This window comes from Mesorhizobium sp. WSM4848 (genome assembly GCF_055811375.1).
This window is the reverse complement of the sequence record NZ_JBVVPX010000016.1, coordinates 1-57,451: the sequence shown is the minus strand read 5'-3', so window position 1 is coordinate 57,451 and position 57,451 is coordinate 1. Positions and strand designations below refer to the sequence as shown.

The window sequence follows — 57,451 nt, the reverse complement described above, 5'->3', positions numbered from 1 at the left end:
GACCGGCCGACGTTCGATCGTGTCGTCGACTTCGTCGCCACCGGCGGATATGCGCTGAAGAACTACGAGCGCTACGCCCGCATCCGCCTGAACAAGGACGGGCTGTGGCGCGTGTCCAATCCTCGCATCGCCCAGCAGTACCGGCTGAATGTCGGCACCATCATCGAGGTGCCGGCGCTCAACGTGCGTTATATCAAGGCCGGCAGCAAAGGCTCTGCCTCGCGCGGCGGTCGGGTTCTCGGCAAGATCGAGGAGGCGTTCCTCGAAACGCTGACGCATGGCGATACCTTCATGTTCGCCGGCAAGGTGCTGCGCTTCGAGGGCATCCGCGACAATGAATGCTTCGTGTCGAATGCGCCCGGCAGTGACGCCAAGGTGCCCTATTATGGCGGCGGCAAATTCCCGCTTTCGACCTACCTCGCCGAACAGGTTCGCATCATGCTGGACGACCCGCAGCGCTGGAAGAAGCTGCCGGAACAGGTCGCCGACTGGCTGCGCTTTCAGGCCGACAAATCGGTGCTGCCGAAACGCGACGACCTGCTGATCGAGACCTTTCCGCGCGGCAACCGCTACTATCTGGTGGCCTACCCGTTCGAGGGCAGGCTGGCGCACCAGACGCTTGGCATGCTGCTTACCCGCCGCCTCGACAGGGCGGGAGCCAGGCCGCTCGGCTTCGTCGCCACCGACTATGCACTTGCCATATGGTCGCTGGCCGATATGGGCAGGATGTTCCGGGCGAAGAAACCGTCGCTGGCCGCGCTTTTCGACCAGGACATGCTGGGCGACGATCTCGAAGCCTGGCTGGCCGACAGCTGGCTGTTGAAGCGCACCTTTCGCAATTGCGCGCTCATCTCCGGACTGATCGAAAAACGTCATCCGGGCCAGGAGAAGAGCGGCCGTCAGATCACCGTCTCGACCGACCTCATCTACGACGTTCTGCGCAGCCATGAGCCCGACCACATCCTGCTGCAGGCGACGCGTGCCGACGCGGCCACGGGTCTGCTGGATGTCAGCAGACTTGCCGAGATGCTCTCGCGTATCCAGGGACGAATCGTGCATAAGCACCTTGAGCAGATTTCGCCGCTCGCCGTGCCGATCATGCTCGAGATCGGCAAGATGCCGGTGCATGGCGAGGCCGATGATACGCTGCTGATGGATGCGGCAACGCTGGTCGAGGAGGCCATGGGGACGAAATGACATTCGCACTCGCCATGACCGGGCTCCTGGCGGATGCCGACCCTATCGGCATCGCCGGCGAGCGTGCGATCTGCGATCGGCGCGGCGTGCTTTATTTTCCCGAGCTTCGGCTTTTGACCGTGTCCGACCTGCATCTGGAAAAGGGCTCGTCGCTGGCACGGCGCGGTACGTTGATCCCGCCCTATGACACGGGTGCGACATTGCTCCGGCTGCAGGCGGTGATTGCCGATTATCAGCCGGCGATCGTCATCAGCCTGGGCGACAGCTTTCATGACGGCGGCGGCGCCGCGCGCATGCATTCAAGCTTTCGCGAACGCCTGGAAGCGCTGATGGCCGGCCGCGACTGGTTCTGGGTTGCTGGCAATCATGATCCGGATGCGCCGGCCGACTTGCCCGGCGAGACGGTGTGCGAGCTGGCCATCGGCTCTCTCGTATTCCGGCACGAGCCTTCGGCGGTGAGAGTGGAAGGCGAGGTATCAGGCCATCTGCACCCTTGCGCCCGCATCGTCCAGCAGGGCCGCTCGGTGCGGCGACGCTGCTTTGCCGGCGATGGCGGCCGCATGATCATGCCGGCTTTCGGCGCCTATACCGGGTCCCTCAATGTGCTCGACCGCGCCTATGCCGGGCTGTTCCGCCGCGAGACGCTGATGGCCTATATGCTCGGCACGGAGCGCATTTTTGCGATTTCCGGCTCGATGCTGCGGCCGGGCTGAGCTGCTCTACCTGCTATAGTAGAGGGTGACGGTGTGTTTCGCCTCGGCGAAGAACAGCCAGCGTTCGACCAGCATGCCGGCGAACTGGACGATTATGGCGAGTGCCGACAGCACCGCCGCATAGGGCCATGGCAAGGCGAACGCGGCAATCAGCAGCGAGACGGGCAGAGCGAAGGCCAGCAGTTGCGTGATCTGGCGCAGCCGCGCCTTGTGCTTGCGCGCGATGCGAAAGCCCATCTCCTTGAGCAAGTAGTTTTCCTCGGTGTGCGGCCATTCCAGCGACCGCACCGTACCACCGGCAAGTCCGGTCGCGGTGTTGGCGTTGGTCGGGATTTCCAGCCTGTCATTGTATCGCCAGGTTGCCAGCTTCCAGCCCCAGCCGAGCAAGGTCAGCAACGCGCAACCTGTCAGTACGATAGTCGAGCCCAGGGCGAAAGCCTGCAGCAGCGCGTTGAGAAGCACGCTGCCGGTCATCGCCGAAAAGATCAGATAGCCGGGCAAGGTGAAGCGGCTGTGCCATTGGGCGATCGGCTTCAGCGAGGCGTAGATCATGCCGGTGGTGCAGACGGTGGCGACCGCGCCAACCGCAGCCAGCAGCCCGGCGACGGCCACCCAGCCGTTTGTGCGGCCGAGGAACACCCAGCCGACGGCGAACAATCCCGCCGGCACGAAGGTCGCGACCGAGGCAACGCCTTCGCGCGACAGCCATGAGCTGCGCCATTGCGAGAATGCTCTCCAGGCGCGTTCTGGTCGGCCGAGATGGCCGGCCGACGACAACAAGCCGGTCGAGATCAGGCCGAGCGCCAGCCCCATGCCGACGAGGCCGAGCCAGAAGTCAGGCGGGACAAATCCTTGTCCGGCCAGCACGCCGAGCAGCGCGAGCAGGCCGTAACCGGCGCCCGTGGCGGTGGTGAAGAAGACGACGGAGAAGGCTGGATGCATGAGGCTGGTTGCTGATCAATGCGAAAGCATGCGGTCGACCCAGCCAAGGAAACCGCCTTCGGCCTGCACCGATTCGAGCCTCGGCGCCGGCACCGATGCGGCGCGTGGCGTGTGGGCGCGCGGCGGCAAATATTTGTTGGTTGGGTGATAGCCGAGTTCGGGCATCAGGTCGACGCCGCCGCGCTCGGCCACCAGTTGCGAGATCGCCGATGCCGGGTCGCCGAGATCGCCAAAGTGCCGCGCACTGGTTGGACAGGCGGCGACGCAGGCCGGCACGCGGTCTTCTTGCGCCAGATTGTCGTTGTAGATGCGGTCGACGCACAGCGTGCACTTCTTCATCACGCCGACATCGGTATCGAACTCACGCGCGCCATAGGGGCAGGCCCAGCTGCACAATTTGCAGCCGATGCACTTGTCCTCGTCGACCAGCACGATGCCGTCCGAGGCCCGCTTGTAGGAGGCTCCGGTCGGGCAGACGGTGACGCAGGCCGGTGTTTCGCAATGCAGGCAGGAGCGTGGGAAATTGACCGTGCGCCCACCCATCTCCGTCATGTGCTCATAGCTGTGCACGCGGTTGAACCAGACCCCGTCGGCATCGCCGCCATAGGGGTCGATGTCGGTCAGCGGCGCCATGTGGCCGCCGGTGTTCCATTCCTTGCAGGCGGTAACGCAGGCCTGGCAGCCGACGCAGGTGTCGAGGTCGATGACCAGGCCGAGTTTTTTGTCGATATGGGCGGGAAGGCAGGTCATTCGGCAGCTTCTCTTTTCATGCGAAACTCGGCGCCGAAACTGAGCTTGTCGGGCGAGGGTTCGAAATGCGGCGGTTGCCGGAAGCGCTCGAACTGCGGCTCGGTGAAACCCGCTTCTTCAGCTGTGCATTTGACGATGCGGACGCGCAGGTCGAACCATGCCGCCTGGCCGGTCACCGGATCGGAATTCGAATAGCGTTTGCCGTTCGCATCGGCAGAAGTCTGGTCGCCGATGATGTGGTTGAGCAGAAAGCCGCGGTTGGATTCGGCCGCGTCGTCCTTCAGGCCCGAGCTGCCGCGCCGCTTGCCGATCGCGTTCCATGTCCACACCGTATCCACGTTGACCCCGTCGACCAACTTGATCTGTCCCTTGACCCGGCCGTTGATGCTCTCGATCCACACCCAGTCGTCGTCGACAAGGCCGAGGCCGGCGGCGATCCGGTTGTGCACGAACAGCCGGTTCTGGCTTGTGATCTGCCTGAGCCAGGCGTTCTGCGAGCCCCAGGAATGATACATGTGCATCGGCCGCTGCGTCAGCGCGTGCAGCTTGTATTTCTCGAGGTCGACAGCCGCCTCCTCGAAGGGCGTGTACCAGAACGGCAGCGGGTCCATATAGGTCTCGATGCGGCTGCGCTCCGCCTCCGGCGGCAGCACCCTGCCATGGCCGCGCGCCGCGAGGCGAAACCGCTGCATCGGCTCGGAATAGAGCTGGAACACGATCGGCTCGGCTTTCGGAATGAAACCCATAGTCTCGGCGAAGTCGAGGTAGGAGCGGTTGGCCATCTTGTAGTAGCGCTGGTCGTCGGCAAAATCATGGTGCCAGAAGCCGCCATTGTCGATGTAGCGCTGAAGCTGGTCGGGATTGGCCTCGCCCTTGCCGATCGAGGTTCCGTCTTTGCCGCGCCAGCCGGCGAGCGGGCCGATGCCTGGCCTGCGCTCATGATTGACGATGTAATCGGCATAGTCGCGGTATTTGGCCGAGCCGTCGTCGTCGACCAAGCCGGGCAGGCCGAGCCGCGCGCCGAGCTCGATCAGCACCGTCTGGAATGGCCGCACGTCGCGGTCCGGCTCGACGACGGGATGGCGGATGGCGTCGCCCGGCCCATCAGCGTGGCTGATCGGCCGGTCGAGCAGGCTTATGCAGTCATGACGCTCGAGATAGGTGGTGTCGGGAAGCACGAGATCGGCGAACGGCACGGTCTCGGAATAATAGGCGTCGGAATAGATGATGAACGGGATCCTGTACTCGCCTGACGCATCCATATCGGTCAGCATCGCCATCGTCTCGACGGTATTCATCGACGAGTTCCAGGCCATGTTGGACATGTACATGAACAGCGTATCGATCCTGTAGGGATCGCCGGCCCAGGCGTTACGGATGACCGTGTGCATGAGCCCGTGTGCTGCCAGCGGCGCATCCCAGGAAAAAGCCTTGTCGATACGGGTCGGCGTGCCGACGTCGTCGACCAGCAGATCGTCCGGGCCGCAGACGAATCCAAGCGGCATGCCTTCGAGCGGCGTCATCGGCCTGACATCCTTGCCCGCCGGCTTCGGCCCCGGCGGCGCCGACCGCGGATAGGGCGGCTTGAAGCGAAACCCGCCGGGGACGTCCACCGTACCCAGGAGTACTTGCAGCAGGTGGATGGCGCGGCAGGTGTGAAAACCGTTCGAATGCGCCGAGATGCCGCGCATCGCGTGCATCGACACCGGCCGGCCCTTGATCGTCTCATGCCGGCGGCCGGCCCAGTCGGTCCACGCCACCGGCAGTTCGATCGCCTGTTCGAAGGCGACGTGCGCCAGTTCGGCGGCGATGCGGCGGATGGTGTCGGCGGCAACGCCGCAACGTTCGGCGACCGCATCGGGAGAATAGCTCTCCTGCAGATAGCGGTCGGCAACGAGCTGGAAGACCGGAACGCAGCGGCGGCCATCGACCTGGAAGTTGCCGGTCAGCGTCGGCTTTGCACCATTATCGGTGGCGCTGACGGAGACCTTAGCCAGCCTGTCCCAGGCCAGCGGATTGCCACCGCTGTCGCGCGCGAACAGCCCGTCATCGGCAGCACCCGGCTCCTGGATGACGAGGACATGGGCGTTGGTGTAGCGCAGCAAATAATCGAGATCGACGCGGCCGGCCTTCAGCAGTTCATGGATGAGAGCAAACACGAACAGGCCGTCGGTGCCGGGCCGGATGCCGATCCAGTCATCGGCAATGGCGTTGTAGCCGGTACGGCACGGGTTGATCGAAACCACCTTGGCGCCGCGCGCCTTGAGCTTGCCGAGGCCGATCTTGATCGGATTGGAATCATGGTCCTCGGCAACGCCGAACAGCATGAAGTACTTGGTGTTGTCCCAGTCGGGTTCGCCGAACTCCCAGAACGAGCCGCCGATCGTATAGAGCCCGCCGGCCGCCATGTTGACCGAGCAGAAGCCGCCATGGGCGGCGAAATTCGGCGTGCCGAACTGGCTCGCCCACCAGCCGGTCAACGATTGCGACTGGTCGCGGCCGGTGAAGAAGGCGAGTTTCTTCGGATCGGTGCGACGGATTTTCGAAAGCCGCTCCGTCGCGATCGAGAAGGCCTCCTCCCACTCGATCTCGCGAAACTCTCCCGAGCCGCGCGGACCGGTGCGCAGCAATGGTTTCTTCAACCGGGCCGGGCTGTAGTGCTGCATGATGCCGGCGCTGCCTTTGCCGCACAGCACGCCGCGATTGACCGGATGGTCCTTGTTGCCGTTGATGTAGCGGACCTTGCCGTCCTTGATGTGGACGTCGATGCCGCAGCGGCAGGCGCACATGTAGCAGGTGGTCTTGGCGATGCTGTCGGAGATGTCAGGCGACGTATCGACGCCATCACCCTCGTCGGGCGCGCGCGTGTCGGCAAGCGACCGTTGTGACGGTGCGGAATTGGCGCCGCGCAACGGTCCGTGGTTCATGATCCGGCGCTTTTGCGGTCTGCGAATTTGGCTCTCGTCTTCGGCCCAGGGCCGCGCATGTAGTGTTCTTCCGGATGATAGCGGTTGCCGGCAAGCCGACGCCGCAGACCGCGGGTCCAATGGGCAAACAAGGATTTGAACCGCCCGATCACTTTTCTACCCATTGCAGGTTAGCCGCGATTTTTTTCCAACGTCGCCGGGAAAATTAGAACAAAGCAATCGATCTGTCTAACAAGTTGCTCTTGTAATTCCAATCGAATTTGTTTCTTAATACTCTCATGACCCTGGACCAACTGCGGATATTCGTTGCCGTCGCCGAACGGGGGCACATGACCAAGGCGGCCGAACTGCTGGGCATATCCCAGTCGGCCGCGTCGGCCGCCATCCGTTCGCTCGAACAGCAGCACGGCGTCCAGCTGTTCAACCGGGTCGGTCGCAACATCGAGCTGGCGCAGACCGGGCGCAGGTTTCTGCCCGAGGCCAAGGCCGTGCTCGAACGGGCGGCTGCCGCCCACGACGTGCTGGAGCACGTCTCGCAGACGATCACCGGCAGCCTTTCCATCGCCGCCAGCCAAACCATCGCCAGCTATTGGCTGCCGCGCCGGCTGGCCTCCTTCCACGAGGCCTATCCCGCCGTCAGGCTGAGCGTGACCATCGGCAACACCAGGCAGGTTGAGACCACCGTACTGGACGGTACGGCTGATTTTGGCCTGGTAGAGGGGCGCACTGAATCCGACATATTGCGGCGCGCCAAGGTCGATGTGGATCGCCTGATGCTGGTCGTGGCGCATTCGCATCCCGAGATCGCCGAAGTCTCGCGCGGCCATCCCGACATCAGGGAACTCCGCTGGATCATCAGGGAAGGCGGATCGGGCACGCGCGAGGTGCTGGAAGATCTTGCCCGCCGCGAAGGGATCTCGTTCGCGGACCTGCGGATATTCCTGGTGCTGCCAAGCAACGAGGCGGTCCGTCAGGCGGTCGAAGCCGGCGCCGGCGCCACCATCATTTCGGAGCTCGTCGTCGAACGCGCGGTTGCCGAAGGCAGCTTGCGGTCCGTGTCGATCGATCTGCCGAAGCGCGATTTCGCCATGATCACGCATCGTGACCGGCAGGCAAGTCTGGCCCAGATGGCGCTCAAGGCGCATCTGGGCGCGAAGGCCGGCGAGACCGTCCGCGGGTAGACCGGGTCAACCGAATTTTCGCTGCGCATCGAGTGCCAGCCCAAGCCCGACCGAGCCGAACATATCGCCTTCGATGACCGACGCCTGCGGCACCAAGGCCAATATCTGCTGCCTTGCCAGCGGGATGGCGGTCGATCCGCCGGTCAGGAACACCGCGGAGATGTCGGACGGTTTCACCTGCGCGTTGCGGATGGTCTCACCAACCGTCGCGGCAACCCGTTCGATATCCCTGGCGATCGTGTCGTCGAGCCCTGCGCGCGTAATTTCTGCCGCGAACTTCGCCCCGGGCAGCGCGACTACGACATCACCAGAAAATTGCTCCGTCAGCTCGATCTTGGCCCTCTCGACCAAAGCGGCCAGCGCGTGCCCGTAACGATGCTCGACGATGTGGATGAAGCGGTCGATCAGGTCGGCGCGTTCCGCCTCGTAGCGGATCTGGCGCAGATGCGTCATCGCGCGGGCGGTATAGACCAGATTGATGCGCTGCCATGTCGCCAGGTCGATGAAGTAGCTGGCCGGCAAGTTGCGCTTGCCGTCCTTGGTCGGCGAGAGGTAGCCGAGTTGCGGCATCACACGGGCGATGCTCAACAGCCGGTCGAAGTCGGTGCCGCCGATGTGGATGCCTCGGCTCGCCAGAATGTCGTCCTTGCGATCGAGGGAGCGGGCGCGCTGCGGCGAGACCCGCACGATCGAGAAATCGGACGTGCCGCCGCCCATGTCGACGATCAGCGCCAGTTCTTCGCGCGTCACCTTCTGCTCGTAGTCGAGCGCCGCCGCGATCGGCTCGAACTGGAAGGCGATATGCTTGAAGCCCTGGCTGCGGGCCGCGTTTTCGAGCTCACCTTCGGCCTTGGCATCGGCCTCGGCATCGTCGTCGACGAACTGTACGGGACGACCGAGCACCACGCCCTCGACCACGTCGGCGGCATCCTCTTCCAGCCTTCTCTTGAGGTGGCCTACGAACAGACCGATGATCTCGGTGAAGGCGATCGATCGGGTTTTGATGCGCGTCTTCTCATGGACCAGCGTACCGCCGAGTACGCTCTTCAGCGAGCGCATCAGGCGACCTTCGATGCCGTCGGTGTAGTTGGCGATGGCGCGGCGTCCAAAGTAGGTGCGGTTGTCCTCGAAATTGAAGAACACCGCGCTGGGCAGCGTCACCTCGCCGTCTTCCAGCGCCACCAATCGCGGCTGCCCGTTCCTGATCACGCCGACGGTGGAATTCGAAGTGCCGAAGTCGATACCGCCGAATGCTGGTCGCATCGCAAAGTCCTGTATTTTTGATTTGGGGAGCGACGGCTCGTGTCCGGTCGGGCCGGGGTCGCGGTCTAACCCACGAGCGTCAAAAGGGGAACCGCCTTTTGAAGAGAGTTTAATCCTTCCGGAAGACGAGCCTTCCGAGCCAGCCTGTCAGCATGGCCAACGACACCGCAAAGACGCCATACAGGAAAGAATAATTGTGGGCGACGCGGAAGATCGACTGTTCGAAACCGGATTTGCGGATCTCGAGTTGGGCGGAGCTTTCCTTGATGAACAGGCCGCTCTTGAACAGGAACGCGCGGGCCTTGTGGGTGCCGACCGGAACATTGGGGGCGAGCCTGACGGTGGCGCGGAACAGGTTCTGCGACAGGAATTGCACGCCGCCGACATTCACGCTGTAGAGTCCGGTCGCCGTTTTGCGCTCGCGCAGCGCCGCGGTGAATTCCTGGATGGTCGCCGGACTGTCGCCATCGTCGGCCGGCTGCATGTAGATGTTGGCGGCGCCGAGCGACAGTTGCTTGTAGCTGTTGGGGTCGGTGACGTCCTGCAGCGGCCGCGTCGTCGCCACCGAATAGGACACCGGCACATTCTTGAAGGTCTCGGACTCCAGATTGATCCAGATGCCGAGCACCCGGTCCTTGCGGCGCACGACGACCTTCCGGGCCGGCCCTTCCAGCACGACGACGATGTCGTAGCGCCCCTGGCGGGCGACAAGCGGGTCGGCATTTTCCAGTGAGCCGAAGATGGTAAGGTCGGCACCGGAAAAGCCGGCGGTGATTGAGACATGGTCGGTGGATAGGCCGATCTGGATGTTTTCGGTAATCGGCGTCTGCGCTCTTCCCGGCGACGCGGCGGCGAACAGCGACAGCGAGGCAACGGCCAGGAACGCCCTCAAGCCCGCCATCAGGTACGGTCCACGCCGGACAGCGAATAGAGGCTGGGCGGCGTCACGAACAGATCGATGGCGAGCCGGAAGGCAACCGCCAGCACCAGCAGTGCCAGCAGCGCCCTGAGCTGCTCGCCGCGCAGCCTTTGGCCCGCCTTGGCGCCGTATTGCGCGCCGGCGACGCCGCCCGCCATCAACAGGAAGGCGAGCATGACGTCGACCGTCTGGTTGGTGGTGGCATGGACCAGCGTGGTGTAGGCCGAGGTGAAGATGATCTGGAATAGCGAGGTGCCGATGACGACGTTGGTCGGCACTTTCAAGAGATAGATCAGCGCCGGCACCATGATGAAGCCGCCGCCGACGCCCATGATCGACGACAGGAAGCCGATGCCGGCGCCGAGGCCGAGCACCGGGATGACGCTAACGAAAAGCTTCGAGGCCCTGAACCGCATCTTCAGCGGCAAGCGGTGGATCCAGTTGTGCTGGCCGGATTTCTTTAGCACCGGTGCCGCGCCGCTGCGCGTGGCGCGCAGCGCATTGACGCTCTCGACCAGCATCAGCCCGCCGACAGTGCCGAGCAGCACGACATAGAGCAGCGAGATGAACAGGTCGAGCTGGCCGAGCCGGCGCAAGAAGCCAAAGACAAAGATGCCGCCGGTCGAGCCGACGATGCCGCCGGCCAAAAGCACACCGCCGAGCTTGAAGTCGAGCGTGCCGCGCTTCACGTGCGACAACGCGCCGGAGAAGGAGGAGGCGATGACCTGGTTGGCGCCGGTGGCGACCGCGATCGCCGGCGGTATATTGTAGAAGATCAGCAGCGGCGTGATCAGGAAGCCGCCGCCCACTCCGAACATGCCCGAAAGGAAACCCACCGCCGCGCCCATGGCCAGCAGCACGAAGATGTTGACGGAAATTTCCGCGATCGGGAGATAGATGCCCACCCGTCAGTCTCGATCAGTTTGCCCCTCGGCGAATGCAACCGTTGCGGGCATTCGCGCCAAAAAGCCTGTCTCGTTCTTGCGCCGGCCGGGCGGCGAAGTCAAACCTCGCCACGTCGCCGAAACAAAAAACAACTCAATCAGTTAACAGGCAAATGTGTGGCAAAGGCGTCGCGGAAACGACGCATCTGACGTTATTTGCGCGCAAGCAGCGCCTTGACCAGTTTTTCGTCGATCGCGCCGGTCGGCTTCAAGTCATTGTCGGTCTGGAAAGCCATGATGGCATCTTCGGTTTTCTGGCCCATCACGCCGTCGGCATTGCCGGCCTCATAGCCGTTCTTGTTGAGAATGCGCTGGATGTTCTGAACGACCTTCTTCATGTCGACGCTGGCGGTCGTCTGCGGCGTGCCGTCCTGCCACGATTCGGGAATGTCGGCCGAATTGGCCGCAGGATCGAGCGACTTTGCCTTCCACAGTTCCGTGGCGGCGCGTGCGCGCTCGAACTGCTCGGGCCTGAGCGCCTTGGCGATCTCGTCGCGCTTTGCTGCCGCATCCTTGTCGCCGGTCTTGGCGACGAGCGCGAACCATTTGTAGGACTCTTCGAGATTCTGCTTCATGCCGACGCCCTTCGCCGCCAGGATGCCGAGATTGAACTGACTGTCCTTGACGCCGAGATCGGCGGCGGCCTGGAACCAGTGCGCGGCCGATTCATTGTCGGTCACGCCGTCCGCCGCCATGGCGAAGAGCACGGCGAGATTGTGCATGGCGCTGGCGTTGCCCTGCGCCGCCGCGAGCTGGTACCAGGTCTTCGCCTTCTTGACGTCGCGCGCGACGCCGGTGCCCTTCTCGTAGAAGTTGCCGATGCGGTATTCCGCCGGTGCGAAGCCGAGCTCGGCTGATTTCTCGTACCATTTGGCCGCCGCTGCCATGTCTTGCTTGACGCCGCGCGATTCGGCGTAGCGCGAGCCGATCTCGAACAGTGCCTTGGCGTCGCCGCCGGCCGCTGCGTCACGCAAGGCAGCTGGGCCGGCATCGGCTGGAATGTCGATCTTGGCAGTGGCCGCTGCCGTCGAAGCAACCGCTGACGTGACCGTGCCGCTCATGTCCTGGGTCGCGGGGGTGGCGTCCGGCGCCGTCGCCATTGGTTCGGCGTCCGCAACCGTCGGGCCCGCAGGTGCCGACGCTGTCACGTTCGCCGCCGGATCGGGCGACGTCGTTGAAGCCATTGGCGCAGGAACAGGCTCGGCCGCGGACCCTGAGTCCATCGGCGTTTCGGCATCTGCCGATATTTCGATATCCGACGGCGTGGCGATGGCGGCCTGCGCCGGCATGTCGTCCTCGGCTACCGATTCGGATGGCTCTGCCTGCCGGACAGCGTGGTCTGGTGCGCTATCCCGTGCTTCAGTTTGTGCGTCCGTCTTCGGCTCGTTGACGGTACCGATCGATGCGGTTTCCGCTGGCTGCGCGGCCGCCGTCGGCGCCGTATCGTTGCTGGCCTTTTCGACCGGGTCGGAGACAAAGGCCTTGCCCAATTGCAGGCCGGCGAGCGCCAGCATGACCGCGGCGGCTGCCATCAGAATCGGCTTGCGTCGCGCCTTGAGCAAGTCGCCGATCCTGAGCGCCTTTACCGGCCCCCTCATCGTCGATTGCCGCTTGAGAGCGTCGGCCTCGGCAGCGGCCGCTTGCGCCGCGCGCCTGGCAGCGGCGATGAAGTCGGATTTCGATGCATCGGCATTGCCGGCCCTGACGGGCGGGCCGCGTTCGTCGCGCACGCGCTTCATGATGGCGTTGAGGTCAGGTGGGCCGGAGCCGGGCTCCAGCGGCCGGTTGGCAACCTTCGGGTCCAGCGGCTCGTCGAGATCGGCAATCGGTATCTCGACATCAGGCGCGGAGCCGGCAAGCGGTGGAACGATCGTCTCCTTCTTGGCCTTGAAGGCGCGCGCCAGTCCGCCGAGCATCGATTTCCGGCCGCCGGTCGGCTGGCTTTTTTCCGCCGTCTCCGAGCCAAGCGCCGCCATGGCCGCGGCCGCGGCGGCTTCGGCCGGCGTACGCGTGCCCGGGTCGCTACGCGTACCCGGTTCGCTACGGGAACTTGATTCATTGCTGATCATGGCAGAGACATGGCTGTCGAGGTCGGCCATGTCTTCCGTCAGCGGCAATGGCTGGTCGATGTCCATGGACGGCGCGTCACGTACGGCCAACTTTGACGGTCGCGCGCCGCGCCAGCTGTCCGGCTCGGCCGGTTGCGTATTCAGAAGTTCGCTCACAGCGTCGGTCGGCTCGCCGGTTTCCAGCGAGCCGAGCCGGTCGACGATCTTGAGCAGCGTGTCGTGGATGGCTTCGAATGTCCTCGAATTGCGCTCGTCGGAACGGCGCGTCAGTGCTTCGAGCGTCTTCAGATCCTGGGCGAGGCCAGAAACGGCCGCCGTGTTGGCACTGGAGTCGGCCAACGAACGGACGGCGCTCTCGGCTGCCTCGCGCGCCGCGCTGAGGATGGAATCACGGGTGCCGGCCAGCGACCTCTCGATTTCGTCGAGACGCGGGCTGATGTCCTCCAGTTCCGGCAGTGGCGCGCCGGGTTTCGAAAGGTGCGCCGACAGGCCCGCGACCTGCGCTTCCAAGCTGCGGATCAGGGCCGGGTCGATGCCGGCGACCTGCGCCGCGGATGAATCCAGTCGGTTTGAAATGTCTTCGAGCCGGCGTTCCAGGCCACGGATCGCCGCTTCGCCTGCGGAATCGGGAACACGCGTTTCCATGCGCTCGGCCAGCGCGCTGAAGCGGGCGTCGAGGGCGTCCATGATGCCGGCCCCGTCGATCTGCGGCATGCGCTGGTCCAGCCTGTCGGCAACTTCGTCCAGCCGGCGCTCGAGATCGCGAAACAGCATGTTGCCTTGTTCGATCGCGTCGCCCTGGCGGCGCTCCATCATAGCGGACAGCACGTCGAAACGCTGTTCCAGCCCCTGGAAGATATAGTCGGCGTCCGGCATGGCAGGCGCCCGGTCGATCTTGTCAGCAATAAGCGCGATCTGCTTGTCGAGACGCTCCATCGCCTGCTCCGGCAAATTGGCCCGGCTGGCAAGATCATCGACCCGGCTCGACAGCATGTTGAGGCGGTCGATGACCTCGCCGCTGGGGTGGACTTGCGTCACTTCCTCGATCTGTTCGGCGAGCGAGGCGATCCGCTTCTCGATACGCTCGAATGCTTCGGGGTCGAATGAATTGGCCTGGGCGGCGACGGTCGAGGCGACGATGGCGCGGGAAATCTCGTCCAGCCGCTCGTCGATCTGGCTGAATGTATCGCTGCCGCGATTGTCCTGCTGGCGGGCGAAATGATCGACTGCGCCGGCAAGCGTGCGGACCTTCTCTTCCAGCGAACGCAGCGACAGCGATTCCGGCAGATTGTTGATGGCATTGCTGATCTGTTCGAGCCGTTCGGTCAGCATCGAAAGACCGGGTGCGTCCGACCGCTGTCGCTGATCGGCATCGACACGATCCTCGAACGCGGTCCAGCGTCGGTCGAACTCGTCCCAGCGGCGGCCGACCGCCTGCACGCTCTCCTCGCGCGCCAATGTGTCGAGCGCGGCCTTGACCTGCTCCAGGTCGAGCCGGAGCATGTTGACGCTTCTGTCGTCGCTCTTTTCGGCCAGGGACTGGATGGCGCCGGAAAGCCGCTCGAACTCGACGCCGAGTTCGGCGCTGCCTTTGCCTCCCGCCGATTGGCCACCCGGCTGGGTGCTTGCCTGGAAAGCCCGCTCGATGTCGTTGCGCAGCGCTTCGAATTCGCGCTGCAGGCCGGCGGTCATCTGGTGGCGCAGTTCCTCGCGCAGGCCGCGCAATTCGCCGGCGATCTTGCCGACCACGGCGACGCCGTCCTCTTGGCCGCGCACGCGATCGATGTCGCGGGCGATCGCCTGGTAATTCTGGTCGAAGCCAGCCGGCTCCGGGCTTTTCGGCAGTTGCGCGGGGCGCGGATCCTCGTAGGGCCGGGCAGTGGCGTAGCGCGGTTCCGCGCTCAGCCGGCGCGGATCGGGACGTTCGCTCAAGTCCTCGCGCGTCCGCTCCAGCCGCTGCTCCAGCGTTTCCAAAGAACGGTTGAGCTGTTCAAGCGTGGTGTACGGCCTGCGCTGCCGGCCGGCGTTGAGTGTATCGAGATAGGACCGCTTGCTGTTCATCGATGCGCCCGTCCACAATCGCTGCTGGCTTTATGACCAGTGTTCCCAAAGTCCTGCCGGAAACGAAGGCGGCCGCGGCTTTGTTGCGGTGGACTCCGAAAAACCGTGAAAAAATTCGCTACAAGATAAACACGGGTAACCGACCTGCGCACATTTCGCCCAACGTGGTAAACAACGTGTTAACCAAGCTTAAGAAGTTACAACTTTGTTGACGAGCGCCTGAAGCGCCGCCGGGCCATGCGCTGGCGGGATGCGGCAAAAAGTTCCTCCCGCACGACGCCCTTGCTTCGTGAGGCGGCTATCGGTATAGAATTGACGTAAACGTAAGGGTGCAAGACTGTGCCGTTTGCGATTTGTTTGTTGAAACCACGAGTGGAAGCACGCCCCCGCTTCGACTCAGGCGACGCACGGTCCGGGACCGCGGCGCCACCAGATGGGGAAAGCCAGTGACCATGAAACTTGTTTCGCCCGGCGAAGCCGCGGCCAATACCAATGACATGTCCGACAAAGCCGGCGAGGATCTTGTCCGCATCGGCGAGATGGCCAAGAAATACGGAGTAACGCTGCGTACGCTGCGTTTCTACGAGGACAAGGGCCTTCTCAATCCGCAGCGCGACGGCTCGACCCGTCTCTACACGCGCCGCGACAAGGCGCGGCTGAAACTGATCCTGCTCGGCCGCAAGGTCGGGTTCTCGCTGCGCGACGTCAAGCAGATGATGGACCTCTACGACCCCACCGGTTCCAACACCAAACAGTTGCGACTGACGCTCGACAAGTCGGAGAAGCAGCTTGCCCGCCTGCAGAAGCAGCGGGCGCTGATCGACGATGCCATCAACGAGTTGAGCAACTCGATGGCGGCGGTGCGTCAGATGCTGAGCGAACGCTCGGCGCCGCAGGCCAGCGTCGCCGGATAATTCCTCGCCGGCTTCCGGTGAACGGCCTTCTGGGAGAGAGCCGCGTGGGCCTTGGCTGCGCGGCTCTTCCCATTGTCTTGCGGCTGCGCCGGGACGAACATTTTTCAATCTCCTCGGACTGGCTACGGCCAGCGCCGTTACGCTTGTGAGCGAGCGACGGGGATAACATGTTGCATGAAAAAATTGACGTTTACGCAAACGTCAACTTTTGCTATTCCGACCTGAACATTGGTCCGCATGCCCCCCTGACTTCACAATGGGGGATTCGGGGGCCAAGGCCGCATGGTGGAGGAAAAGCATGCCGATCTACAGGGCGCCGGTCCAGGACACGCTGTTTGTGCTGAATGAAGTGCTGGGCTACCAGCGCTATTCCAATCTTCCCGGATTTTCCGACGCGACGCCGGAGGTGGTCGAGGCCATCCTCGCCGAGGGCGCCAAGCTCGCTGAAAATGTCATGCAGCCGCTGAACCGCGTCGGCGACATGGAAGGCTGCGTGCGCCATGGCGACGGTTCGGTGACGACGCCGAAAGGCTTCAAGGAGGCCTTCGACCAATACCGCGAGGGCGGCTGGTTGGGGCTGGCGGCACCCGTCGAATTTGGCGGCCAGGGCCTGCCTTACGCGGTGCATACCGCTGTTTCCGAATATATGATTTCGGCCAACATGTCGCTGATGATGTACCCCGGCCTGACGCAGGGCGCGATCGCGGCGATCATTACCCATGGCACCGACGAGCAGAAGGCGATCTGGTTGCCGAAGCTGGTCGAAGGCGTCTGGACCGGCACCATGAACCTGACCGAGCCGCATTGCGGCACCGATCTCGGCCTGCTGCGTACCAAGGCGGTTCCCAACGGCGACGGCACCTACAGGATCTCAGGCCAGAAGATATTCATATCGGCCGGCGAGCACGACATGTCGGACAACATCGTCCACCTGGTGCTGGCCCGCATCGAGGGCGCGCCGGAAGGCGTGAAGGGCATTTCGCTGTTCATCGTGCCGAAACTCAAGCTCGATGCATCAGGCAATCCCGGCGAGAAGAACACCGTCTCCTGCGGCTCGATCGAGGAGAAGATGGGCATCCATGGCAATTCGACCTGCGTCATGAATTATGACGAGGCACAAGGCACGCTGCTTGGCGAGGCGAATGGCGGGCTGAAGGCCATGTTCACGATGATGAATGAAGCGAGGCTCGGCGTCGGCCTGCAGGGGCTTTCTGTGTCGGAGGTCGCCTACCAGAACGCTGTGTCCTATGCCAAGGATCGCCTGCAGGGACGCTCGCTATCCGGGCCGAAGGCGCCGGACAAGAAGGCCGACCCGATCATCGTCCACCCCGATATCCGCCGCAGCCTGATGACCATGAAGGCCTTCAACGAGGCCGGTCGCGCACTGGCGCTGTGGACGGCGATCAGGTCCGATATCGCCCACCGCGCCAGTGACGACAAGGACCGCCAGGCTGCCGACGACTACACCGGGCTGATGACGCCGGTGGTCAAGGGCGTGCTCACCGACAAGGGTTTCGATCACGCGGTGATGGCGCAGCAAGTGTTCGGCGGGCACGGCTATATCGAAGAGCACGGCATGAGCCAGTTCGTGCGCGATGCCCGCATAGCCATGATCTACGAGGGTGCCAACGGCATCCAGGCGCTCGACCTCGTCGGCCGCAAGCTGGCCTTGAATGGCGGCCGCGCCGTGCAGACCTTCTTCAAGGAGGTCGGCGAATTCTGCGAGGAGAACCGCACTGACGAGAAGATGGCGCCCTTCACCAAGGCGCTGAAGAAGGGCCTCAACGATCTGCAGGCGGCGACGATGTGGCTGATGCAGAACGGCATGGCCAAGCCCGATAACGCCGGTGCCGCCTCGACCGACTACATGCATCTCTTCGGCCTGGTGGCGCTGGGCTATATGTGGGCGCAGATGGCCAAGGCAGCCGGGGTGAAATTGGCGAATGGCGCCAATGGTTCTTCGGCCTTCTACGACAGCAAGCTGGTGACGGCGCGTTTCTTCATGGAGCGGATCATGCCGGAGACGTCGGCGCACCTCGCCCGTATCGCCAGCGGCGCCGATACATTGATGGCACTGCCGGCGGAAGCGTTCTAAGCTCGATTTGTCCCTCCCCTCGAGGGGGAGGGGGATGTCGGCGCAAGGGAGAAGTAGCATGACAAATCCTGCCGAAGTGCTTGCTTTGCCCAAACCGGCCTGGGCGGCGGACGAGGTCGGCATGCTCTACGACATGGCGCACCGCTTCATGTCGGAAGAGATCGCGCCGCGCTATGACGAGTTCGAGAAGAACGAGATGGTCGACCGCGAGTGCTGGCTGAAGGCGGGCGCGGCCGGTCTGCTCTGTGCCTCGATGCCGGAGGAATATGGCGGTTCGGGCGGGACGTTCGCGCATGAGAGTGCCATCATCGAGGCGATCGGCCATGTCGGCGTCGACGGTTTCGGCATCGGCCTGCACAATTCGATCGTCGCCCCTTACATCCTCCACTACGGCTCGGAGGAGCAGAAGAAGAGGTGGCTGCCGAAACTGGCGACCGGCGAGCTGATCGGCGCCATCGCCATGACCGAGCCCAGCGCCGGCTCCGACCTGCAAGGCGTCAAGACGCGCGCCGAGAAGGATGGCAACCAGTACAAGGTCAACGGCTCGAAGACCTTCATCACCAACGGCCAGCTCGCCAACTTCATCATAATCGTCACCAAGACCGACCCGGAGAAGGGCGCCAAGGGCACTTCGCTGATCGTCGTCGAGACCAACGAGGTGGAAGGGTTCGAGCGCGGCCGCAACCTCGACAAGATCGGGCTCAAGGCCAACGACACGTCGGAACTGTTCTTCAACGATATGCGCGTGCCGACTTCCAATCTGCTCGGCCACGAGGAAGGCCAGGGCTTCGTCCAGTTGATGCAGCAATTGCCGCAGGAGCGGCTGCAGATCGGCACTGGCGCCATCGCCATGGTCGAACGGGCGCTGGCGTTGACCATCGACTACGTCAAGCAGCGCAAGGCCTTCGGCAAGGCGATAATCGATTTCCAGAACACCCAGTTCAAGCTGGCCGAACTGAAGACCGAGGCGACCATCGGCCGGGTCTTCTATAATGACTGCGTCGCCCGCCATATCGATGGTGGTCTCGACCCGGTGACGGCCTCGATGGCCAAATACTGGCTGTCCGACCTGCAGGGAAAAGTCGTCGACGAATGCCTTCAATTGCATGGCGGCTATGGCTACATGAATGAGTATCCGATCGCCCGCATGTTCCGCGACGCCCGCGTTCAGCGCATCTACGGCGGCACCAACGAGATCATGAAATTGCTGATCGGGCGCTCTCTCTGAGAGACTTTCAGCAAACCAAGGAGCAGGAAAATGGCCGAAGCTTATGTCTATGACGCCGTGCGCACGCCGCGCGGCAGGGGCAAGAAGGATGGCTCGCTGCACGAGGTGCCGGCGGTGCGGCTCGGCGCCAAGGTGCTCGAGGCGATCCGTGACCGCAATGGGCTGGACACCGGCACCGTCGACGACATCATCTTCGGCTGCGTCGATCCGGTCGGCGAGGCGGGTTCTGTCATTCCGCGCGCCGCTGCCTTCGAGGCCGGTTACGACACGAAAGCGCCCGGCATGCAGATCTCGCGTTTCTGCGCCTCTGGCCTGGACGCCATCAATTTCGGCGCCGCCAAGATTGCGCAGGGCGCCGACGAGATCGTCATCGCCGGCGGCGTCGAATCGATGTCGCGCGTCGGCATGGGCGCATCCGGCGGCGCCTGGTTCATGGACCCCTCGGTCGGCCTGCCCGGCTGGTTCGTGCCGCAGGGCATCTCGGCCGATTTGATCGCCACGAAGTACGGCTTTTCGCGCGACGACGTCGACGCCTATGCGGTCGAAAGCCAGAAGCGCGCCGCCAAAGCCTGGGGCGAAGGCCGCTTCAAGAAATCGGTGATCTCGATCAAGGACCAGAACGGCCTGACCATCCTCGACCACGATGAGCACATGCGGCCTTCGACCGATATGCAGTCGCTGGCGGCCCTCAACCCGTCTTTCGTCATGCCCGGCGAAATGGGCGGCTTCGATGCCGTCGCGGTTCAGAAGCATCCCGAGGTGGAGGAGGTCAATCACGTCCACCACGCCGGCAATTCGTCCGGCATCGTCGACGGCGCGGCGGCCGTTCTGCTCGGCTCGAAGAAGGCTGGAAAGTCGCTCGACCTGAAGCCGCGCGCTCGCATCCGTGCATTCGCCAATATTGGTTCGGAACCGGTGCTGATGCTGACCGGTCCGGTCGACGTGACCGAGAAGCTGCTGAAGCGCGCCAGGATGAAGCTGTCGGACATCGATCTGTTCGAGCTCAACGAGGCGTTCGCCTCGGTGGTGCTGCGCTACATGCAGGCTTTCGATATTTCGCACGACAGGATCAACGTCAATGGCGGCGCCATCGCCATGGGCCATCCGCTCGGTGCAACCGGTGCGATGATCTTCGGCACGGTGCTGGACGAACTGGAGCGCCGCGACCTGAACACCGCGCTGGTGACGCTCTGCATCGGCGCCGGCATGGGCACCGCAACGATCATCGAACGCGTCTGACGGGAGAGAGAGATGAGCTACACCAATTTCACGTTCGACATCGACAACGATGGCATCGCGCTGGTCACCTGGGACATGCCCGACCGCTCGATGAACGTCTTCACCGAAGAGGCGATGCAGGAGCTGAACGCCATTGTCGACAAGGTGGCGAGCGACGCGTCGATAAAGGGGGCGGTGATCACCTCCGGCAAGGATAGTTTCTCGGGCGGCGCCGACATCACCATGCTGCAGAAGATGCTGTCGAAGTTCGCAGCCGACAAAGCCAAGGACCTGGACAAGGCGACCAAGGTGTTGTTCGACAATGCAGGCTACATGACCGGCCTGTTCCGCAAGCTGGAGACCTCAGGCAAGCCGTGGGTATCGGCGATCAACGGCACCTGCATGGGTGGCGCGTTCGAGCTGTCGCTCGCTTGCCATGGCCGTGTCGCGGCCGATTCCGACAAGGTCAAGATGGCGCTCCCCGAAGTGAAGATCGGCATCTTCCCGGGTGCCGGCGGCACTCAGCGCGTGCCGCGGCTGACCGACCAGCAGCAGGCGCTGCAGATACTGACTTCCGGTCAGACGCTGTCGCCGCAGAAGGCCAAGTCGATGGGGCTGATCCATGAGATTGCCGAACCGACGAAGCTGGTCGAAACCGCCAAAGCCATGATCAAAAATGGCTTGAAGCCAGTGGCGCCGTGGGACGAAAAGGGCTTCAAGCTGCCCGGCGGCCCGGTCTATTCGGTGGCCGGCGCCAATCTGTGGCCACCGGCAATCGCCATCCTGCGCCGCGAGACCTATGGCAACTATCCGGCTGCCGCCGCCATCCTGAAATGCGTCTATGAAGGCCTGCTGGTGCCGTTCGACACCGGCTTGCGCATCGAGCAGCGTTATTTCACCGAGATCATGCAGACCAGGGAAGCGGCGGCGATGATCCGCTCGCTGTTCGTGTCGCTGCAGGAACTGAACAAGGGTGCACGCCGCCCGGCCGGCGTGCCGGAAACCAGGTTCAAGAAGATCGGCGTGCTCGGCGCCGGCTTCATGGGCGCCGGCATCGCCTATGTCACGGCCAAGGCCGGCATTCCGGTGGTGCTGCTCGACCGCGACATGGACGCTGCCGCCAAGGGCAAGGCGCATTCGGACAGCCTGATCTCGGATCAGGTCAGGAAGGGCCGCGCCAAGCCGGAGGACAAGGACAGGCTGCTGTCGCTGATCACGCCGACGGCGGACTATGCCGACCTCACAGGCTGCGACCTGGTGGTCGAGGCGGTATTCGAGGATTCGGGCGTCAAGAAGGACGCCACCGAAAAGGCGGAGGCCGTGCTGAAGCCGGCGGCGGTCTTCGCGTCGAACACGTCCACCATCCCGATCACGTCGCTGGCGAAGAATTCGGCGCGGCCGAAGAATTTCATCGGCATCCATTTCTTCTCGCCGGTCGACAAGATGATGCTGGTCGAGATCATTTTGGGCAAGAAGACTGGCGACAAGGCGCTGGCCACCGCGATCGACTTCGTTCGCGCCATCAAGAAGACGCCAATCGTCGTCAACGACACGCGCGGCTTCTACGTCAACCGCTGCGTGCTGCGCTATATGTCGGAAGCCTACAAGATGCTCATCGAGGGGGTTCCGGCGCCGATGATCGAGAATGCGGCGAAGGCCGCCGGCATGCCGGTCGGCCCCTTGGCGCTGACGGACGAAACGGCGATCGACCTCGCGCAGAAGATCATGAAGCAGACGATGCGCGATCTCGGCGACAAGGCGGTCGAGCCGAAGCAGATGACGCTGATCAACACGCTGGTCGACACGCATGGCCGCTTCGGCCGCAAGAACGGCAAGGGTTTCTACGACTATCCGCAAAAGCCTGCCAAGAAGAAGCTGTGGCCAGGCCTGAAGGATCTCTATCCGCAGTTGCCGCCTGAAGAGGTCGACTATGAGGAATTGAAACAGCGGCTCCTGGTCACCATCGCGTTGGAGGCGGCCCGGGTGATGGAGGAGGGCATCGTCACCGATCCGCGCGAGGCCGATGTCGGCTCGATCCTCGCCTTCGGCTTCGCGCCCTTCACCGGCGGCGTGCTGTCCTACATCGACGGCATCGGCGCAAAAAAATTCGTCAAGATCGCCAAGGGTCTGCAGAAGAAGTACGGCGCCGAGTTCAAGGCGCCGAAGCTCCTGCTCGACATGGCGGAGAAGGGCGAGACTTTCTACGAACGCTTCGATCCCTATGCCAGGAGCGAGGCCAAGAAGGCGGCGTGACGCCGCCTTCGGTGGTGGACAAACTCACGGCCAGCGGCTAGAACGGAGAAGGTATTTTTTCCTGTTCTGAAGGAGAGCAAAAGTGCTCTCGCATGACCGCGTATGGGCCGCCATCGATGCTCTCGCCGAGCGCTATTCGCTCTCGGCCTCTGGGCTGGCGAAACGCGCGGGCCTCGATTCGACGGCCTTCAACAAGTCGAAGCGGCTGTCCTCGGACGGGCGGCCGCGCTGGCCGTCGACCGAGTCGCTGGCCAAGATCATCGAGGCGACCGGCGCTTCGCTCGACGAATTCACCGGACTGGTCGAAGGCCGGGGCAAGACCGTTCCCGGATCTCTGCCGGCACAGAGGTCTTCGGTGCCGCTGCTCGGCTTCGCCCAGGCCGGCGCCGGCGGCTTCTTCGACGATGCCGGCTTTCCCGTGGGGCAGGGCTGGGACCTGATCGAGCTTCCGGCACGGGCGACCGAAACCTCCTATGCGCTGCAGGTCCAGGGCGATTCCATGCTGCCGCTCTACCGAAACGGCGACGTGCTGATCGTCGAGCCGGGCGCCGCCACCCGCAAGGGCGACCGCGTCGTCGTCAAGACCAATGCCGGCGAGGTAATGGCCAAGGTGCTGGACCGTCAGACGGCGAAGTCGATCATGCTGGTCTCGCTCAATCCAGATCACCCGGATCGCGACATCCCGATGCGCGATGTCGAATGGGTGGCGCGGATTGTCTGGGCAAGCCAGTAGGGGCCGCCGGTGCGCCCGCTTCATGCAGCCGCCGCGGTGTTGACGATCCTGGCAATGGGGGCTGCGATTGCCGCAGGTGGCCGCGCCGTGCTGCATGACGAAAATGGGCGCGCCACGGCTCGGGCGCAGGCCGGCATCGCGGCGCAATCCCAAGCGCCTGCTACATCAGCAATTCCGCGACCCAAGGTGGCGGGGCCGGAGGCGCATTCCAGAGCCATCGATCCCAAGGTCGTCGCGCCGCCGCAGCTTCAGCCCGAAGAGCTTGAACGGGTCGAGCCGCGCGCGCCGCTGAGTGAACTGGCGCTGGCCGGACCGCTCAAGCCGCCCAAAACGAAAATGCCCGACGACTGGAACGGGACAAAACTATTCCAGCCGGTTGCATCGGCCGCCGGTGTGATCGGAGCCAAGGGCTACTCCGTCGCGATTTCCGGCGTCGACATCGTCAGGCAGGACGAAACTTGCACCGACGGCGGCAAGTCCTGGACGTGTGGCACCCGGGCGAGAACGGCGTTCCGTGCCTTTCTGCGCGGCCGCGCTGTGGTCTGCACGGTGCCGCCCGAAGGCGGCCGCGACCTGATCACCGCCGAATGCCGCGTCGGCAACCAGGATGTCGGCCAGTGGTTGATCGAAAACGGCTGGGCGCGCGCCGCCAAGGGTGGCCCTTATGTCGAGGCCGGCGACAAGGCCCGTATGGCGAGGAAGGGCATTTTCGGGCCGGCGCCCAGTCTCTCCGGCCTGCCTCCGGCACCAGCCCCTTTTGCGGCCCCGACGCAGCCGATTCTCGATCCGTCGGCGACGGCTGCGCCGCCAACCGATTCGTCGGCTACGCCGCCAACTGACCGGCCAGCGCCTTCTGAATGAGCGCGCGGGTTTCTGCGATGCCGTAGAGCGCGGCGAAGGAACCGAAGCGCGGGCCGCGCTCCTGTCCGATCAGCACCTGGTAGATCATCTGGAAGAAGGCGACGGAGACGCCCGGCCCGCCTTCCGGGCTTTGCTTCGAATGGTCCTGATAGCGCTCGATCTTGCGCGCGACGTTGAGGGCGGCATTCTGGATCGCCTCGCCATCGGCATCTGGCGGCAATGCGGCGAGCGCTTCGGAAAGTTTCGTCAGCGCCTCGCGCTCGACCGGGTCGGCGGCCCGGTACACCTTGGCCGGCTTCACGAAATCGTCGAAATAGCGGATCGCATATTCGGCCAGCCGGTCGAGCTCGGGATGGGTCTTCGGCGTCACGCCTGACGTGTGGCGCAAAATGAACCCCCACAGCACGTCCTTGTTCTGGGCGTTCGAGGCGCTGACCAGATTGAGCAGCAGCGCGAACGACACCGGCAGGTCGACGACAGGCGGGTTACCATCATGCATGTGCCAGACGGGATTTCCCAGTCGCTCCTTCCACTCCTGCCGGCGATAGGCGGACAGAAAGGCGTAATACTCGTCCACCGCCTTCGGAATGACGTCGAAATAGAGCTTCTTGGCCTGTCGCGGCCGCTGGTACATGTAGAGCTCGAGACTTTCGGTCGGCGCGTAGGTCAGCCACTCGTCTATGGTCAGTCCGTTGCCCTTCGACTTCGAAATTTTTTGGCCGTTCTCGTCGAGGAACAGCTCATAGACGAAATGCTCCGGCGCCCGCCCGCCCAGTATATTGCAGATACGGTCGTAGATCACCGCATTCGTCTGGTGGTCTTTGCCGAACATTTCGAAATCGACGCCGAGCGCCGCCCAGCGCATGCCGAAATCCGGCTTCCACTGCAGCTTCACCCTGCCGCCGGTTATGGGCAGCGTGGTTTCGGTGCCGTCATCGTCGAAGGTGATAGTGCCGGCCTTGGCGTCGACATGCTTCATGGGGACGTAAAGCACGCGGCCACTTTTGGGGGAAATCGGCAAGAACGGACTGTAGGTCGCCTGACGCTCCTCTCCGAGCGTCGGCAGCATCACGTCCATGATTTTGTCGAAACGTTCGGCAGCGCGCAGCAGAACGTCGTCGAAACGGCCTGCCTTGTAGTATTCCGTCGCGCTGGCGAACTCGTAGTCGAAGCCGAACGTGTCCAGGAAACGGCAAAGCATTGCGTTGTTGTGGTCTGCGAAGCTCGCATAGTCGCCGCCAAAAGGATTGGGGACGGACGAGAGCGGCTTGTGCAGGTGCGGCTCGAGCGCGGCGCGATCGGGGACGCTGTCCGGAATCTTGCGCATGCCGTCCATGTCGTCGGAAAAGCACAAGATCTTGGTCTTGACCGTGTCCCGGGTGAGGACACGGAAGGCGTGGCGCACCATCGAGGTGCGTGCGACCTCGCCGAAAGTACCGATGTGCGGCAGCCCCGACGGACCGTAGCCGGTCTCAAACAGGACGGTCTCGGGATAGTCAGTGCCTTTGTAGCGCTCGACGATCTTCCTGGCTTCCTCGAACGGCCACGCCTTGCTTTCGGCCGCTGTCGCAAGCACCTCGGGATTGAGATCGATGATGTTTGATCCCGCCATGTCACTGTTTTCCAACTTATTCGCCGGCATCGCCGCAAAAGGGGCCGGATGATTTTTTCAACCGGTCTCTAGGCGTGCCTGCCGTGGGCGTCAACGATCGCGGCTCTTTTTCCTTGCGACGTCGGTGCCTCGTTCCTAACTTCGGAGCCCGTTTGAGGAGTTTTAAATGCCGTTGCCGCCGCACGAAGCCCTGATCTACCTTATGGTGATCACCTCCGCGTCCGATCGTGACATGACCGATGTCGAATTGGCGCGGATTGGCGACGTCGTCCGCTCATGGCCGGTGTTCGAGGACTTCGACCACGACCGGCTGGTCGGCGTCGCCCAGGACTGCCAGAAGTTGCTGCACGAAAACGACGGGTTGGAAGGCGTTTTGGCACGCGTCGCTGAAGCACTGCCCGAGCGCCTGCTTGACACCGCTTATGCCGCAGCCTTCGAGGTTGCGGCCGTCGACCTCGAAATGCGACTGGAGGAGGTGAGGGTGCTGCAGCTTATCCGTCGCCAGCTCGATCTCGACACGCTCACCGTCGCCGCCATCGCCCGCGCCGCCAAGGCCCGCCTGCGCACGTTGACTTGATCCAGACCCCAACGGATCAGAAAAGCTGACCGGGCCGGATCAGAAAAAGCTGACCGGGCCGGATCAGAAAAAGCTGACCGGGAAATAGCGCAGATAAAATTCGGCAAAGATGCCCTTCACCGAAATCTCCTGCAATGCGTAGTCGAACGCTGCGGCCAGCGCTGGATCGTTGGCCCTGGTGGCGATGGCCATACCCGACCCCAGATATTCGGGCGCCAGATAAGGACCGCCGGCAAAGCGGCAGCAGCCTGCGGCATTCGAACTGCCCAGCCAGAAGGCGAAGCGCATGCCGTCGCCGAAGCCGGCGTCGACCTTGCCGGCCTTGAGATCATCGTAGAGCTCTTCCAACTGCGCGAAGGGAGCGACCTGAACGGTGCCGAAGTAATCGCGCAGCATCCGCTCATGCGCGGAGCCTGCGACCACGCCAACGCGCTTGCCGCGCAGTCTGTCGAAGATAGGTTCCGTGAGCGCCTTTGTCTTCGGCATGATGAAGCGCGCCGGAAACTGCAGGTAGGAACGCGAGAAAGCATGTTTCGACCGCGACTCCGGCGTGGCGGCAATGCCGGCAATGATCGCTTCGCCTTCGCCCTTCTGCAGCGCCCCTTCGAGCTCGGCCCAAGGCAGCGCCTGGATCTGGCATTTTTCGGCGATGTCGAGTTCGGCGCAGATCGCGCGCGCCAGATCGACATGGAAGCCGGACAAGCGGCCCGCCCCGTCGAGGAAGTTGAACGGCGGGAAATCGGTGGTGGTCAGGAATCTCAGACGCGGCAGCGCGGACAGGTCAGGCTTCGACAGCCGCTCCTTGGCATCCCACAGCACCGGCACTTGCGGCTCCGCGGCGCGTGCAGCGGTGAGCCACTGTGCCCCCGTCATTGCCAGCATCAAGACGATGGTCATCCACCGAATTGCCACGATCGAGCTCCGCCCTGTCCTGTCCAATGTGGCTTTTGGTACGAAAATGCCACAGGCACAACGGTTTTTGATTTCATCACGCCGATTTAGGGCTATGCTTCAGCGAGCTTGCAAACATGAGTGGCGTCGGCTGGAGGGTAGCCGCAAGGCGCCGCAAACTGAGAGGAGCAGGTTTGCAATCCGGGGTCGATGGCAAGTGCGGGTCAAGGCACTGGGCCGATTGATCTCAACGCGGGAAGGCAACATGGGGTAGATGTTGCAATGGGCCATTTCGATCGCACACTGGAATTCATAGATCAGCTGCAGCACGCCGATACGGCGGCCGCGGTCTGCGAAAAGCTGCTTGGCATAACCTCGGAGTTCGGCCTGACGGCGCTGATGGCCGGAACGGTTCCGCAACCGGGCACGCCAAGAGGCCAGCAAAAGGACCATGTGCTGCTTTGCGAGTGGCCGGGAGAATGGCTGGAGCGCTATGTGGCGCGCAACTATGTCGACCATGACCCCGTTGTCAGCCACATGAAGCAGCTGCAGGCGCCGTTCCAGTGGCGGGAAGCGTCCCAGAGCATCCGCATCGACAAGAGCAGCGGCGAAGTGATGGGCGACGCCGGCGAATTCAAGCTGCGCGACGGGTTGGCCTTCCCGCTGATCACGCTCGATGGCCAGATCGTCATGGTGTCGCTGGGTGGCGAGGCCGTCGAATTGTCGGGCGCCGATTTTGGGCTGGTGTCGCTGGTGGCGACCTATGCGATTGGCCGCGCCATGCAGATCCACACGATGGCGGCCAAGACCCTCGACCACCACGTCGAACTGACGCCGCGTGAGCGCGAATGCATGCAATGGGCCGCCGTCGGCAAGTCCGAATGGGAGATTTCACAGATTCTCGGCATTTCGGAACACACGTCAGAGAAACACCTTCTTAACGCCAAAAGCAAACTCGGTGCCGTCAACCGGGTGCAGGCGGTCGCGGAAGCGATAAGGCGCGGCTATATTAGCTAGCTCGGCCGCGCCGGCCTAGAAATTCTTGCCTACGTGATCGCGTAATTTTCTCGGGACAGCCCGGCCGTATCTTCCTATTGAACCTAGGAGACGGCAGATGCTTTTTTCCCTTACCACACAGGAACTTATGGAACGTCCCGACCTTTGGGAGGCCGTTCATCGATTACGCTACAAGATTTTCGTCGAGGAGATGGGGTGGTCCGACCTGCAGCGCCCCGACGGCCTTGAAATCGATCAGTTCGACCATGACGAGGCGGTGCATCAGCTCGTCATCCGCAATGGCGAGCTCGCCGGTTATCAGCGGATGTTGCCGACAACGCGTGCGCATCTTCTGACCGAGGTGCTGGCGGACCTCTATGAAGGGACGCCGCCATCCGGGCCGAACGTCTGGGAACTGACCCGCTATGCGGTGGCGCCGGGCTTTCGTGACGGCAAGCGCGGCGTCTCGACGGTCGGCACCGAGCTCATCGCCGGCTTCGTCGAGTGGGGGCTGAAGCGCAACGTCAACCAGGTGATCATCGAGTTCGAGCCGATGTGGGTCCTGCGGGCGCTGCAGTTGCACTTCCTGGCGAAGCCGCTTGGCTACCAGCGCACCTATGGCAACCAGCAGGTCGTCGCCACACTGCTCACCTTCAACGAGCATACGCTTGATGTGGTGCGGTCGCGTCGCAGTCATTTCGCGCCGGTGCTGGCCAGGGGATATCCCGACAGGCTCGGCATGAGGCAGGCCTCGTAAGAATTGGAGACGGCCATGAACATCCACCCGCAAACAGAGTTCCGCAATCATACCCTGATCGTCACGGTGTCGTCGGATGACGGCCGGCCGGTACTGGACGGGCGAGCCTATGAAAGCCTGGCCAGGATCTTCCACGAAGCCGCAATCGACGACAATGTGCGCGTCGTGGTGCTGCGCGGCCTCGCCGGCTGCTTCTGCCTCGGCGGCGATTTCTCCGAATTCCTCGACGCCACCAAGCATCAACGGTTGATCGCTGCCGTCACCGACATGTTCCGCACGTTGGCGACGTTCCCCAAACCGGTCCTTGCCTGTGTCGACGGCGACGCCGTCGGAGTCGGCTGCACCATCCTGTTCCATTGCGACATGGTGATCGCATCTGACGAAAGCACGTTCCGGGTCCCGTTCGTCGATTTCGGCCTCGTGCCGGACGCGGCGACCAGCATCCTGGCGCCGCAGAAACTCGGCTATGCCGGCGCTTTCCGCTTCTTCTGCCTGGGCGATACGCTCAGTGCCAGGGACGCCAGGATGCTTGGCCTGGTCACGGAGATCGTGGTCGGCGATGTCGAGGAAGCCGCACTTGGCAGAGCCAGGCAACTCGCCAAGAAGCCGATTGCCGCACTGCTGCAGACGCGCGACCTGCTCAAGGGCGACACAGGCGCGCTCTGCGATCGCATCGACCAGGAGATTTCGCTGTTTCAGCAGGCTTTGCAGGACGATACCACGCTGCGGCGGCTGCAGCGGATTGCCCGGCTGGCGGCATGAGAAGTCATTCGGCAGAATGATAGGAACATCCGGAATCGTGCCGCGCGTCCTTTGCGGGCGCGCGGCAGCGCTTCAGGCCTGTCTTCCCAGGAACGAAGGCCCTTCCCCGATGATCTTCTTGTCCTCCTTGCCGATGGCGTCGAGATCGCGGCCGTCATAGGGAAGCGACAACAGGATGCGCCGGATGATGGCAAGTCGCGCGCGCCGCTTGTCGTTGGCCTGTATGATGATCCAGGGCGCGAATTCCTTATGCGTGCGTTCGAACATGAGATCGCGCGCCTTGGTGTAATCGTCCCATTTGGAGATGCCGGCAATGTCGATCGGCGAGAATTTCCAGTTCTTCAAAGGACTCCAGCGGCGATCGTGAAACCGCTCAAGCTGTGTTTCCCGACCGATGTTCAGCCAGAATTTGAAGAAATGGATGCTCTCGTTGCAGATCATCCGTTCAAAATACGGCGTCTCGTCCAGGAATTTCTGATGCTGCTCCGGTGTGCAGAAGCCCATGACCGGCTCGACGCCGGCGCGATTATACCAGGAGCGGTCGAAGGTGACGAACTCGCCGGACGTCGGAAAATGCGCGACATAGCGCTGGAAATACCATTGCCCGAGTTCGGTTGGGCTGGGCTTGGTCAGTGCCACGTTGCGCGCTGTCCTTGGGTTCATGTACTGGCGCAGCGCGAAGATCGTGCCGCCCTTGCCGGCGGCATCGCGCCCTTCGAACAGCGACATCACCCGCTTGCCTGTAGATTGCAGCCATGCCTGCGCCTTGACCAGCTCGATCTGTAGCCGCTCGAGCGTCTCGTCATACTCGTCGCTTTTCATTTTCTTGTCGTAGGGGTAGCCGCCTGCGGTCAGCTTGTTGTCCTCGATCCAGTCCGGAAGCTTGGGATCCTCGATGTCGAACTCGAGCTCCTTGCCGTTGATCCGGATCTTTTGCGGACCTGGAACAGGCGCGGCGGCATTTTCCCTAGGGTTTTTCATCGAGACGAACCTTTCCAGTTTCCGGACACATGCTATTGGGAGCCTTACTGCATCGGCCCGAAAATCGGAATCGATTTCGGAAAGAGCGATGCGGCAGATTAAAAGTGGTAGAGCGTCCTTCGTGCGTCCAATTGGACGCACGGCGCTCTAGCGCCGGTCAGCGGGAAGGTCCACCAGGCCGGCCGGGGTCGGGACGGAGGCACAGTGCGCGAATGGCTGATATGGGCGCAGAACAGCGCAGCACGGCGCAAAAGGTCGTCACCCGGCTGTGGAACAGCCGCTGGCTGCTGGCGGCCGGCATCGTCGCGGTCTTGACGGTCTATGGTTTCGCAGACATGTCCTTCTATGTGGTGCTGCTGGCATGTGCTGGGCTGCTGCTTGCCGCGGCGATGCTGCCGGTCGGCGTAGCGCGCCAGTCCGCGGAGGATGCCGCGGCGATCGAGGCAGGCGGGCTGCAACAGCTGTCGGGAGAATATCTGGCGGCCGCCGTTGCCGATCCGCTGATCATCTTCGATCGCACCGCCACGATCGTCCATGCCAACGCCGCCGCCGTCGCCGCCTTCGGCGGCATCGCGCCGGGCATGTCGCTGTCGCTGAAATTCCGCGCGCCTGAGATGCAGGCCTTGCTGGACAGTATCCTGTCGGGTGCCGCCGCTTCGGATGTCGTCGACTATACCGAAAAGCTGCCGGTCGAACGGGCCTATCGGGTGAGTGCATCTTCGGTCGGCCACGGCACCGACCTCTATGTGCTGGTCTTCAAGGACCAGAGCGAGGCGCGCCGCATCGACCGGATGCGGGCCGACTTCATCGCCAATGCCAGCCATGAGCTGCGCACCCCGCTCGCCTCGATCTCCGGTTTCATCGAGACGCTGCGCGGCCCGGCCCGCAACGACCCGGCGGCGCGCGAGCAGTTCCTGCAGATCATGCACAACCAGACCGGCCGCATGGCGCGCCTGATCGACGACCTGCTGTCGCTGTCGCGGCTGGAGATGAAACCCTATCTGAAGCCGGGAACCGAGGTCGATCTCCGCCAGACCCTCGACAGCGTCATCGATTCGCTGGGTCCGCTTGCCCGGGAAAACAGCGTTGCCATCGAGCGGGATTTCGCGAAAGGACCACTCAATGTGCCGGGGGATCGCGACGAACTTTTCCAGGTTTTCGAAAATCTGCTGGAAAACGCCTGCAAATACGGACAGTCGGGTGGACGTGTCGTGGTGACGATTGCCCACAGCGATGACGGGCCCGAACCGGGCATCGACGTCACCATCCGCGACTTCGGCCCCGGCATTCCCGAGGAGCACATCCCGCGCATCACCGAACGCTTCTACCGCGTCGACGTCGAAAACAGCCGGACCCAGAAAGGCACCGGCCTTGGCCTGTCCATCGTCAAGCATATCCTGACGCGCCACAACGCCAGACTCTCGATCAAGTCGGAGGTCGGCAACGGCGCAGCTTTCACGGTGCATTTGCCGGCGCACTGACGATCCAAGAACGCGCCGGCCCGAAAACCGGAAGATTTCAAGATAGCCGGATGCGTGGATAATGCGCTTAGAGCGTACTATGTGTCCAAGTGGACGCACGTCGCTCTAGCGGTTTCTTTTTTCTGTCATCCGGCTAGCGTATCAGCGGGGATTCGAGGAAACGACTCGGACCAGAAGACCCGGGAAGGCATCTCCATGCAGTCCGTGCACATCGTCAGCGCCTATGACGAGGAGCTGAAATATCTGTCGAAGCGCATTGCCGCGATGGGCGGGCATGCCGAACGCATGGTCGAACAGGCGATCGCGGCCCTGGTCAACGCCGACCCCGGCCTTGCCCAGAAAGTCATCCGTGACGATGCCGTTCTGGACGAAGGGCAGCGCGAGATCGACGATAAGGCGATCATCATCATCGCCAAGCGCCAGCCGATGGCGACGGATTTGCGCGAGATCGTCGGCGCGATCCGCATCTCGGCGGATCTCGAGCGGGTCGGCGACCTCGGCAAGAATGTCGCCAAGCGCGTGGTTGCCGTCATAGAAGGGCGCCAGCCGACCAGCCTGTTCCGGGGCATCGCGGCCTTGGCCGACCTGGCGTTGACGCAGCTCAAGGAAGTGCTGGACGTTTACGCGTCGCGCTCGGTGGAAAAGATCGGCTTCGTGCGTGACCGCGACGATCAGATCGACGCCGTATACACCTCGCTGTTTCGCGAGTTGCTTACCTACATGATGGAAGATCCGCGCAACATCACGCCCTGCACGCACTTGCTGTTCTGCGCCAAGAACATCGAGCGGATCGGCGACCACGCCACCAATATCGCTGAGACGATCTACTACATCGTCACCGGCGACCAGATGCCGGCAGAGCGGCCGAAGGGCGACAAGACAGACAAGATTGTGCTTCCCGCAACGCTACCGGCGAAGTGAACCCACTACATCCCGGCGGGATAGACCCACACGTAGCCGAAATGATAAACGTCGCCGTCGCGCCCATAGTGATAGGGCAGCGCGACGTCCTTCACTTCGGGCTCCACGCCGCGCAGTTCCGGCCTGGCCTCGACCCAGGCCGCGAGATCGTCGGGCATCGCCGGATGGGGCTTGCCCTTGTTGCGCCAGACGACCAGCGCCGGATGCGCCGGGTCGAATGCGTAAGGCCCTTCGAAGTTTTCATAGCCCGGAAGCATCACCGGAATATCCTGCGCATGCAGGCGCAGGTTGCCCGCCATCTGATGATCGTCGGCCAGGATGACCAACGGCTGGTCCTTGTTGGACGACAGGATTGCCGTGATCGCTGGGCCATACGGCACGTTCTGCTTTCCATAACGTCCCATCGTGCCGAGAAGCGGCGTGCGCGTGAAAAGCGCGAGCGGCACCACAACCACGATGGCAGGGGCGATGATGCCGAACCGGCGAGATGCACCGGCGATCGTCTCGCCCGATGCTTCGATCTTCAGGCAGAGATAGATCGGCAGCAGGAAGAAGAAGGGAACTAGCCAGCGGTCCTTGATGTTGTCCGCGCCGTCGAGCACCATGAGCACCAGCGCGACCATGATGACCAGGAACATCCGGCCGATCAATCGCGTCCACTGGCTTTCCGCCTTCCAGGAGCGGTGCAGGGTGCGGCCGAATGCGATCGCGAAGAGCAGCAGGGTCGCAAGCGTGAAGCCTGCAATCGCCTCGACCAGCGACAGCAGACCCTCGGCGATCTGGTCTAGCCGGCTGCCACCGGCATCTCCTGTCAGCTTGCTCATGGTTCGGGCCGTCGCGGCGTCGATATGATCGAGGAACCACAGACCGTGCGGCATCACGATCGCCGCGGCGACAAGGATTGCGAGGAGCATGCGCGGATCGAGCAGCCTGCCCCGGAGCTTGCGCTCCGGCAGGATGGCGATCATCGCTGCGATCGGCAGCAGGACGAAGTTGTATTTCGAAATGACCCCGATGCCGATGGCGACGCCGGTCAGCGCGTAGTTCAGGGCATTCGGCTCCCGCAGTGCCCGGATGAAAAAATAGACGAAGAGGCAAGCCGCGAAAAGCACCGCCACGGTGTGCGTCAGGTCGCGCTGCGCTTCGTAGCCGATCTGCGGGATAGTCAGCAGGCCGAGCGTGGCGATGATGGCGAGCGTCCGGTCGCGGATGATGAGGTGCGCCGTCAGCCCGAAGAACAGGAAGCAGCCGAACAGCATCAGGTTCTTGAGGATCGACAGCGCCGCGACCGTGTCGCCGAGGACCTGCACCATGCCATATTGCAGCCAGTTGTAGAATGGCGGCTGGCTGTCATAGCCGCTGGCGAACCATTGCGCGAGGAAGAGCTGCTGGCCCTCGTCAAGTTCCAGGGAGGCTGGCATGGCGAGGCGGACAAGCACGTTGACGGCGAAATAGCCAGCCAGCAGCAGATAGAGCGCGCTGCCGTTGCGTGTCAGCCGTTCGATCACGTCAGCCGTCCCGACCGTAGCTCTTGCGGATGACGTAATTCGTCGTGTCGCGCTCTGTCCGCGCCAGCATTTCCGCCAGGATACCGGTGGTGATCATCTGCACCGAGCCCAGGAACAGCATCACGGCGATGGTCAGCATCGGCCGCGTGCCGATGCTTTCACCGAGTATGAATTTCGCCCAGAAAAGATAGAGAAACATCAGGGCGCTGATCCCGCCGAACACCAACCCGATCGAGCCGAAGAAATGCCCGGGCCGCTGGCGGAAACGCATGAAGAACAGCACCGAGAGCAGGTCGAGGAGCACCCGGAACGTCCGCGAGATGCCGTATTTGGATTCGCCGAACTGGCGCGCATGGTGATTGACCACCATCTCGCCGATCCGCGACGTCGGTACGACGCCGGCGATCCATGCGGGGATGAAACGGTGCATGCCGCCGAGGATTCTGATCTGCTTGAGGACTTTGGTGCGGTAGAGCTTGAGCCCGCAGCCATAGTCATGGATCGTCACCCCGGTGATCTTGCGGATCAGCCGATTGGCGATCCAGGAGGGGATGAGCCGGAGCACCAGCCCGTCCTGCCGGCTCTTGCGCCAGCCGCAGAGCAGATCGAGTTCCCGTTCCTCGAGCACCGCGATCATCTTTGGAATGTCGTAAGGGTCGTTCTGCAGGTCGCCGTCGAGCGTCACCAGCAGCCGGCCGCGCGCCGTGTCGATGCCGGCCTGCAGGCCGGCCGCCTGGCCGAAATTGCGCTGGAACTCGATGATCCTGAGGTCGAGCTCTTGGCGGCCGAATTCCTTGCGGACATTGACAAGCGTGCCGTCCGTCGATCCATCGTCGACGATGATCAGCTCCCACGGCTTGCCGAAATCCTTGAGGGAATCACAGATCCGCTCGAACAGCGGCGCGATGCTTTCTTCCTCGTTGCAGACCGGGATAAGGACGGACAGGTCGATTTCGTCGGCCGCATCTCGGGCGAAAAGCGGAACAGGTTGGGATTTCGACACGGGATCTCTCGATGGGAATTCGGCTTTGAGGCGGGCTTCTGGTACGCCAGGCGGCGGTTAAAGCAAATCGACGGCAAATCGGCAAGATGACTGACGGCGTCCCACGGAATTGGCTGGCGAAAAACCGGATGGTGCTGCTCGCCGTGGCGGTCATCGTTTTTTACGCGGTTTTCGTGCAATGGATCTGGGGTTGGCCGTCGATCCTCGCAGGATGGCGGGAGGTCGGGTTCGGCACGATCCTGGCTGCGCTCACGCTGCTTGTCGCCACCTATTTCGTCCGCGCCCACCGCATGCACGATTATTTCCCGCGTGAGACGGCCGGCCGGTTCCTGCGGCTGTTCCGTGTGACGCAGGTTCACAACATCCTCAACATCATGCTGCCTTTCCGGGCTGGCGAGACCAGCTTTCCGCTGCTGATGCGCTCCGAGTTCGGCGTGCCGCTGGCGCACGGAACCTCGGCGCTGCTGGTGCTGAGGTTGCTCGACCTGCACGCGCTGCTAGCTGCGGCCGGCGTAGGCCTGATCATGGAAACGGGCTACGCGCTGTGGGCCTGCGGCCTCTGGATTCTGTTCCTGGGTTCGCCGCTGCTCGTCTTCCCGTTCCACGATCCGGTGCTCCGCGCGGCCCGGCGAAAGCTTCCGGCGAAGTTTTCGAAGCTGGTCGACCAGATCGCCGACGGCATTCCGCAAAACCTCGCCGCGTTCGTCCGCGCTTGGGCACTGACCGTTCTGAACTGGGGCGTGAAGGTGCTGGTGCTCGCCTGGGTGCTGGCGCTGATGGGCGTCGGCCCGCTCGCCGCATGCTTCGGCGGCGCGCTGGGTGGAGAGCTCTCGTCGGTACTGCCGGTCCATGCGCCGGGCGGTGTCGGCACCTATCCGGCCGGCATCGTCGCTGGCGCTGCGGCCTTCGGCGCCGGTGAGAATGCTGACGGACTTGCCGTTCTCGCCAAGGCGAGCATCAACACCCATCTGCTGATGATCGTCTCGGCTCTTGCCGGCACCGGCATTTCTCTTGTGCTCCCGGGCTTGACAGGCGCTGGGAGCGGCCGGATCCGAGGTGACGAATAGGGGCAAAGGATCCCATCGATCCACAGGGGAATCGGGTGAGTTAACGTTGGGCGAGGATTGAGCAGAGGAACTCGTCGTCCCAGGCAGCGGCCTTTCGTTTGAGGCGCAGGCTCAACTTCTCTGGGACGGTTTTCAGGAAATTGAGCGCCATGTGTTTTATGGCGGTGAAGTTGATTGGCGCGTTTTCAGTTCGCAGGCGACAATGGTCGTCTCGAAACACCACATCAAGCACCCAGTGCAGGCCATTCTCTACGCACCAATGAGCCCCGATGGCAGGCCCGACCTGCTTGGCGGATTGGGTCAAGGATGTCATGTAGAAGCGCGTTTCTGTCTGGGTTTTGTAATGCCCCGGCGTTGAGGTCGGCTTGGCTGCGCCATCGGGGACTGTCAGGAATTCTGTGCGCGAGGCCATGATGATGGAAAGGAGAGAACCATCACATGGCTATCGAGAAGGAACTTCTGGACCAACTGCTTGCCGGCCGCGATCCGAATGAGGTGTTTGCCAAGGACGGATTGCTCGACGACCTGAAGAAGGCGCTTTCAGAGCGGATTCTGAACGCTGAACTCGACGAGCATCTCGAGGGCGACCGCACCGACGGCAGCGCCAATCGCCGCAACGGCCATTCGAGGAAGTCGGTTCTGACGGGCACGTCGAAGATGACGCTGTCGATCCCGCGCGACCGGGCCGGGACCTTCGATCCGAAGCTGATCGCCAAATACCAGCGCCGCTTTCCCGACTTCGACGACAAGATCATTTCCATGTACGCGCGCGGCATGACGGTGCGCGAGATCCGCGGCCATCTGGAGGATCTCTACGGCATCGACGTGTCGCCGGACCTGATCTCGGCCGTCACCGACGCCGTCCTGGAGGAAGTGGCCGAGTGGCAGAACCGCCCGCTGGATGCGATCTATCCGCTCATCTTCTTCGATGCGATCCGGGTCAAAATCAGGGACGAAGGCTTTGTTCGCAACAAGGCCGTCTACATCGCGCTCGGCATCCTGCCGGACGGCACGAAGGAGATCCTCGGCATCTGGATCGAGCAGACCGAGGGCGCCAAGTTCTGGCTGCGCGTCATGAACGAACTGAAGAGCCGTGGTGTCGCCGACGTCCTGATCGCCGTCGTCGACGGCCTGAAGGGCTTCCCCGAGGCGATCAACGCCGTCTTCCCCCAGACCGTGGTCCAAACCTGCATCGTGCATCTGATCCGCCATTCGCTGGAGTTCGTGTCGTGGAAGGATCGCAAGTCCGTCGTGCCCGCGCTGCGCGCGATCTACCGGGCCAAGGACGCCGAAGCCGGCATGAAGGCCCTTGAGGACTTCGAGGCCGGCTACTGGGGCCAGCGGTATCCAGCGATCACCCAGAGCTGGCGGCGCAACTGGCAACACGTGGTACCGTTCTTCGCCTTCCCCGAAAGCGTGCGCCGGATCATCTACACCACGAACGCTATCGAGGCGCTGAACTCGAAACTGCGCCGCGCCGTCCGCACCCGGGGACACTTCCCGAGTGACGATGCGGCCATGAAGCTGCTATATCTGGTGCTGAACCATGCGGCCGAGGAATGGAAACGACCGCCGCGCGAATGGTTCGAGGCCAAGACCCAGTTCGCCGTCGTCTTCGGCGAGAGGTTCGTCAGCCAATGACGAAAGCGGGCCTCGCGCACAGAATTCCTGACAGTCCCCGCCATCGTCCGCATCCTCCAATCGAATCAGAAGACACCGACAGATTCAGCACTAATTCCTCCTGCCACCTACAAAACCCACGTTAACTCACCCGATACCCCTCCGAAGTGAACGGCTGCCTCTCGAACCCATTGCTGATTTAGGCTAAGCATTACCGAACGTTCCTGATCCTGACCCGAGGCCATGCCTTCAGGAGGTAGCGATGGAAACCGTTCGGAACCTGACGCCGGCCCCGCCGACATCGGCCATCGTCGCTTCCAGCGTCTATACCGCCGGCCGGCGTGTCGCCGACATTCCGATCGAGGAAGCTGGCGAATGGGCCAAGAAGCCAGGTCATGTTGTCTGGATCGGCCTGCTGGAGCCCGATCGCAACCTGTTGCTTCGCGTCCAGGCGCAATTCCATCTGCACGATCTGGCGATCGAGGACGCCGAGCATCCGCATCAGCGGCCTAAGATCGAGCAATATGGCGATGCGTTGTTCATCGTTGCCCGCACGGCTCAACTGATCGACAGGCGCGTCACCTTCGGCGAGACGCATCTGTTCGTCGGCACCGGCTACATCGTCAGCGTCAGGCACGGTCCCTCGACTTCTTATGCCGTCGTTCGCCAGCATTGGGAAAGCTGCCCGCATTCGCTAGCCAAGGGCGAGGATTTCGTCCTCTATGCCATTCTCGATTTCATCGTCGACAACTACATGCCGGTGCTCGAGCAGATCGAGGACGAGGTCGAGGCGATCGAGGACAGGGTTCTGCTGAAGCCGATGACCGGCTCCGACATAGAGCGGCTCTACATGCTGCGCCGCGATCTCTTGCGCCTGCGCAACGCCGCGCTGCCGCTGGTGGAAGTCTGCCGCCGGCTGACCAGCGCCGACCTGCCGCAGATCCATGCAGCCATGCACCCGCTGTTCCGCGACGTCACCGACCACATCCGCACCGTCCAGGAGAAGATCGACAGCTTGCGGGAGGTGCTCGCATTTGCCTTCGAGGCGAGCCTCCTGGTTGGCCAGAGCCAGGAAACGGCGATCACCAAGAAGCTCGCCTCATGGGCTGCAATCCTGGCGGTGCCGACGGCGCTCGCAGGCATCTACGGCATGAACTTCAACGACATGCCGGAACTTAGGATGGAATATGGCTACCCGGTCGTTCTGGGAGCGATTATTTTGGTCTGCTCGGTTCTCTACTGGCGCTTCCGCAAGAGCGGCTGGCTGTGAAAGAGAAGGGAGTAAGGGAGTAGGGCAGTAAGGGAGTATGTAGTGCGTTGCCAAGGGTCGCACTCACAAATCTTTACCTACTCCCGTACTGCCCTACTCCTCTATTCCCTTATCTACTCCGCCGCCGCTCCGAAGCGGGCTGAAACGCAACGCGGGCGTGATACTTGCAATAGGGTCCGGTTTCGGCCGCGTCGTTGCCGCAGAAATGGAACTCTTCCGAAAGCGGATCGCCATTCGGCCATTTGCATGTCCGCTCGGTCAATTCGACGAGCTGCAGATGTCGCGAGATCGGCACGACAACGTTCTCGACCGGACGGACATAATGACGCGTCATCGGTACGGCGTCGAATTGCGCCTGCAGCGCGGTCGCGCCGATCGACGTGGTGATATGCCGCGCAGTGCTTGCCGCCCGCGACACCGATTTCTGCACGGTCGATCCCTGCACGCTCTTCTTCTGGCGTGCCGGCGCGGCAGTCGCGCGTCCGCGGCCCGACAGTTTCAGCCGATGCACCTTGCCGATGACGGCATTGCGGCTGACACCCCCAAGCTGTGCGGCGATCGCGCTGGCGCTCAGCCCCTCCGACCACAATTTTCTAAGAAGTTCGACCCGCTCGTCAGTCCAATTCATGAGACCGCGCTCCTGCTGAAATGTGCGACAATCGGAATCCTTCCACGATCCGGCTTTCGCCGGGCAGACACCACATATATCGGGTGATTAGGTCCGCCGCACGAAATCTAGTTATTTCTCGACCTACAATTACCTTATGCGCTGACTCGGTGACAAGAGTCCGAGGGCCAACACGAATCGGTTTTTTCGGTTTTCCCCAACTTGCCCGGTCGCTGATGAGCCGGCGTCCCGCTGGAGAGCTTGCCGCGCGTCCTTGCGCGACGTTTTCGTTGACTTCATGGCCGAAAAACACGATAAGCCGCAAAGGCCGCCGCTTTGGCGGCTTTTTGATTTTCCGGTTCCGGAGACGCATATAATGAGCGGTTCGGCGCTTTTCGAGACCTTTACCCGCGCACCCTTGGCCTTCGACCACGGGGAAGGCACCTGGCTGGTCACCGACAAGGGCGAGCGATATCTCGATTTTGGCGGCGGCGTTGCCGTGAATTCGCTGGGCCACAGCCATCCGCATCTGGTCTCGGCACTCACCGAGCAGGCGGCCAAGCTCTGGCATGTCTCCAACCTCTACGAGATTCCGGGGCAGAGCCGTCTGGGCGAGCGGCTGGCCGACGCAACTTTCGCCGACAAGGTGTTCTTCACCAATTCCGGCGCCGAGGCGCTGGAATGCGCCATCAAGACGGCGCGGCGCTACCATTTCGTCAAGGGCCATCCCGAGCGCTTTCGCATCATCACCTTCGAAGGCGCCTTTCATGGCCGCACGCTGGCGACCATCGCCGCCGGCGGCCAGTACAAATACCTGGAAGGTTTCGGCCCCAAGGTCGAAGGTTTCGACCAGGTCGGCTTCGACGACATCGACGCCGCCGAAAAGGCGATCACATCAGAGACCGCCGCGATCCTGATCGAGCCGGTGCAGGGCGAGGGCGGTATTCGCCCGGTGCCGACGCAGTCGCTGAAGCGGCTGAGGCAGCTCTGCGAACAGCATGATCTGCTGCTGATCTTCGACGAGGTCCAGTGCGGCATCGGCCGCACCGGAAAACTGTTCGCGCATGAATGGGCTGGCGTCACGCCCGACATCATGGCGGTCGCGAAGGGCATCGGCGGCGGCTTCCCGGTGGGCGCCTGCCTCGCCACCGACGAGGCCGCCGTCGGCATGACCGCCGGCGTGCACGGCACCACTTTCGGCGGCAATCCGCTGGCGATGGCGGTCGGCAACGCCGTGCTCGACGTCGTGCTGGAAGATGGTTTTCTGGAGGATGTGCAGCGCAAGGCGTTACTGCTGAAGCAGGGGCTGGCGGGTGTCGCCGACGAATTTCCCGATGTCATCGAAGACATCAGAGGCAGCGGCCTGATGCTCGGCCTGAAATGCGCCGCGCCCAACACCAAGGTGAACATGGCGTTGCGCGACCAGCATCTGCTGGCAGTTCCGGCCGGCGACAACGTTCTTCGCCTCCTGCCGCCGCTCACCGTCACCGACGCCGAGATCCATGACGCGCTCGACCGCATCCGCGCCGGCGCCCGGGGCCTGTCGGACGCCATCGCCGCGGCTGCGGCGAAATAACAGTCGGAAGACCCAGATGAGCCTTCGCCATTTCACCGATCTTTCCGCCGTTTCCGAGGGCGATCTGCGCCTTATGCTGGACGATGCCGTCGTGCGAAAGGCAAGGCTCAAGGCTGGCGAGCGGACAAAACCGCTTGAAGGCAAGGTGCTGGCGATGATCTTCGACAAGCCGTCGACGCGCACGCGCGTGTCCTTCGACGTCGGCATGCGTCAGCTCGGCGGCGAGACCATCATGCTGACCGGCGCGGAGATGCAGCTCGGCCGCTCCGAAACCATCGCCGACACGGCCAAGGTGCTGTCGCGCTATGTCGACGCGATCATGATCCGCACCACATCGCATGACCGCCTGCTGGAGCTGACCGAGAACGCCACCGTCCCCGTCATCAATGGGCTGACCGACGATACCCATCCCTGCCAGCTGATGGCCGACATCATGACCTTTGAGGAGCATCGCGGCCCGGTCGCCGGCAAGACCATCGCCTGGACCGGCGACGGCAACAACGTGTTGCATTCGCTGCTGGAGGCCTCGGCGCAGTTCCGCTTCAACCTCAACGTCGCCGTGCCGGAAGGCAGCGAGCCGGCGCAGAAGCATGTCGACTGGTCGAGAGCGCATGGCGGCATGTTGAACTTCACCCGCTCGCCGGAGGAAGCCGTCCACGACGCCGACTGCGTCGTCACCGATTGCTGGGTGTCGATGGGCCAGGAGCACCGTGCTCGCGGCCACAATGTCTTCTCACCCTATCAGGTCAATGCGGCACTGATGGCGAAGGCAAAGCCCGACGCGTTGTTCATGCACTGCCTGCCGGCGCATCGCGGCGAGGAGGTCACCGACGAAGTCATCGACGGCCCGCATTCGGTAGTGTTCGACGAGGCCGAGAACCGGCTCCACGCGCAGAAGGCGGTTTTGGCTTGGTGCCTCGGCGCTTGATCCGGGCCGCCTTGATCAGGACCACCATGATTCCGGCCGCCTTGATCCGGGAGTGCGTGATGCCTATCTCAGGCGCATCACGCAAATCGAGCGCGTTTCGACGCATGCGCCCCGGAGGGCGGCATGGCCGCGCCCTGGAGCTTTGTCATGTTGGAAACCCGTCAATTGGCTGAACATCAACCCAAACTCGGCGAATTCGGCTACGCCGGCGACGATCATGTCGTGCCCTTCGAGGTCGGCCCGCTCGACGTGCGCGGCCGCACCGTCCAGCTCGGGCCGATGCTCGACGCGATCCTCAGCCGTCATGACTATCCCGAGCCGGTCGCCCGCCTGCTGGCAGAAGCCTGCGTGCTGACGGTGCTGCTCGGCACCTCGCTCAAATTCGAAGGCAAGTTCATCCTGCAGACCCGCACCGACGGGCCGGTCGACATGCTGGTGGCGGATTTTTCCACGCCGCATGCGCTGCGCGCCTATGCCCGCTTCGACGCCGACCGGCTGGAGGCACTGACGTCTGCCGGCGAGACCTCGCAGCGGACGCTGCTCGGCAGCGGTGTCCTGGCGCTGACTATCGACCAGGGCGCCCACACGCAGCGCTATCAGGGCATCGTCCAGCTCGACGGCGAGACGCTGGAGGAGGCCGCCCGCACCTATTTCCGGCAGTCGGAGCAGATCCCGACCGATCTCAGGCTTTCGGTGGCCAAGCTGTTGACGCCCGGCATCGGCGGTGCCCGCGAGCAATGGCGCGCCGGTGGCATCCTGGCGCAGTTCCTGCCGCAATCGCCCGAACGCATGCGCGTACCCGACCTTCCGGGCGGTGACGGCGATCCGCGCGAGGAGATCCATTATCCGGCCGACAATTCCTGGCAGGAGCTGCTCGCGTTGCTTGGCACCATCGAGCCGACAGAACTGATCGACCCGACGATCGGCGCCGAGCGGTTGCTTTACCGGCTGTTCCACGAGCACGGTGTGCGCGTCTTCGGCGGCGTGCCGGTAGCCGACCGGTGCTCGTGCTCCAGGGAGAAGATCCGCGGCATTCTCGAAGGCTTCTCCGCCGACGAGATCAGGGACAGCACCGAGGATGGCGGCATTCACGTCGCCTGCGAATTCTGCTCGAAGCAATATGACTTCGACCCGGCGGAATTTGCTGCGGCTCAATAGCGGGCACCTGTGCTGCCTCGGTGCCTTCGCAGAGCTTGGTTTCTCGCCCCACGCAAAGGGGCGAGAAGCCCAAGTGAGCCTCAGTTGACGGTGCGCCGCGTGCCCGGCAGGTCGAGCGAAAAGGCGGGGATGGCGACGTCGAACGTCTCGCCCCGCTTGTTGCGCATCGTGTAGTGGCCGACCATGATGCCGGATGGCGTCGAGAGTGGGCAGCCAGACGTGTACTGATAGCTATCGCCGGGATTGAGTTCAGGCTGGTCGCCGACAACGCCGGCGCCGCGCACCTCCTCGACCCGGCCGGTGCCGTCAGTGATCTGCCAATAGCGTGACAGAAGCTGCACGAATTCATCCGACTGGTTGTCGATGGTCACCTGGTAGCCCCAGACATAGCGGTTCTCCGAAGGGTCGGAGCGATCTTCCAGATAGAACGGCCTGACCTGCACTTCGATGTCGCGCGTGACGGCGCTGTACATAAATCACTCCACAATATGCAGACGGAACATTCGACGCTCACCGCAGTTTGGTCAACGGGGCGCGTCCCCCGTTCAGTGCCTGTCATCGTTGCCCGAATCCGTCGAGTGCAGGTGCCGAACAACAATGTCATTTGAGTGACACATGACAATGATGGTGTGCAGGGCGGGGATGGTGTGCCGGGCGACTCAGCATTCTGTCGAATTATTGAGACGGCTTTCATGCGGCCGGTTTCTGGAGCGACCAGGTACCTATGGAATTGACAGTCACAGCCGCCTTGCTTTCCATAGCTCTGCTTGTTGTCAATCTCGCCAGCATCCTGCTCGCTTCGTTGAAGCTGAAGCGGCATGGCAGGATCACGCCGCCAGCCGGCAAGGCGCCGCCGGTGTCGATCGTCGTGCCGTCGCGCGGCGTCGAGCCGTTTACCGAGGAGACGCTCGATCGCGCCTTCTCCCTCGACTGGCCGCATTATGAGCTCATCTTCTGCGTCGCCCATGCCGACGACCCGGTGGTCGGGCCGATCACCAATGCGATCGCCCGCTTTGCGGCCGTGCCGGCCCGGCTGCTGGTCGGCGACGACCGCATCAGCGGCAACCCGAAACTCAACAATTGCGTGAAGGGCTGGGAGGCCGCGCGCCACCACTGGGTCATCCTTGCCGATTCCAACGTCCTGATGCCGAGGGACTATGTCCAGCATCTGATGACGGCATGGCGGCAGGACACCGGCCTCGTCTGCTCGACGCCGATCGGCTCGCGGCCGGACGGGTTCTGGGCGGAGGTCGAATGCGCTTTCCTCAACACGCTGCAGGCGCGCTGGCAATATACCGGCGAGGCGCTCGGCCTCGGTTTTGCCCAGGGCAAGAGCATGCTGTGGAACAAGCCTTCGCTCGACGCCAATGGCGGCATCCGTGCGCTTGCTGCCGAGATTGCCGAGGATGCCGCTGCGACCAAGCTGGTCAACGGGCTCGGACTGCGCGTCAATCTCGTTGCCGCGCCCTTCGAGCAGCCGCTCGGTTTGCGCACATTTGGCGAAATCTGGTCGCGCCAGGCCCGCTGGGCACGCCTGCGTCGCGTCACCTTCCCACTGTTCTTCGCGCCCGAGATCCTGATCGGAGCGGCGCCGCCGCTGGCGCTTGCGCTGGTTGCGGCAGTAGGCAGCGGCTTCAGCCTGCCGGCTACCGCCATCGCCGTGCTGATCGTCGCCTATCTGCCGGAATGCGCTCTCGCCTCGGCCAAGGGCTGGCACCTGTCGCTGCGCATGATCCCGGCGATGGTTGCGCGGGACGTGATGCTTCCCGCCATCTGGGTGCGCGGCTGGCTCAGCGGTGCCGTCGACTGGCGCGGCAACACGATGACCATCCACACCGGCGCCGTTGCGGAATTGGAAGAGACGCCGTCGGGCGCCTGACCGCGCCTGCTTTGCAGATCAGAGCGCAGCGCTTCGGCGCGTATCCCTATCCAGCGGCTTTCAAGGCCTGCTCGATGTCTTCGAGCAGGTCGTCGGTGTCCTCCAGTCCGACGGACAGCCTGAGCGTGCCTGGCCCGATGCCAAGTTCGGCCCGCGCCTCGTCGCTCAGATTCTTGTGTGTCGTCGTTGCCGGATGGGTGATCAGGCTCTTGGCGTCACCGAGATTGTTGGAGATCAGCACGACATCGAGCGCGTTCTGGAAGGCGAAGGCGGCCTGCTTGCCGCCCTTGACGTCGAGGCAGATCAGCGTTGAGCCGCCCGACATCTGCTTCTTGACGACCGCCGCCTGCGGGTGATCGGCGCGGCCGGGATAGATGACGCGGACAATTTCCGATCGCTCGGCGAGGAAGTCAGCGATCCGGCCGGCACTTTCCGTCTGCTGGCGCACGCGCAGCGGCAGCGTCTCAAGGCCCTTCAGCAGCGTCCAGGCATTGAAGGGCGATAGGCTGGGACCGGTGTGGCGGAAGTAGTCGTGCAAATTCTCGTCGATCCACTTCTTGTCCGACAGGATGATGCCGCCGAGGCAGCGCCCCTGGCCGTCGATGTGCTTGGTCGCCGAATAGACGACGATATGGGCGCCGAGCTGCAACGGCTTCTGCTGCAAGGGCGTGGCAAAGACGTTGTCGACGATCAGCCGCGCGCCGATTGAATCGGCAAGCGAGGCTACGGCTGCGATGTCGACGACCTCCAGGGTTGGATTGGTCGGGCTTTCAAGGAAGAACAACTTGGTGTTGGGCCTGACCGCCTTTTCCCAATTGGCGATTTCGGTGCCGTCGACCAGCGTCGCCTCGATGCCGTATTTCGGCGCCAGCGTCTCGACCACCCAGCGACAGGAGCCAAACAGCGCGCGCGCCGCCACGATGTGGTCGCCGGCCCGGGCACTGCACAGCAACGCCGCTGTCACCGCCGCCATGCCGGATGCGGTGGCGCGGGCATCTTCGGCGCCTTCCAGCGCACACATGCGCTTCTCGAACATGTCGACCGTCGGATTGGCATAGCGCGAATAGATGAAGCCCGGTTCCTCGCCCTTGAAGCGGGCTTCCGCCGCCTGCGCCGTGTCGTAGACATAGCCTTGCGTGAGATACATCGCCTCGGAGGTCTCGCCGAAGCCGGAACGCAGCGTTCCTGCATGCACGAGGGCGGTCTGAGGCTTCCAGTTGCGCGTGTTGCTCGTCATCACCTTGTTCCAAACACAAAAATGGTCCAAACACAAAAAAACCGGCCGCGAAAGTCGCAACCGGTCCATACGGCCTTTCGGCCCGACGGTCCTTTAGCGACTTGTTTAACGTGGCTGCAAGCCGACCGGCCAAATCACCACGGGATAACGATCCTTTAGACCTGCACCGCGCTTGCGTCAATTGCCGGCATGATTAAGAGGTTTGTACCAGCGGGTTCCGCGGCAAGGACCTGCGACAAGACGAGACACGCCCGGCCTTCGAGCGGAGCCAGACTTTGCGGCAGACAGGCATTCTTCCGGATCAGGATATTTCCGCGCTGTACCAGTCGGGCGCGCTGAAGTCAGAGCGCGCGCTCGACTCCGACCAGGTCCAGCCGGCCAGCCTCGACCTCAGGCTTGGCGACAAGGCCTGGCGGGTGCGCGCCTCCTTCCTGCCCGGCCCCAACCACAGGGTTGCTGAAAAACTCGACCGCCTTAAGCTGCACGAAATCAATCTCGCCGATGGTGCGGTATTGGAGACGGGCTGCGTCTATATCGTGCCGCTGCTCGAGAGCCTGGCGCTTCCGGCAAGCATTTCCGCCTCGGCCAACCCGAAGAGCTCGACCGGACGGCTCGACATCTTCACCCGGGTGATGACCGATCGCGGCCACGAGTTCGACAAGATCGCTGCCGGCTACAACGGCGCGCTCTATCTCGAAGTCAGCCCGCGCACCTTTCCGATCGTCGTCCGCGCCGGCTCGCGGCTGTCGCAGATCCGGTTCCGTACCGGCAATGCGCTTTTGTCGGAAAGCGAGCTGCACGAATTGCATCGTGCCGAGACGCTCGTCGCCACCGAGCCGCCGAACATTTCCGGCGGCGGCATCGCACTGTCGATCGACCTCGATGGCGACAAGGACGGGCTGGTCGGCTACCGCGGCAAGCACCACACCGGCCTGGTCGATGTCGATAAGCGCGCCGCGCAGGATGTCGTCGATTTCTGGGAGCCGCTCTATAAGAGCGGTGCCGGCGAACTGGTGCTCGATCCGGACGAATTTTATATCCTCGTCAGCCAGGAAGCGGTGCATGTGCCGCCGCTCTATGCCGCCGAGATGACGCCCTTCGATCCGCTGGTCGGCGAATTCCGCGTCCACTATGCCGGTTTCTTCGATCCTGGTTTCGGCCATTCGGCGTCGGGCGGCACCGGCAGCCGGGCCGTGCTCGAGGTGCGCAGCCACGAAGTGCCGTTCATCCTCGATCACGGCCAGATCGTCGGACGGCTGGTCTACGAGCACATGCTGAAGCGGCCGCAGGCACTCTACGGCACAGATCTCGGCTCGAACTATCAGGCACAGGGCCTGAAACTGTCCAAGCATTTTCGCGCGGCGCGCTAATCGCCCGCTATGATCAGACCATGCTTGCCTGACCTTACCGGGTCGTGCTTGGCTGTCTTAGCCGTCAATACGGTTGGAACAAGGGGAACAAAAAATGCAGATTTCAAGATGGATCGCATCGGCAGCAACAGCCGTCATGCTGGCGATGTCAGCCGGGTCCCTGTCGGCGCAAGCACAGGAAAAATTGAAGATCGCCACTGAAGGCGCCTATCCGCCGTTCAACACCATCACCGCGGATGGCAAGCTCGTCGGCTTCGACATCGACATCACCAATGCGCTTTGCGCTCAGATGAAGGTCGAATGCGAACTTGTCACGCAGGACTGGGACGGCATGATCCCGGCGCTCCAGGCCAAAAAATTCGACGCCATCATCGCGTCCATGAGCATCACCGAGGAGCGCAAGAAACAGGTCTCCTTCACCAACAAATACTATACGACGCCGCTTTCGCTGGTGGCCCTGAAGGACAGCGATATTGCCTCGACCGAACCGGCGGCACTCGCCGGCAAGATAGTCGGCGCGCAGGCTTCGACCACCCAGGCCGACTATGCCCAGGATGTCTATAGCAAGGCAGGCGCCGAGGCGAAGCTCTACCCGACCCAGGAGGAGGCGGTCGCCGACCTGATGAACGGCCGTCTCGATGCCGTCCTTTCAGACAAATTCGTGCTGATGGACTGGATGAAGAAATCGAGCGACGGCTGCTGCAAGATGGTCGGCGACGTCAAGGGCACGGAGACCGAAGCCGGCATCGCCGTGCGCAAGGAAGACAATGCGCTGCGCGAAAAGCTCAACGCCGCGATCGACGCGATCGTCGCCGACGGCACCTACAAGAAGATCCAGGCCAAATATTTCGATTTCGATATTTATTGAGAGGTCGAGCTGCCAATCTCCCCCCTCGTGGGGGAGATGCCCGGCAGGGCAGAGGGGGGCGCGAAGGATCACCAACTTGGCAGGCACCTTGCGGCAACCTGCGGCAACCTGAGGCATAATTATTCGTTTTGAGACGCTGGCGGGACAGCGCCCCCCTCTGGCCTGCCGGCCATCTCCCCCACAAGGGGGGAGATCACGCCGTCAATGACCGTTCAAAGCGCCTTCACCGCCACCTTCACCGGCTGCTCGATTTCAAGCGGGTTGCGCAGCGGCAGGCCGAAATCCCTGGCCTCGATCTCGAAGACGTCGCCGGCCTCGGTCCTGACGCCGTCGGCGAAGGACAATGTCGCGGTGCCGAACATGTGCACATGCACGTCGCCCGGCTGGCGGAAGGCCGAATATTTGAAGTGGTGATGTTCGAGATTGGCGATGGTGTGCGACATGTTCGCCTCGCCCGACAGGAACGGTTTTTCCCACAGCAGCTGGCCGTCGCGCAGGATGCGCGAGGAACCCCTGACGTCGGACGGCAGGTCGCCGATCAGGATCTCCGGTCCGAACGAAGCGTTGCGCAGCTTGGAATGCGCGAGGAAAAGATAATTCACGCGCTCGGTGACGTGATCGGAGAACTCGTTTGACAGCGTGAAGCCGACGCGGAACGGGACGCCGTCGTCACCGATGACATAGATGCCGGCGACTTCCGGCTCCTCGCCGGCATCCTCGGCGAAGGCGGGCGACAGAAGTGCCGCACCTGGCGCCACTGCCATGGTGCCGTTGCCCTTGTAGAACCATTCCGGCTGCACGCCGGTCTGGCCCTTGGCCGGTTTGCCGCCCTCCAGCCCCATGCGGAACATCTTCATGGAATCGGTGAGCTGCTCTTCGCCATCGCTGCTGAGCTTCTTGTGCATGGAATCGCGGGTCGCGGCGGAGCCGAGATGTGTCAGCCCGGTGCCGGTGAGGTGGAGATGCGCCGGGTCTGGATGGTTGATCGGCGACAACAGCCGCCCCTTCTTGTAGGCGGCATCGAGGTCGACCGCTTCGCCAAAACCCTTGCGCTCGATGAGGGCGACGAGCCCGGTGCCGGTGCGCGCGGCCTCCATGGCCAGCGAATAGACGCTGCGGGCGCCGTTGATGATCCTGGTCTTGCCGCCGTTGCGGGCGACGACGCGGATGGTCTCCGCCTCATCGAGGATTTGGGAAATCAGCATGACGTACCCTCTCTCAATTGCCTTGCCGCCTGCCGGTCTGGCAAGCTTCTCCTGGCGCAGCTCGGACGGTATCCGCGCCACGGGTGAAATTCTTCGTCCGGATTGCGCTCGCGGGCCCGGTCCCCAGGGGGGACTTCCTTGCGCCGCCCGGCAGCGCCGCGATGTGACCCGTGCCTCCTACAAGCGCGCCGCGTTTGAAACGGGGCCCGCTTTAATCCTTGCTTTCATGCATGCCGTTGTCCCAACACGCTGCACACGTTTGGCGACATGCATGAGTTCCCTCGCCCTCAAGCCTTGTTCTTGTTGTAGACGTCGAAGACCACGGCGCCGAGCAGCACCAGGCCTTTGACCACCTGTTGCCAATCGACATTGACGCCCATGATCGACATGCCGTTGTTCATGACGCCCATGATGAAACCGCCGACCACCGCGCCAACCACCTGACCGACGCCGCCCATCGCCGAAGCGCCGCCGATGAACACAGCGGCGATGACGTCGAGCTCGCTGCCGAGCCCGGCCGCCGGCACCGCCTGACCAAGGCGCGCCGCGATAATCAGCCCGCCGAGCGCCGAGAGCACGCCCATATTGATGAACACCATCAGGGTCAGCCGCTCGGTCTTGATGCCCGATAGCTGTGCCGCCTTGGCATTGCCGCCCATTGCGTAGATGCGGCGGCCGACCGTCATGCGTTTGGTGACGAAGACGAACAGCGCGATCAGCACGCCCATCACCACGAGAACGATTGGCAGGCCCCTGTAGGTGGCGAATTGGTAGACCAGAAACAGCGCCAGGGCGCTGGTCACCAGGGTCTTGACGACGAACAGCGAGAAGGGCTCGGCTTCGTAGCCGTGCCGCTCGCGGCTGCGCCGTGCCCTGAGCCCGAAATAAGCATAGGCGACCACGGCGACGATGCCGAGCACGATCGTCGTCATGTGCAGCGTCAGGCCGCTGCCGACGATTGTCTTGCCGGCGGCGTTCACCACCGGCGGTATCAGCGTCAATGAGCCGATCACGTCGGGAATGAAGCCGGAACTGAGCGCCTTGAAGCCGACCGGAAGCGGCCCCACGGAAGACCCGCCGCCCAGCAGCGCCTGGCAGATGCCGCGGAAGATCAGCATCCCCGCCAGCGTGACGATGAAGCTCGGTATTCGGTGATAGGCAATCCAGTAGCCTTGTGCCGCGCCGATTGCACCACCGACGATCAGGCAGATGATCGACACCACCAGCGGATTGCTGAAAGGGCCGAGAGGCCAGATGACCATCATCATCGCCGCCAGCGCGCCGATGAAACCGGCGACGGAGCCGACGCTGAGATCGATATGGCCGGAGACGATCACCAGAAGCATGCCCAGCGCCATCACGATGATGAAGCTGTTCTGCTGCACCAGGTTGCTCAAGTTGACCGGCTTGAACAGCGTTCCGGACGTCGTGTACTGGAAGAACACCATGATGGCGATAAGCGCCAGGATCAGGCCGTATTCGCGCAGGTTGGTGACCAGCGCCGAGACAGCGATGCGCGGCCCTTGCTGCACATCTTCGGCGACGCCGCTTTTCGGGACGGGACCGCTTTCGGTGCTCATGATGCTTTTCCTTCTCCGCGAACGATGGCGCGCATGATCTTTTCCTGGCTGGCATCACTCGCCGCCATTTCGCCGACGATACGTCCTTCGTTCATGACATAGATACGGTCGGTGATGCCGAGCAGTTCGGGCATCTCAGACGAGATGACGATGATCGCCTTACCCTCCGAGGCGAGCCGCGCGATGATCGTGTAGATTTCATACTTGGCGCCAACGTCGATGCCGCGCGTCGGCTCGTCGAGGATCAGCACCTCCGGATTGGCGAACAGCCACTTCGACAGCACCACCTTCTGTTGATTGCCGCCCGACAGATTACCGGTCATCTGATAAACACTGGACGAGCGGATGTTGGTCTTGGCCTTGTAGTCGTTGGCGACGGCGAGCTCGCGCATGTCGTCGATCACGCTATGGCGCGACACGCCGGGAAGATTGGCCAGCGTGATGTTGTGCTTGATATGATCGATCAGGTTGAGACCGTAGGTCTTGCGGTCTTCGGTGACGTAAGCAATGCCGTGTTCCACTGCATTGCTGACAGAGGAGACATCGATGGGCTTGCCCTTGAGCAGCACCTCGCCCGTGATGCCGCGGCCATAGGAGCGGCCGAACAGGCTCATCGCGAATTCGGTGCGTCCGGCGCCCATCAGCCCGGCGATACCCACCACCTCGCCCTTGCGGACGTCGATATCGATACCCTTGATCACTTGCCGCTCGGCATGGATCGGATGATAGACCGACCAGTTCTTCACCTGGAGCACGATCTCACCGATGTCAGGCTCGCGCGACGGATAACGGTCGTCCAGCGAGCGGCCGACCATCGAGGTGATGATGCGGTCTTCCGAGATGTCCTTCTTCGCCAGCGTCTCGATCGTCCGCCCGTCGCGGATGATCGTGACCTTGTCGGCGACCCGGTTGATTTCGTTGAGCTTGTGCGAGATCAGGATCGAGGTGATGCCCTGCCGCTTGAATTCGAGCAGCAGGTCGAGCAGCGCCTGGCTGTCCTTTTCGGACAGGCTCGCCGTCGGCTCGTCGAGGATCAGCAACTGCACTTCCTTGCTGAGCGCCTTGGCGATCTCGACCAGTTGCTGCTTGCCGACGCCGATATTGGTAATCAGCGTCTTGGGGTCTTCCTTGAGGCCCACCTTCTTGAGCAGAGCGCTGGTGCGCGTCTCGTTGGCGTTCCAGTCGATGATGCCGTAGCTGGCGTGTTCGTTGCCGAGGAAGATGTTTTCGGCGATCGACAGCATCGGCACCAGCGCGAGTTCCTGGTGGATGATGACGATGCCGCGGCGCTCGCTGTCGTGGATGCCTTTGAAATGGCACTCATCGCCGCGATAGACGATTTCGCCGTCATAGGTGCCGGCTGGATATACGCCCGACAGCACCTTCATCAGTGTCGATTTGCCGGCGCCGTTCTCGCCGACCACGGCGTGGATCTCGCCTTCCTCGACGCTGAGGTTGACATTCGAAAGCGCCTTGACGCCGGGAAACGTCTTGGTGATGTCGCGCATCTCCAAAATCGTCGAGGCCATCGTGAATACAACTCCTGCGAGGTCCGGAAACATACCGGGGTCGTTCACTGACGAAGCGGGGCCCTGCGTTACGCAGGACCCCGGGTTTTACGCCTGCGGTTACTTCAGCTCTTCGGCCTTGATGTAGCCGGAATCGACCACCAAGGCCTGGTAGTTCGACTTGTCGACCTCATGCGGCGTCAGCAGGATCGAGGGGACGACCTTGACGTCGTTGTTATAGGTCTTGGTGTCGAGGCCTTCGGGCTTGCCGCCCGAGAGCACCTTGTCGACGAGCTCGACCGTCGCCTTGGCGAGTTCGCGGGTGTCCTTGAACACGGTCGAGTACTGCTCGCCGGCGATGATCGCCTTGACCGAAGCGGTCTCGGCATCCTGGCCGGTGACGATTGGCCATGGCTGATCGGCCGTGCCGTAACCAACGGCGCGCAGCGAGGCGATGATGCCGCGCGACAGGCCGTCATAAGGCGAGAGCACGCCATCGACGCGGCTGCCATCCGAGTAGTGGGCGGAGAGCAGATTGTCCATGCGGGCCTGGGCGGTGGCTGCCAGCCAGCGCAGCGTGCCGACCTTGTCCATGCCCATCTGGCCGGACTTCACGACGAGGGTCTTGTCGTCGATCAGCGGCTGCAGAACGGACATGGCGCCGTCGTAGAAGAAGAAGGCGTTGTTGTCGTCGGGCGAGCCGCCGAACAGCTCGACGTTGAACGGACCCTTGTTCTCGGGATAGCCGAGGCCCTTGAGCAGCGATTTTGCCTGGATGACGCCGACGCCGAAATTGTCGAACGTGGTGTAGTAGTCGACATTCGGGGTCTTCTTGATCAGTCGGTCATAGGCGACGACGACGACGCCGGCGTCAGCCGCCTTTTGCAGCGCGTCCGACAAGGTGGTGCCGTCGATCGAGGCGATGATCAGCGCCTTTGGGCCCTTGGTGATTTCGTTTTCCAGCTGGCTGAGCTGATTGGGGATGTCGTCCTGCGCATATTGCAGGTCGACAGTGTAGCCCAGAGCCTCGAGCTGGGACTTGACGGCGTCGCCGTCGTTGATCCAGCGCTGCGAGGTCTTGGTCGGCATCAGCACGCCGATGAGGCCTTCGCCTGCCTGCGCCGGGACCGTCATGGCCGCGATGCTAAGGGCCGCGACGGCGGCCAGTGTCTTGATGATCTTCACATTAACTCTCCCTGGTTGATGGACGCGCACCCTGGGTTTCGTGGGCCGCGCGATCGTGCAGGAGCGCCAAACGCGCCGCTGCCGCCATATCGATCTCCGGTATCCTCCCAATCGGCCCTGAGACTCTGGTTCCGGACGATGCGATTTTTCTCGCTGGCGACGGTCAGGTTTCAGGACGCGCAAAGGTGTGGCGCTTTGCCATAACTGTCAAATGCGATCTTTGGTAGTTGCTATACCCAAACTGGTATACTGAAAGTGGCCAAAAGAATTCAAAGTGGCCAAAAGATCGGACCGGGATTGCCGGCCGGCCACCAGCGAGGAGCAAACCGACATCATGGCGGCGCTACGGGATTTTGGCGGACTTTCAGAGGGTTATGGGGAACGTCCCGGCAGGAGTGAGACTTTGCTGCGCAGCGGCCTCAGTCTGCGCCACATGCGCATGATCGCAGCCCTCGACGACCATGGCCGGGTCAGCGCGGCAGCCCAGGTCATGAACATCTCCCAGCCCGCCGCCTCGCGCATGATCGCCGAGATGGAGGCGGTGCTCGATGTCAAGCTGTGCGAGAGGCTGCCGCGTGGCATCACGCTGACGCCCTATGGCAAGGCGTTGGCGAGGCGCGCGCGTTCGATCCTGCTCGAGATGCGTGAGGTCGACCGCGAGATATCCGAGCTCAAGGCGGGCAAGGGCGGCTCGGTGTTCCTGGGCGCGGTGACGGCCCCTGCAATCGAGCTCGCCGTGCCGGCGATCCGCGAAATCCGGCGCATCTATCCGCGTATCGAGATCACCATGCAGGTCGAGACCTCCAATGTGCTGGCGCGCGAACTGATCGCCACACGTCACGATTTCATCATCGCGCGCATCCCCGAGGACCTCAATCCACGGCTGTTCGAGGCCCGCGTCATCGGCGTCGAGAAAGCCTGCCTCATCGTGCGCCGCGGCCACCCGCTGGCCAAGGGCAAGGCGGTGCGGCTGGAGGAGACCGCCGCCTATGACTGGGTTTTCCAGTCGGGCGGCTCGCCGCTGCGTCAGGCGATGGAGAGCAATTTCCTGAACCGCAACATCGCGCTGCCGGACCGCATCCTCAACACCAGCTCGCTGCTGCTCACCTTGGTCATGGTCGCACAGTCGGACGCCATCGCGCCGGTGTCGATCCAGGTGGCGAAATTCATCCAGAACCCCGAGGGGCTGGCCGGCGCCATCGACGTCGTGCAGACCGAATTCGACATCGAGGTCAGGCCTTACAGTCTGATCACCGTTAAAAATCGCGTCCTGTCGCCGGCGGCCAAGATGCTGCACGACTTCATTTTGAGAGAGGTGGGCTGACGGCGATCCATTGCCAATCCATTGCCCGGCTATCGCTGCTACGGCTCTTCGGCAAATGTCGCTTCAATTCAGAATATTGCCCGAGCGAAGGAACCACACAGGGCCGTGCCGCGTCATAGAAGCGGGCTCCTGTAGCAGGGCCCAGCGAGGCTATCGATGATCAGGCTTCTCCTCGTCTTGGCCGCGATGCTTGCTTTCGCATGCGGCGGGGCGCGTTCGGCCAAGCTGGACTTGGCGACCGTCAATCAGGCCCAATTCACCGCTGGCGAACCGAACGATGTCGATCCGACGCTGCTCAAGGCGCAGATTCTTTTGGATCGCGCCCGCTTCTCGCCGGGGCTGATCGACGGTCGCCTTTCAGAGAACTTTGCCAAGGCAGTCGGCGCCTTTCAGCAGGCGAACGGACTCCGACCCGATGGCAAGCTCACTGCGGAGACCTGGAGCAAGCTCACTGCAACCTCCGCCGATCCGGTGCTGGTCACTATGAGGTGACGCGCAAGGACGTGCGTGGACCCTTCACCAGGCGTATTCCGGCTCGCATGGAGAGGATGGCCCGCCTGCGGCGGCTCGCCTATCGCAACGTGGTGGAGAAGCTGGCGGAGCGCTTCCATGTCAGCGAACAGTTGCTCAGGATGCTCAATCCGGGCGCCGGCTTCAGGAGGCCGGGCAAGACCTTGATCGTGCCTGATGTTGGCCGCGGCGATCCGCCCGCTGGCGTAGCCCTCATTGAGGTCGACAAGGGCGCTCGCCTGGTGCGCGCGCTCGACCCTTCCGGCAAATGGCTCGCAGTCTACCCCGCCTCGATCGGCAGCGATGAAAAGCCGGCGCCAAGCGGCACGGCGGAAGTCAAGCGCGTGGTGCGCAATCCGACCTATCACTACGATCCGGATTTTGCCTTCAAGGGAGTCAAGACCAAGCGTCCCTTCACCATCGCTGCCGGGCCGAACAATCCCGTGGGATCGGTGTGGATTGATCTCTCCATCGAAAGCTACGGCATCCACGGAACGCCCGAACCTGGCAAGATCGGCACGACCTTCTCGCATGGCTGCATCCGATTGACCAATTGGGATGTCGAAGATCTCGGCTCCATGGTGCAGCCGGGCATAAAAGTCGAGTTCAAGGACGAGATCGCCCGTGCCGTCGACGAGCTTGCCCCGTAGCAAAGCGGACCTGCCAGCCACCTGGACCTGGCCTACAGGTCGGTGGCGAGCTACGAGGTGGTGGAAGACCCGTGCGACGACCCCGGCAAACGATCGCGAATGGCTTCCTCGGTTCGCTTTGCCGTCGATTCGACAACCTTGCCGACCTTGCC

General features: G+C 63.0%; 48 protein-coding genes and 1 riboswitch (1 of these 49 cut by a window edge). Of the genes, 28 read left to right on the top strand and 20 right to left on the bottom strand.

Translation table 11 applies throughout. The features are described from left to right. Both AC0L16_RS16545 and pdeM read left to right on the top strand, forming a co-directional pair. Positions 1–1,197, top strand: the 3' portion of a protein-coding gene (locus AC0L16_RS16545) for a ligase-associated DNA damage response DEXH box helicase (RefSeq protein WP_473621980.1). It extends 1,326 nt beyond the left edge of the window; the window shows 1,197 of its 2,523 coding nt (coding positions 1,327–2,523); its start codon lies off the left edge, out of view; its stop codon occupies positions 1,195–1,197. Further along, a complete protein-coding gene (pdeM, locus tag AC0L16_RS16540) occupies positions 1,194–1,910 on the top strand; it encodes a ligase-associated DNA damage response endonuclease PdeM (RefSeq protein WP_473621978.1) in 717 nt (238 codons plus the stop codon). Before AC0L16_RS16545 ends, pdeM begins: the two co-directional genes overlap by 4 nt. Positions 1,911–1,916: 6 nt before the next feature. Here pdeM and AC0L16_RS16535 read toward each other — a convergent pair whose 3' ends face one another. Genes AC0L16_RS16535 through AC0L16_RS16525 form a run of 3 tightly spaced genes read right to left on the bottom strand, consistent with a single transcriptional unit; the run spans position 1,917 to position 6,529 of the window. Further along, positions 1,917–2,852: a dimethyl sulfoxide reductase anchor subunit family protein gene (locus AC0L16_RS16535; protein WP_473621977.1), complete on the bottom strand. Its 936-nt coding sequence runs from the start codon at positions 2,850–2,852 to the stop codon at positions 1,917–1,919. Between the two features lie 15 nt (positions 2,853–2,867). Beyond that, positions 2,868–3,602 (bottom strand): 4Fe-4S dicluster domain-containing protein, encoded by a 735-nt coding sequence (locus AC0L16_RS16530; RefSeq protein ID WP_473621976.1) that lies wholly within the window; start codon positions 3,600–3,602, stop codon positions 2,868–2,870. After that, positions 3,599–6,529, bottom strand: a complete 2,931-nt coding sequence (locus tag AC0L16_RS16525) for a molybdopterin oxidoreductase family protein (RefSeq protein WP_473621975.1) — start codon at positions 6,527–6,529, stop codon at positions 3,599–3,601. Before AC0L16_RS16525 ends, AC0L16_RS16530 begins: the two co-directional genes overlap by 4 nt. 278 nt (positions 6,530–6,807) lie before the next feature. Here AC0L16_RS16525 and AC0L16_RS16520 point away from each other — a divergent pair, with 278 nt between their 5' ends. Next, positions 6,808–7,710 carry a LysR substrate-binding domain-containing protein gene (locus AC0L16_RS16520; protein ID WP_254019082.1) on the top strand — a complete coding sequence of 301 codons (903 nt, stop codon included), beginning with the start codon at positions 6,808–6,810 and terminating at the stop codon, positions 7,708–7,710. Between the two features lie 6 nt (positions 7,711–7,716). On the opposite strand, the gene AC0L16_RS16515 is transcribed toward AC0L16_RS16520, so the two are convergent. The 4 genes from AC0L16_RS16515 to AC0L16_RS16500 all read right to left on the bottom strand — a co-directional run bounded on the left by AC0L16_RS16515 (position 7,717) and on the right by AC0L16_RS16500 (position 14,966). After that, positions 7,717–8,973: an Hsp70 family protein gene (locus AC0L16_RS16515; protein ID WP_473621973.1), complete on the bottom strand. Its 1,257-nt coding sequence runs from the start codon at positions 8,971–8,973 to the stop codon at positions 7,717–7,719. A 109-nt stretch (positions 8,974–9,082) separates the two neighbouring features. Continuing rightward, positions 9,083–9,874: a TIGR02186 family protein gene (locus AC0L16_RS16510; RefSeq protein WP_473621972.1), complete on the bottom strand. Its 792-nt coding sequence runs from the start codon at positions 9,872–9,874 to the stop codon at positions 9,083–9,085. Continuing rightward, positions 9,874–10,797 (bottom strand): sulfite exporter TauE/SafE family protein, encoded by a 924-nt coding sequence (locus AC0L16_RS16505; protein ID WP_473621970.1) that lies wholly within the window; start codon positions 10,795–10,797, stop codon positions 9,874–9,876. Before AC0L16_RS16505 ends, AC0L16_RS16510 begins: the two co-directional genes overlap by 1 nt. 191 nt (positions 10,798–10,988) lie before the next feature. Then, entirely contained in the window at positions 10,989–14,966 is a 3,978-nt protein-coding gene (locus AC0L16_RS16500) for a peptidoglycan-binding protein (RefSeq protein WP_473621969.1), read from the bottom strand. Between the two features lie 452 nt (positions 14,967–15,418). Here AC0L16_RS16500 and AC0L16_RS16495 point away from each other — a divergent pair, with 452 nt between their 5' ends. The 7 genes from AC0L16_RS16495 to AC0L16_RS16465 all read left to right on the top strand — a co-directional run bounded on the left by AC0L16_RS16495 (position 15,419) and on the right by AC0L16_RS16465 (position 24,268). Then, on the top strand, positions 15,419–15,880 hold the full coding sequence (locus AC0L16_RS16495; RefSeq protein ID WP_473622059.1) for a MerR family transcriptional regulator: 462 nt from the start codon (positions 15,419–15,421) through the stop codon (positions 15,878–15,880). Positions 15,881–16,178: 298 nt separating this feature from the next. Then, positions 16,179–17,975: an acyl-CoA dehydrogenase gene (locus tag AC0L16_RS16490; protein ID WP_473621967.1), complete on the top strand. Its 1,797-nt coding sequence runs from the start codon at positions 16,179–16,181 to the stop codon at positions 17,973–17,975. A 58-nt stretch (positions 17,976–18,033) separates the two neighbouring features. Beyond that, entirely contained in the window at positions 18,034–19,203 is a 1,170-nt protein-coding gene (locus tag AC0L16_RS16485; protein ID WP_473621966.1) for an acyl-CoA dehydrogenase family protein, read from the top strand. Positions 19,204–19,233: 30 nt separating this feature from the next. Further along, a complete protein-coding gene (locus AC0L16_RS16480; RefSeq protein ID WP_473621965.1) occupies positions 19,234–20,442 on the top strand; it encodes an acetyl-CoA C-acetyltransferase in 1,209 nt (402 codons plus the stop codon). Positions 20,443–20,454: 12 nt separating this feature from the next. Continuing rightward, entirely contained in the window at positions 20,455–22,674 is a 2,220-nt protein-coding gene (locus AC0L16_RS16475; protein ID WP_473621963.1) for a 3-hydroxyacyl-CoA dehydrogenase NAD-binding domain-containing protein, read from the top strand. Positions 22,675–22,756: 82 nt separating this feature from the next. Beyond that, complete coding sequence (locus tag AC0L16_RS16470; protein WP_473621962.1) at positions 22,757–23,407, top strand: S24 family peptidase; 651 nt, start codon at positions 22,757–22,759, stop codon at positions 23,405–23,407. 9 nt (positions 23,408–23,416) lie between these two features. Then, entirely contained in the window at positions 23,417–24,268 is an 852-nt protein-coding gene (locus AC0L16_RS16465) for a thermonuclease family protein (protein WP_473621961.1), read from the top strand. Here AC0L16_RS16465 and AC0L16_RS16460 read toward each other — a convergent pair. Continuing rightward, a complete protein-coding gene (locus tag AC0L16_RS16460; protein ID WP_473621960.1) occupies positions 24,231–25,880 on the bottom strand; it encodes a lysine--tRNA ligase in 1,650 nt (549 codons plus the stop codon). The two genes, AC0L16_RS16465 and AC0L16_RS16460, sit on opposite strands and share 38 nt — an antisense overlap. Positions 25,881–26,046: 166 nt before the next feature. Between AC0L16_RS16460 and AC0L16_RS16455 the strand changes: the two genes are divergently transcribed. Continuing rightward, positions 26,047–26,457: a tellurite resistance TerB family protein gene (locus tag AC0L16_RS16455; RefSeq protein WP_473621958.1), complete on the top strand. Its 411-nt coding sequence runs from the start codon at positions 26,047–26,049 to the stop codon at positions 26,455–26,457. Between the two features lie 63 nt (positions 26,458–26,520). On the opposite strand, the gene AC0L16_RS16450 is transcribed toward AC0L16_RS16455, so the two are convergent. After that, a complete protein-coding gene (locus AC0L16_RS16450) occupies positions 26,521–27,339 on the bottom strand; it encodes a transporter substrate-binding domain-containing protein (RefSeq protein ID WP_473622058.1) in 819 nt (272 codons plus the stop codon). Positions 27,340–27,630: 291 nt separating this feature from the next. Between AC0L16_RS16450 and AC0L16_RS16445 the strand changes: the two genes are divergently transcribed. The 3 genes from AC0L16_RS16445 (at position 27,631) to AC0L16_RS16435 (ending at position 29,863) form a co-directional block, all read left to right on the top strand. Continuing rightward, a complete protein-coding gene (locus tag AC0L16_RS16445; RefSeq protein WP_023802176.1) occupies positions 27,631–28,365 on the top strand; it encodes a helix-turn-helix transcriptional regulator in 735 nt (244 codons plus the stop codon). A 97-nt stretch (positions 28,366–28,462) separates the two neighbouring features. Then, a complete protein-coding gene (locus tag AC0L16_RS16440; protein ID WP_473621957.1) occupies positions 28,463–29,101 on the top strand; it encodes an acyl-homoserine-lactone synthase in 639 nt (212 codons plus the stop codon). Between the two features lie 15 nt (positions 29,102–29,116). Further along, positions 29,117–29,863, top strand: coding sequence for an enoyl-CoA hydratase-related protein (locus AC0L16_RS16435; protein ID WP_473621956.1), 747 nt, complete (start codon positions 29,117–29,119; stop codon positions 29,861–29,863). A 72-nt stretch (positions 29,864–29,935) separates the two neighbouring features. On the opposite strand, the gene ppk2 is transcribed toward AC0L16_RS16435, so the two are convergent. Then, positions 29,936–30,844: a polyphosphate kinase 2 gene (gene ppk2, locus AC0L16_RS16430; RefSeq protein WP_473621954.1), complete on the bottom strand. Its 909-nt coding sequence runs from the start codon at positions 30,842–30,844 to the stop codon at positions 29,936–29,938. A gap of 212 nt (positions 30,845–31,056) precedes the next feature. On the opposite strand from ppk2, the gene AC0L16_RS16425 reads away from it, so the two are divergent. Both AC0L16_RS16425 and phoU read left to right on the top strand, forming a co-directional pair. Then, a complete protein-coding gene (locus AC0L16_RS16425) occupies positions 31,057–32,325 on the top strand; it encodes an ATP-binding protein (protein ID WP_473621953.1) in 1,269 nt (422 codons plus the stop codon). Positions 32,326–32,520: 195 nt separating this feature from the next. Continuing rightward, positions 32,521–33,246, top strand: a complete 726-nt coding sequence (phoU, locus tag AC0L16_RS16420; RefSeq protein WP_473621952.1) for a phosphate signaling complex protein PhoU — start codon at positions 32,521–32,523, stop codon at positions 33,244–33,246. A 5-nt stretch (positions 33,247–33,251) separates the two neighbouring features. Here the strand turns inward: phoU and AC0L16_RS16415 are convergent, their stop codons facing one another. Together AC0L16_RS16415 and AC0L16_RS16410 are read right to left on the bottom strand one after the other, a co-directional pair. Beyond that, complete coding sequence (locus tag AC0L16_RS16415; RefSeq protein ID WP_473621950.1) at positions 33,252–34,754, bottom strand: ArnT family glycosyltransferase; 1,503 nt, start codon at positions 34,752–34,754, stop codon at positions 33,252–33,254. A gap of 1 nt (position 34,755) precedes the next feature. Continuing rightward, positions 34,756–35,757 (bottom strand): glycosyltransferase family 2 protein, encoded by a 1,002-nt coding sequence (locus AC0L16_RS16410; protein ID WP_473621949.1) that lies wholly within the window; start codon positions 35,755–35,757, stop codon positions 34,756–34,758. 86 nt (positions 35,758–35,843) lie between these two features. Between AC0L16_RS16410 and AC0L16_RS16405 the strand changes: the two genes are divergently transcribed. Then, the gene (locus tag AC0L16_RS16405) at positions 35,844–36,824 is read left to right on the top strand and encodes a lysylphosphatidylglycerol synthase domain-containing protein (RefSeq protein WP_473621948.1); all 981 of its coding nucleotides are present in this window, start codon (positions 35,844–35,846) and stop codon (positions 36,822–36,824) included. A 40-nt stretch (positions 36,825–36,864) separates the two neighbouring features. Here AC0L16_RS16405 and AC0L16_RS16400 read toward each other — a convergent pair whose 3' ends face one another. After that, on the bottom strand, positions 36,865–37,236 hold the full coding sequence (locus AC0L16_RS16400; protein ID WP_473621946.1) for an ISAs1 family transposase: 372 nt from the start codon (positions 37,234–37,236) through the stop codon (positions 36,865–36,867). Positions 37,237–37,262: 26 nt separating this feature from the next. On the opposite strand from AC0L16_RS16400, the gene AC0L16_RS16395 reads away from it, so the two are divergent. Further along, positions 37,263–38,465 carry an IS256 family transposase gene (locus AC0L16_RS16395; RefSeq protein WP_027038769.1) on the top strand — a complete coding sequence of 401 codons (1,203 nt, stop codon included), beginning with the start codon at positions 37,263–37,265 and terminating at the stop codon, positions 38,463–38,465. Between the two features lie 241 nt (positions 38,466–38,706). Further along, a complete protein-coding gene (locus AC0L16_RS16390; protein ID WP_473621944.1) occupies positions 38,707–39,714 on the top strand; it encodes a magnesium and cobalt transport protein CorA in 1,008 nt (335 codons plus the stop codon). Positions 39,715–39,823: 109 nt separating this feature from the next. On the opposite strand, the gene AC0L16_RS16385 is transcribed toward AC0L16_RS16390, so the two are convergent. Next, the gene (locus AC0L16_RS16385; protein WP_473621943.1) at positions 39,824–40,342 is read right to left on the bottom strand and encodes a GcrA family cell cycle regulator; all 519 of its coding nucleotides are present in this window, start codon (positions 40,340–40,342) and stop codon (positions 39,824–39,826) included. Positions 40,343–40,697: 355 nt separating this feature from the next. Here AC0L16_RS16385 and AC0L16_RS16380 point away from each other — a divergent pair, with 355 nt between their 5' ends. From AC0L16_RS16380 to AC0L16_RS16370, 3 genes are all read left to right on the top strand, one after another. Continuing rightward, positions 40,698–41,897, top strand: coding sequence for an acetylornithine transaminase (locus AC0L16_RS16380; RefSeq protein WP_473621941.1), 1,200 nt, complete (start codon positions 40,698–40,700; stop codon positions 41,895–41,897). 16 nt (positions 41,898–41,913) lie between these two features. Then, positions 41,914–42,825: an ornithine carbamoyltransferase gene (gene argF / locus AC0L16_RS16375; protein WP_473621940.1), complete on the top strand. Its 912-nt coding sequence runs from the start codon at positions 41,914–41,916 to the stop codon at positions 42,823–42,825. Between the two features lie 123 nt (positions 42,826–42,948). Next, a complete protein-coding gene (locus AC0L16_RS16370) occupies positions 42,949–43,983 on the top strand; it encodes an Hsp33 family molecular chaperone (protein ID WP_473621938.1) in 1,035 nt (344 codons plus the stop codon). An 80-nt stretch (positions 43,984–44,063) separates the two neighbouring features. Here AC0L16_RS16370 and apaG read toward each other — a convergent pair whose 3' ends face one another. Beyond that, entirely contained in the window at positions 44,064–44,456 is a 393-nt protein-coding gene (gene apaG, locus AC0L16_RS16365) for a Co2+/Mg2+ efflux protein ApaG (protein ID WP_023802187.1), read from the bottom strand. 251 nt (positions 44,457–44,707) lie between these two features. Between apaG and AC0L16_RS16360 the strand changes: the two genes are divergently transcribed. Then, entirely contained in the window at positions 44,708–45,862 is a 1,155-nt protein-coding gene (locus AC0L16_RS16360) for a ceramide glucosyltransferase (protein WP_473621937.1), read from the top strand. Between the two features lie 46 nt (positions 45,863–45,908). Here the strand turns inward: AC0L16_RS16360 and AC0L16_RS16355 are convergent, their stop codons facing one another. Further along, positions 45,909–47,099: an O-succinylhomoserine sulfhydrylase gene (locus tag AC0L16_RS16355; RefSeq protein WP_473621936.1), complete on the bottom strand. Its 1,191-nt coding sequence runs from the start codon at positions 47,097–47,099 to the stop codon at positions 45,909–45,911. 73 nt (positions 47,100–47,172) lie between these two features. Next, a riboswitch (SAM riboswitch) is annotated at positions 47,173–47,250 on the bottom strand. Between the two features lie 124 nt (positions 47,251–47,374). On the opposite strand from AC0L16_RS16355, the gene AC0L16_RS16350 reads away from it, so the two are divergent. Both AC0L16_RS16350 and AC0L16_RS16345 read left to right on the top strand, forming a co-directional pair. After that, positions 47,375–48,469: a 2'-deoxycytidine 5'-triphosphate deaminase gene (locus AC0L16_RS16350; RefSeq protein ID WP_473621935.1), complete on the top strand. Its 1,095-nt coding sequence runs from the start codon at positions 47,375–47,377 to the stop codon at positions 48,467–48,469. 94 nt (positions 48,470–48,563) lie between these two features. Then, entirely contained in the window at positions 48,564–49,337 is a 774-nt protein-coding gene (locus tag AC0L16_RS16345; protein WP_473621934.1) for an ABC transporter substrate-binding protein, read from the top strand. 212 nt (positions 49,338–49,549) lie between these two features. Here AC0L16_RS16345 and araD1 read toward each other — a convergent pair whose 3' ends face one another. From araD1 to chvE, 4 genes are all read right to left on the bottom strand, one after another. Next, positions 49,550–50,542, bottom strand: coding sequence for an AraD1 family protein (gene araD1, locus AC0L16_RS16340; RefSeq protein WP_473621933.1), 993 nt, complete (start codon positions 50,540–50,542; stop codon positions 49,550–49,552). Between the two features lie 287 nt (positions 50,543–50,829). Further along, positions 50,830–52,122: a multiple monosaccharide ABC transporter permease gene (gene mmsB / locus AC0L16_RS16335; RefSeq protein ID WP_128169181.1), complete on the bottom strand. Its 1,293-nt coding sequence runs from the start codon at positions 52,120–52,122 to the stop codon at positions 50,830–50,832. Then, the gene (mmsA, locus tag AC0L16_RS16330) at positions 52,119–53,651 is read right to left on the bottom strand and encodes a multiple monosaccharide ABC transporter ATP-binding protein (protein ID WP_473621931.1); all 1,533 of its coding nucleotides are present in this window, start codon (positions 53,649–53,651) and stop codon (positions 52,119–52,121) included. The genes mmsB and mmsA overlap by 4 nt, the downstream gene beginning before the upstream one ends. Before the next feature lie 99 nt (positions 53,652–53,750). Further along, positions 53,751–54,815 (bottom strand): multiple monosaccharide ABC transporter substrate-binding protein, encoded by a 1,065-nt coding sequence (gene chvE, locus AC0L16_RS16325; RefSeq protein ID WP_091600228.1) that lies wholly within the window; start codon positions 54,813–54,815, stop codon positions 53,751–53,753. A 334-nt stretch (positions 54,816–55,149) separates the two neighbouring features. Here chvE and AC0L16_RS16320 point away from each other — a divergent pair, with 334 nt between their 5' ends. The 3 genes from AC0L16_RS16320 (at position 55,150) to AC0L16_RS16310 (ending at position 57,299) form a co-directional block, all read left to right on the top strand. After that, positions 55,150–56,139 (top strand): LysR family transcriptional regulator, encoded by a 990-nt coding sequence (locus tag AC0L16_RS16320; protein WP_128169190.1) that lies wholly within the window; start codon positions 55,150–55,152, stop codon positions 56,137–56,139. Positions 56,140–56,325: 186 nt separating this feature from the next. Next, positions 56,326–56,631 carry a peptidoglycan-binding domain-containing protein gene (locus AC0L16_RS16315; protein ID WP_473622056.1) on the top strand — a complete coding sequence of 102 codons (306 nt, stop codon included), beginning with the start codon at positions 56,326–56,328 and terminating at the stop codon, positions 56,629–56,631. Beyond that, positions 56,628–57,299 (top strand): L,D-transpeptidase, encoded by a 672-nt coding sequence (locus AC0L16_RS16310; RefSeq protein WP_473621930.1) that lies wholly within the window; start codon positions 56,628–56,630, stop codon positions 57,297–57,299. Before AC0L16_RS16315 ends, AC0L16_RS16310 begins: the two co-directional genes overlap by 4 nt. The last annotated feature ends 152 nt before the right edge of the window (positions 57,300–57,451 follow it).

What these genes read in the sequence shown, in the direction of transcription:
- mmsB (WP_128169181.1), bottom strand. Translation starts at nt 52,122, where the DNA reads ATGAGCACCGAAAGCGGTCCCGTCCCGAAAAGCGGCGTCGCCGAAGAT.
- AC0L16_RS16400 (WP_473621946.1), bottom strand. Translation starts at nt 37,236, where the DNA reads ATGGCCTCGCGCACAGAATTCCTGACAGTCCCCGATGGCGCAGCCAAG.
- AC0L16_RS16315 (WP_473622056.1), top strand. Translation starts at nt 56,326, where the DNA reads ATGCTTGCTTTCGCATGCGGCGGGGCGCGTTCGGCCAAGCTGGACTTG.
- AC0L16_RS16355 (WP_473621936.1), bottom strand. Translation starts at nt 47,099, where the DNA reads ATGACGAGCAACACGCGCAACTGGAAGCCTCAGACCGCCCTCGTGCAT.
- AC0L16_RS16345 (WP_473621934.1), top strand. Translation starts at nt 48,564, where the DNA reads ATGCAGATTTCAAGATGGATCGCATCGGCAGCAACAGCCGTCATGCTG.
- argF (WP_473621940.1), top strand. Translation starts at nt 41,914, where the DNA reads ATGAGCCTTCGCCATTTCACCGATCTTTCCGCCGTTTCCGAGGGCGAT.
- AC0L16_RS16520 (WP_254019082.1), top strand. Translation starts at nt 6,808, where the DNA reads ATGACCCTGGACCAACTGCGGATATTCGTTGCCGTCGCCGAACGGGGG.
- AC0L16_RS16320 (WP_128169190.1), top strand. Translation starts at nt 55,150, where the DNA reads ATGGCGGCGCTACGGGATTTTGGCGGACTTTCAGAGGGTTATGGGGAA.
- AC0L16_RS16405 (WP_473621948.1), top strand. Translation starts at nt 35,844, where the DNA reads ATGACTGACGGCGTCCCACGGAATTGGCTGGCGAAAAACCGGATGGTG.
- AC0L16_RS16475 (WP_473621963.1), top strand. Translation starts at nt 20,455, where the DNA reads ATGAGCTACACCAATTTCACGTTCGACATCGACAACGATGGCATCGCG.
- AC0L16_RS16370 (WP_473621938.1), top strand. Translation starts at nt 42,949, where the DNA reads ATGGCCGCGCCCTGGAGCTTTGTCATGTTGGAAACCCGTCAATTGGCT.
- AC0L16_RS16510 (WP_473621972.1), bottom strand. Translation starts at nt 9,874, where the DNA reads ATGGCGGGCTTGAGGGCGTTCCTGGCCGTTGCCTCGCTGTCGCTGTTC.
- AC0L16_RS16530 (WP_473621976.1), bottom strand. Translation starts at nt 3,602, where the DNA reads ATGACCTGCCTTCCCGCCCATATCGACAAAAAACTCGGCCTGGTCATC.
- AC0L16_RS16495 (WP_473622059.1), top strand. Translation starts at nt 15,419, where the DNA reads ATGAAACTTGTTTCGCCCGGCGAAGCCGCGGCCAATACCAATGACATG.
- AC0L16_RS16455 (WP_473621958.1), top strand. Translation starts at nt 26,047, where the DNA reads ATGCCGTTGCCGCCGCACGAAGCCCTGATCTACCTTATGGTGATCACC.
- AC0L16_RS16435 (WP_473621956.1), top strand. Translation starts at nt 29,117, where the DNA reads ATGAACATCCACCCGCAAACAGAGTTCCGCAATCATACCCTGATCGTC.
- AC0L16_RS16525 (WP_473621975.1), bottom strand. Translation starts at nt 6,529, where the DNA reads ATGAACCACGGACCGTTGCGCGGCGCCAATTCCGCACCGTCACAACGG.
- ppk2 (WP_473621954.1), bottom strand. Translation starts at nt 30,844, where the DNA reads ATGAAAAACCCTAGGGAAAATGCCGCCGCGCCTGTTCCAGGTCCGCAA.
- AC0L16_RS16490 (WP_473621967.1), top strand. Translation starts at nt 16,179, where the DNA reads ATGCCGATCTACAGGGCGCCGGTCCAGGACACGCTGTTTGTGCTGAAT.
- AC0L16_RS16425 (WP_473621953.1), top strand. Translation starts at nt 31,057, where the DNA reads ATGGCTGATATGGGCGCAGAACAGCGCAGCACGGCGCAAAAGGTCGTC.
- araD1 (WP_473621933.1), bottom strand. Translation starts at nt 50,542, where the DNA reads ATGCTGATTTCCCAAATCCTCGATGAGGCGGAGACCATCCGCGTCGTC.
- mmsA (WP_473621931.1), bottom strand. Translation starts at nt 53,651, where the DNA reads ATGGCCTCGACGATTTTGGAGATGCGCGACATCACCAAGACGTTTCCC.
- AC0L16_RS16380 (WP_473621941.1), top strand. Translation starts at nt 40,698, where the DNA reads ATGAGCGGTTCGGCGCTTTTCGAGACCTTTACCCGCGCACCCTTGGCC.
- AC0L16_RS16395 (WP_027038769.1), top strand. Translation starts at nt 37,263, where the DNA reads ATGGCTATCGAGAAGGAACTTCTGGACCAACTGCTTGCCGGCCGCGAT.
- AC0L16_RS16480 (WP_473621965.1), top strand. Translation starts at nt 19,234, where the DNA reads ATGGCCGAAGCTTATGTCTATGACGCCGTGCGCACGCCGCGCGGCAGG.
- AC0L16_RS16460 (WP_473621960.1), bottom strand. Translation starts at nt 25,880, where the DNA reads ATGGCGGGATCAAACATCATCGATCTCAATCCCGAGGTGCTTGCGACA.
- phoU (WP_473621952.1), top strand. Translation starts at nt 32,521, where the DNA reads ATGCAGTCCGTGCACATCGTCAGCGCCTATGACGAGGAGCTGAAATAT.
- pdeM (WP_473621978.1), top strand. Translation starts at nt 1,194, where the DNA reads ATGACATTCGCACTCGCCATGACCGGGCTCCTGGCGGATGCCGACCCT.
- AC0L16_RS16390 (WP_473621944.1), top strand. Translation starts at nt 38,707, where the DNA reads ATGGAAACCGTTCGGAACCTGACGCCGGCCCCGCCGACATCGGCCATC.
- AC0L16_RS16485 (WP_473621966.1), top strand. Translation starts at nt 18,034, where the DNA reads ATGACAAATCCTGCCGAAGTGCTTGCTTTGCCCAAACCGGCCTGGGCG.
- AC0L16_RS16445 (WP_023802176.1), top strand. Translation starts at nt 27,631, where the DNA reads ATGGGCCATTTCGATCGCACACTGGAATTCATAGATCAGCTGCAGCAC.
- apaG (WP_023802187.1), bottom strand. Translation starts at nt 44,456, where the DNA reads ATGTACAGCGCCGTCACGCGCGACATCGAAGTGCAGGTCAGGCCGTTC.
- AC0L16_RS16360 (WP_473621937.1), top strand. Translation starts at nt 44,708, where the DNA reads ATGGAATTGACAGTCACAGCCGCCTTGCTTTCCATAGCTCTGCTTGTT.
- AC0L16_RS16515 (WP_473621973.1), bottom strand. Translation starts at nt 8,973, where the DNA reads ATGCGACCAGCATTCGGCGGTATCGACTTCGGCACTTCGAATTCCACC.
- AC0L16_RS16535 (WP_473621977.1), bottom strand. Translation starts at nt 2,852, where the DNA reads ATGCATCCAGCCTTCTCCGTCGTCTTCTTCACCACCGCCACGGGCGCC.
- AC0L16_RS16500 (WP_473621969.1), bottom strand. Translation starts at nt 14,966, where the DNA reads ATGAACAGCAAGCGGTCCTATCTCGATACACTCAACGCCGGCCGGCAG.
- AC0L16_RS16450 (WP_473622058.1), bottom strand. Translation starts at nt 27,339, where the DNA reads ATGCTGGCAATGACGGGGGCACAGTGGCTCACCGCTGCACGCGCCGCG.
- AC0L16_RS16440 (WP_473621957.1), top strand. Translation starts at nt 28,463, where the DNA reads ATGCTTTTTTCCCTTACCACACAGGAACTTATGGAACGTCCCGACCTT.
- AC0L16_RS16385 (WP_473621943.1), bottom strand. Translation starts at nt 40,342, where the DNA reads ATGAATTGGACTGACGAGCGGGTCGAACTTCTTAGAAAATTGTGGTCG.